This is a genomic window from Pseudomonas sp. BJa3, from assembly GCF_026343815.1.
GTDB lineage: Bacteria > Pseudomonadota > Gammaproteobacteria > Pseudomonadales > Pseudomonadaceae > Aquipseudomonas > Aquipseudomonas soli.
In genome coordinates this window covers 230,687-286,936 of record NZ_JAOXMC010000008.1, presented here as the reverse complement: position 1 = coordinate 286,936, position 56,250 = coordinate 230,687, and the positions used below count along the sequence as shown (strand labels likewise).

Annotated in this window: 54 protein-coding genes, 5 tRNA genes and 1 pseudogene (2 of these 60 only partly in view); 20 read left to right on the top strand and 40 right to left on the bottom strand. The window is 62.5% G+C overall.

The features are described from left to right. Together OH705_RS12725 and OH705_RS12720 are read left to right on the top strand one after the other, a co-directional pair. A protein-coding gene (locus OH705_RS12725; RefSeq protein ID WP_267302315.1) for an aldehyde dehydrogenase (NADP(+)) crosses the window boundary here: on the top strand, positions 1 to 1,346 show its 3' portion. It extends 232 nt beyond the left edge of the window; only the last 1,346 of its 1,578 coding nucleotides appear in the window; the start codon falls outside the window, past its left edge; it ends in the stop codon at positions 1,344 to 1,346. A gap of 3 nt (positions 1,347 to 1,349) precedes the next feature. Further along, positions 1,350 to 2,594, top strand: a complete 1,245-nt coding sequence (locus tag OH705_RS12720) for an NAD(P)/FAD-dependent oxidoreductase (protein ID WP_267302314.1) — start codon at positions 1,350 to 1,352, stop codon at positions 2,592 to 2,594. 31 nt (positions 2,595 to 2,625) lie between these two features. Here OH705_RS12720 and OH705_RS12715 read toward each other — a convergent pair whose 3' ends face one another. Next, positions 2,626 to 3,717, bottom strand: a complete 1,092-nt coding sequence (locus tag OH705_RS12715) for an NADH:flavin oxidoreductase/NADH oxidase (RefSeq protein ID WP_267302313.1) — start codon at positions 3,715 to 3,717, stop codon at positions 2,626 to 2,628. A 52-nt stretch (positions 3,718 to 3,769) separates the two neighbouring features. On the opposite strand from OH705_RS12715, the gene OH705_RS12710 reads away from it, so the two are divergent. Continuing rightward, entirely contained in the window at positions 3,770 to 4,105 is a 336-nt protein-coding gene (locus OH705_RS12710; RefSeq protein ID WP_046856709.1) for an ArsR/SmtB family transcription factor, read from the top strand. 120 nt (positions 4,106 to 4,225) lie between these two features. Here the strand turns inward: OH705_RS12710 and mqo are convergent, their stop codons facing one another. The 8 genes from mqo to dapA form a co-directional block, all read right to left on the bottom strand. After that, positions 4,226 to 5,863: a malate dehydrogenase (quinone) gene (mqo, locus tag OH705_RS12705; RefSeq protein ID WP_094010061.1), complete on the bottom strand. Its 1,638-nt coding sequence runs from the start codon at positions 5,861 to 5,863 to the stop codon at positions 4,226 to 4,228. 327 nt (positions 5,864 to 6,190) lie between these two features. Next, a complete protein-coding gene (locus OH705_RS12700; protein WP_023630554.1) occupies positions 6,191 to 6,382 on the bottom strand; it encodes a DUF4223 family protein in 192 nt (63 codons plus the stop codon). A gap of 454 nt (positions 6,383 to 6,836) precedes the next feature. Beyond that, positions 6,837 to 7,346 (bottom strand): acyloxyacyl hydrolase, encoded by a 510-nt coding sequence (locus OH705_RS12695; RefSeq protein ID WP_094010062.1) that lies wholly within the window; start codon positions 7,344 to 7,346, stop codon positions 6,837 to 6,839. 599 nt (positions 7,347 to 7,945) lie between these two features. Next, positions 7,946 to 8,035 (bottom strand) — tRNA-Ser (locus tag OH705_RS12690). A gap of 91 nt (positions 8,036 to 8,126) precedes the next feature. After that, positions 8,127 to 8,837, bottom strand: a complete 711-nt coding sequence (gene purC / locus OH705_RS12685; protein ID WP_011535129.1) for a phosphoribosylaminoimidazolesuccinocarboxamide synthase — start codon at positions 8,835 to 8,837, stop codon at positions 8,127 to 8,129. Between the two features lie 29 nt (positions 8,838 to 8,866). Beyond that, positions 8,867 to 9,625: an MBL fold metallo-hydrolase gene (locus tag OH705_RS12680; protein WP_267302312.1), complete on the bottom strand. Its 759-nt coding sequence runs from the start codon at positions 9,623 to 9,625 to the stop codon at positions 8,867 to 8,869. Next, the gene (bamC, locus tag OH705_RS12675) at positions 9,626 to 10,741 is read right to left on the bottom strand and encodes an outer membrane protein assembly factor BamC (protein ID WP_046856746.1); all 1,116 of its coding nucleotides are present in this window, start codon (positions 10,739 to 10,741) and stop codon (positions 9,626 to 9,628) included. It abuts the gene before it with no gap. 17 nt (positions 10,742 to 10,758) lie between these two features. Next, the gene (dapA, locus tag OH705_RS12670) at positions 10,759 to 11,646 is read right to left on the bottom strand and encodes a 4-hydroxy-tetrahydrodipicolinate synthase (RefSeq protein ID WP_094010077.1); all 888 of its coding nucleotides are present in this window, start codon (positions 11,644 to 11,646) and stop codon (positions 10,759 to 10,761) included. Between the two features lie 260 nt (positions 11,647 to 11,906). Here dapA and OH705_RS12665 point away from each other — a divergent pair, with 260 nt between their 5' ends. Together OH705_RS12665 and OH705_RS12660 are read left to right on the top strand one after the other, a co-directional pair. Further along, complete coding sequence (locus tag OH705_RS12665) at positions 11,907 to 12,467, top strand: glycine cleavage system protein R (RefSeq protein ID WP_038705592.1); 561 nt, start codon at positions 11,907 to 11,909, stop codon at positions 12,465 to 12,467. Positions 12,468 to 12,477: 10 nt separating this feature from the next. Next, positions 12,478 to 12,951, top strand: a complete 474-nt coding sequence (locus tag OH705_RS12660; protein WP_023630922.1) for a peroxiredoxin — start codon at positions 12,478 to 12,480, stop codon at positions 12,949 to 12,951. A 45-nt stretch (positions 12,952 to 12,996) separates the two neighbouring features. Here the strand turns inward: OH705_RS12660 and OH705_RS12655 are convergent, their stop codons facing one another. Continuing rightward, entirely contained in the window at positions 12,997 to 14,067 is a 1,071-nt protein-coding gene (locus OH705_RS12655; RefSeq protein WP_023630921.1) for an AI-2E family transporter, read from the bottom strand. Between the two features lie 177 nt (positions 14,068 to 14,244). Continuing rightward, on the bottom strand, positions 14,245 to 14,484 hold the full coding sequence (locus tag OH705_RS12650; protein ID WP_023630920.1) for a sulfurtransferase TusA family protein: 240 nt from the start codon (positions 14,482 to 14,484) through the stop codon (positions 14,245 to 14,247). A 106-nt stretch (positions 14,485 to 14,590) separates the two neighbouring features. Here OH705_RS12650 and OH705_RS12645 point away from each other — a divergent pair, with 106 nt between their 5' ends. Further along, positions 14,591 to 16,027 carry a M48 family metalloprotease gene (locus OH705_RS12645; RefSeq protein ID WP_267302310.1) on the top strand — a complete coding sequence of 479 codons (1,437 nt, stop codon included), beginning with the start codon at positions 14,591 to 14,593 and terminating at the stop codon, positions 16,025 to 16,027. Between the two features lie 129 nt (positions 16,028 to 16,156). Here the strand turns inward: OH705_RS12645 and nadA are convergent, their stop codons facing one another. Next, on the bottom strand, positions 16,157 to 17,215 hold the full coding sequence (gene nadA, locus OH705_RS12640) for a quinolinate synthase NadA (RefSeq protein WP_267302309.1): 1,059 nt from the start codon (positions 17,213 to 17,215) through the stop codon (positions 16,157 to 16,159). Positions 17,216 to 17,459: 244 nt separating this feature from the next. After that, on the bottom strand, positions 17,460 to 18,971 hold the full coding sequence (locus OH705_RS12635) for a YdgA family protein (protein ID WP_094010078.1): 1,512 nt from the start codon (positions 18,969 to 18,971) through the stop codon (positions 17,460 to 17,462). Positions 18,972 to 19,396: 425 nt separating this feature from the next. Between OH705_RS12635 and OH705_RS12630 the strand changes: the two genes are divergently transcribed. The 6 genes and pseudogenes from OH705_RS12630 to OH705_RS12610 all read left to right on the top strand — a co-directional run bounded on the left by OH705_RS12630 (position 19,397) and on the right by OH705_RS12610 (position 28,367). Next, positions 19,397 to 20,749: an APC family permease gene (locus OH705_RS12630; RefSeq protein WP_094010079.1), complete on the top strand. Its 1,353-nt coding sequence runs from the start codon at positions 19,397 to 19,399 to the stop codon at positions 20,747 to 20,749. A gap of 56 nt (positions 20,750 to 20,805) precedes the next feature. Continuing rightward, positions 20,806 to 22,074, top strand: a pseudogene (locus tag OH705_RS29295) (HAMP domain-containing protein); the annotation flags it as partial. A 102-nt stretch (positions 22,075 to 22,176) separates the two neighbouring features. Continuing rightward, positions 22,177 to 22,932, top strand: a complete 756-nt coding sequence (locus tag OH705_RS29290; protein ID WP_376786905.1) for a methyl-accepting chemotaxis protein — start codon at positions 22,177 to 22,179, stop codon at positions 22,930 to 22,932. Positions 22,933 to 23,223: 291 nt separating this feature from the next. Further along, complete coding sequence (locus tag OH705_RS12620) at positions 23,224 to 24,993, top strand: phosphoethanolamine transferase CptA (protein ID WP_094010081.1); 1,770 nt, start codon at positions 23,224 to 23,226, stop codon at positions 24,991 to 24,993. Positions 24,994 to 25,473: 480 nt separating this feature from the next. Then, positions 25,474 to 27,027, top strand: a complete 1,554-nt coding sequence (locus OH705_RS12615; RefSeq protein ID WP_267302308.1) for an amino acid permease — start codon at positions 25,474 to 25,476, stop codon at positions 27,025 to 27,027. A 53-nt stretch (positions 27,028 to 27,080) separates the two neighbouring features. Further along, entirely contained in the window at positions 27,081 to 28,367 is a 1,287-nt protein-coding gene (locus tag OH705_RS12610) for an NAD(P)/FAD-dependent oxidoreductase (protein WP_023628755.1), read from the top strand. Between the two features lie 47 nt (positions 28,368 to 28,414). On the opposite strand, the gene OH705_RS12605 is transcribed toward OH705_RS12610, so the two are convergent. The 24 genes from OH705_RS12605 to OH705_RS12490 all read right to left on the bottom strand — a co-directional run bounded on the left by OH705_RS12605 (position 28,415) and on the right by OH705_RS12490 (position 47,717). Further along, positions 28,415 to 30,361, bottom strand: coding sequence for a response regulator (locus tag OH705_RS12605; RefSeq protein ID WP_267302307.1), 1,947 nt, complete (start codon positions 30,359 to 30,361; stop codon positions 28,415 to 28,417). Next, positions 30,351 to 31,214 carry a sensor histidine kinase gene (locus tag OH705_RS12600; protein WP_023628757.1) on the bottom strand — a complete coding sequence of 288 codons (864 nt, stop codon included), beginning with the start codon at positions 31,212 to 31,214 and terminating at the stop codon, positions 30,351 to 30,353. The genes OH705_RS12605 and OH705_RS12600 overlap by 11 nt, the downstream gene beginning before the upstream one ends. Continuing rightward, on the bottom strand, positions 31,207 to 32,217 hold the full coding sequence (locus OH705_RS12595) for an ATP-binding protein (RefSeq protein WP_267302306.1): 1,011 nt from the start codon (positions 32,215 to 32,217) through the stop codon (positions 31,207 to 31,209). Before OH705_RS12595 ends, OH705_RS12600 begins: the two co-directional genes overlap by 8 nt. Beyond that, positions 32,214 to 32,618 carry an anti-sigma regulatory factor gene (locus OH705_RS12590; RefSeq protein ID WP_023628759.1) on the bottom strand — a complete coding sequence of 135 codons (405 nt, stop codon included), beginning with the start codon at positions 32,616 to 32,618 and terminating at the stop codon, positions 32,214 to 32,216. Before OH705_RS12590 ends, OH705_RS12595 begins: the two co-directional genes overlap by 4 nt. After that, a complete protein-coding gene (locus OH705_RS12585; protein ID WP_023628760.1) occupies positions 32,615 to 32,977 on the bottom strand; it encodes an STAS domain-containing protein in 363 nt (120 codons plus the stop codon). The genes OH705_RS12590 and OH705_RS12585 overlap by 4 nt, the downstream gene beginning before the upstream one ends. A 4-nt stretch (positions 32,978 to 32,981) precedes the next feature. Then, positions 32,982 to 33,833, bottom strand: a complete 852-nt coding sequence (locus tag OH705_RS12580) for an STAS domain-containing protein (protein WP_110604919.1) — start codon at positions 33,831 to 33,833, stop codon at positions 32,982 to 32,984. A gap of 302 nt (positions 33,834 to 34,135) precedes the next feature. Further along, positions 34,136 to 34,211: transfer RNA gene (locus OH705_RS12575), tRNA-Lys, on the bottom strand. Positions 34,212 to 34,273: 62 nt separating this feature from the next. Beyond that, positions 34,274 to 34,948: a 7-cyano-7-deazaguanine synthase QueC gene (queC, locus tag OH705_RS12570; protein WP_267302305.1), complete on the bottom strand. Its 675-nt coding sequence runs from the start codon at positions 34,946 to 34,948 to the stop codon at positions 34,274 to 34,276. 10 nt (positions 34,949 to 34,958) lie between these two features. After that, positions 34,959 to 35,606 carry a 7-carboxy-7-deazaguanine synthase QueE gene (queE, locus tag OH705_RS12565; RefSeq protein ID WP_110604930.1) on the bottom strand — a complete coding sequence of 216 codons (648 nt, stop codon included), beginning with the start codon at positions 35,604 to 35,606 and terminating at the stop codon, positions 34,959 to 34,961. Positions 35,607 to 35,766: 160 nt separating this feature from the next. After that, positions 35,767 to 36,576 carry a tol-pal system protein YbgF gene (gene ybgF / locus OH705_RS12560; protein WP_023628691.1) on the bottom strand — a complete coding sequence of 270 codons (810 nt, stop codon included), beginning with the start codon at positions 36,574 to 36,576 and terminating at the stop codon, positions 35,767 to 35,769. Positions 36,577 to 36,582: 6 nt separating this feature from the next. Further along, positions 36,583 to 37,080, bottom strand: coding sequence for a peptidoglycan-associated lipoprotein Pal (pal, locus tag OH705_RS12555; RefSeq protein WP_008090230.1), 498 nt, complete (start codon positions 37,078 to 37,080; stop codon positions 36,583 to 36,585). A gap of 54 nt (positions 37,081 to 37,134) precedes the next feature. Then, positions 37,135 to 38,385, bottom strand: a complete 1,251-nt coding sequence (gene tolB, locus OH705_RS12550; RefSeq protein ID WP_201754910.1) for a Tol-Pal system beta propeller repeat protein TolB — start codon at positions 38,383 to 38,385, stop codon at positions 37,135 to 37,137. Between the two features lie 47 nt (positions 38,386 to 38,432). Further along, positions 38,433 to 39,509 carry a cell envelope integrity protein TolA gene (tolA, locus tag OH705_RS12545; RefSeq protein WP_094010089.1) on the bottom strand — a complete coding sequence of 359 codons (1,077 nt, stop codon included), beginning with the start codon at positions 39,507 to 39,509 and terminating at the stop codon, positions 38,433 to 38,435. Then, positions 39,509 to 39,961, bottom strand: coding sequence for a protein TolR (gene tolR, locus OH705_RS12540; RefSeq protein WP_023628694.1), 453 nt, complete (start codon positions 39,959 to 39,961; stop codon positions 39,509 to 39,511). The genes tolA and tolR overlap by 1 nt, the downstream gene beginning before the upstream one ends. 14 nt (positions 39,962 to 39,975) lie before the next feature. Next, positions 39,976 to 40,671, bottom strand: coding sequence for a protein TolQ (gene tolQ, locus OH705_RS12535; RefSeq protein ID WP_023628695.1), 696 nt, complete (start codon positions 40,669 to 40,671; stop codon positions 39,976 to 39,978). Positions 40,672 to 40,673: 2 nt separating this feature from the next. Continuing rightward, a complete protein-coding gene (gene ybgC / locus OH705_RS12530) occupies positions 40,674 to 41,126 on the bottom strand; it encodes a tol-pal system-associated acyl-CoA thioesterase (RefSeq protein ID WP_023628696.1) in 453 nt (150 codons plus the stop codon). 125 nt (positions 41,127 to 41,251) lie between these two features. Then, a complete protein-coding gene (gene ruvB / locus OH705_RS12525) occupies positions 41,252 to 42,298 on the bottom strand; it encodes a Holliday junction branch migration DNA helicase RuvB (protein ID WP_023628697.1) in 1,047 nt (348 codons plus the stop codon). Continuing rightward, entirely contained in the window at positions 42,295 to 42,912 is a 618-nt protein-coding gene (ruvA, locus tag OH705_RS12520; RefSeq protein WP_023628698.1) for a Holliday junction branch migration protein RuvA, read from the bottom strand. Before ruvA ends, ruvB begins: the two co-directional genes overlap by 4 nt. A gap of 108 nt (positions 42,913 to 43,020) precedes the next feature. Next, complete coding sequence (ruvC, locus tag OH705_RS12515; protein ID WP_023628699.1) at positions 43,021 to 43,545, bottom strand: crossover junction endodeoxyribonuclease RuvC; 525 nt, start codon at positions 43,543 to 43,545, stop codon at positions 43,021 to 43,023. A 133-nt stretch (positions 43,546 to 43,678) separates the two neighbouring features. Beyond that, a complete protein-coding gene (locus tag OH705_RS12510; RefSeq protein ID WP_023628700.1) occupies positions 43,679 to 44,431 on the bottom strand; it encodes a YebC/PmpR family DNA-binding transcriptional regulator in 753 nt (250 codons plus the stop codon). Between the two features lie 110 nt (positions 44,432 to 44,541). Continuing rightward, a complete protein-coding gene (aspS, locus tag OH705_RS12505; RefSeq protein ID WP_038705585.1) occupies positions 44,542 to 46,317 on the bottom strand; it encodes an aspartate--tRNA ligase in 1,776 nt (591 codons plus the stop codon). A gap of 94 nt (positions 46,318 to 46,411) precedes the next feature. Continuing rightward, the gene (locus OH705_RS12500) at positions 46,412 to 46,633 is read right to left on the bottom strand and encodes an FmdB family zinc ribbon protein (protein WP_046856766.1); all 222 of its coding nucleotides are present in this window, start codon (positions 46,631 to 46,633) and stop codon (positions 46,412 to 46,414) included. 88 nt (positions 46,634 to 46,721) lie between these two features. Next, on the bottom strand, positions 46,722 to 47,048 hold the full coding sequence (locus OH705_RS12495; protein ID WP_052062246.1) for a ribbon-helix-helix domain-containing protein: 327 nt from the start codon (positions 47,046 to 47,048) through the stop codon (positions 46,722 to 46,724). Between the two features lie 195 nt (positions 47,049 to 47,243). Next, the gene (locus OH705_RS12490; protein ID WP_028690591.1) at positions 47,244 to 47,717 is read right to left on the bottom strand and encodes a Dps family protein; all 474 of its coding nucleotides are present in this window, start codon (positions 47,715 to 47,717) and stop codon (positions 47,244 to 47,246) included. Positions 47,718 to 47,997: 280 nt separating this feature from the next. Between OH705_RS12490 and OH705_RS29135 the strand changes: the two genes are divergently transcribed. After that, on the top strand, positions 47,998 to 48,591 hold the full coding sequence (locus OH705_RS29135) for a cold-shock protein (RefSeq protein WP_023628702.1): 594 nt from the start codon (positions 47,998 to 48,000) through the stop codon (positions 48,589 to 48,591). A gap of 19 nt (positions 48,592 to 48,610) precedes the next feature. On the opposite strand, the gene OH705_RS12480 is transcribed toward OH705_RS29135, so the two are convergent. Beyond that, entirely contained in the window at positions 48,611 to 48,823 is a 213-nt protein-coding gene (locus tag OH705_RS12480; RefSeq protein WP_232888061.1) for a SlyX family protein, read from the bottom strand. A gap of 2 nt (positions 48,824 to 48,825) precedes the next feature. Then, positions 48,826 to 49,245: an HIT family protein gene (locus tag OH705_RS12475; RefSeq protein WP_110697854.1), complete on the bottom strand. Its 420-nt coding sequence runs from the start codon at positions 49,243 to 49,245 to the stop codon at positions 48,826 to 48,828. A gap of 762 nt (positions 49,246 to 50,007) precedes the next feature. Here OH705_RS12475 and OH705_RS12470 point away from each other — a divergent pair. The 3 genes from OH705_RS12470 to OH705_RS12460 all read left to right on the top strand — a co-directional run bounded on the left by OH705_RS12470 (position 50,008) and on the right by OH705_RS12460 (position 54,159). Continuing rightward, the gene (locus OH705_RS12470; protein ID WP_094010092.1) at positions 50,008 to 51,312 is read left to right on the top strand and encodes an OprD family porin; all 1,305 of its coding nucleotides are present in this window, start codon (positions 50,008 to 50,010) and stop codon (positions 51,310 to 51,312) included. Positions 51,313 to 51,468: 156 nt separating this feature from the next. Beyond that, a complete protein-coding gene (locus OH705_RS12465) occupies positions 51,469 to 53,184 on the top strand; it encodes a proline--tRNA ligase (RefSeq protein WP_038705582.1) in 1,716 nt (571 codons plus the stop codon). A gap of 21 nt (positions 53,185 to 53,205) precedes the next feature. Beyond that, entirely contained in the window at positions 53,206 to 54,159 is a 954-nt protein-coding gene (locus OH705_RS12460; protein ID WP_031314425.1) for a hypothetical protein, read from the top strand. A 35-nt stretch (positions 54,160 to 54,194) separates the two neighbouring features. Here the strand turns inward: OH705_RS12460 and dinB are convergent, their stop codons facing one another. Beyond that, the gene (dinB, locus tag OH705_RS12455; protein WP_167335925.1) at positions 54,195 to 55,253 is read right to left on the bottom strand and encodes a DNA polymerase IV; all 1,059 of its coding nucleotides are present in this window, start codon (positions 55,251 to 55,253) and stop codon (positions 54,195 to 54,197) included. A gap of 210 nt (positions 55,254 to 55,463) precedes the next feature. Here dinB and OH705_RS12450 point away from each other — a divergent pair. The 4 genes from OH705_RS12450 to mprF form a co-directional block, all read left to right on the top strand. Beyond that, positions 55,464 to 55,540: transfer RNA gene (locus OH705_RS12450), tRNA-Met, on the top strand. Positions 55,541 to 55,676: 136 nt separating this feature from the next. Next, positions 55,677 to 55,753, top strand: a tRNA-Met gene (locus OH705_RS12445). Between the two features lie 123 nt (positions 55,754 to 55,876). Then, positions 55,877 to 55,953 (top strand) — tRNA-Met (locus OH705_RS12440). Between the two features lie 248 nt (positions 55,954 to 56,201). Then, positions 56,202 to 56,250 carry the 5' portion of a bifunctional lysylphosphatidylglycerol flippase/synthetase MprF gene (gene mprF / locus OH705_RS12435; protein ID WP_267302304.1) on the top strand. The gene runs 2,594 nt beyond the window's last position, so the window shows 49 of its 2,643 coding nt (coding positions 1–49); it begins with the start codon at positions 56,202 to 56,204; the stop codon falls past the right edge of the window.

Genomic DNA, 56,250 nt, shown 5'->3' with positions numbered 1-56,250 from the left:
AAGCCCTGGGCGATGCGTTGATCGACCGCGCCCACGCCGAGACCGGCCTGCCCAAGGCCCGCCTGCTGGGTGAACGTGGCCGCACCTGTGCCCAGCTGCGCACCTTCGCCCGGGTGGTACGCGCCGGTGAGTGGCTGGATGTGCGCGTGGACAATGCCCTGCCCGAGCGCCAGCCGCTGCCCCGCCCGGACCTGCGCCAACGCCAGGTGGCCCTGGGCCCGGTGGCGGTGTTTGGCGCCAGTAACTTCCCGCTGGCCTTCTCGGTAGCCGGCGGCGACACCGCCTCGGCACTGGCCGCGGGCTGCCCGGTGGTGGTCAAGGCCCACGGCGCCCACCCCGGCACCAGCGAACTGGTTGGCCTGGCCGTGGCCCGGGCAGTCGCGCAGTGCGAACTGCCCGAAGGCGTGTTTTCCCTGTTGTACGGCGCGGGCCGTGAAGTGGGCATCGGCCTGGTCACTGATCCACGCATCAAGGCGGTCGGTTTCACCGGTTCGCGCAGCGGAGGCCTCGCCCTTTGCCAGGCGGCCCAGGCGCGCCCGGAGCCAATCCCGGTCTATGCCGAAATGAGCGCTATCAACCCGGTGTTCCTGTTCGATGGCGCCTTGCGCTCGCGCAGTGAAACCCTGGCGCAAGGCTTTGTCACTTCGCTGACCCAAGGCGCCGGCCAGTTCTGCACCAATCCCGGGCTGGTGGTCGCCCGGCAGGGCCCGGCCCTCGAGCACTTCCTGGTTGTCGCCAGCGCCCATGTTGGCCAAGCGGCGGCGCAGACCATGCTCACCCCGGCTATCGCCGATGCCTATGCTGACGGCGTGGCAGCACTGAGCGAGAACCAAAACGCCCGCTGCGCGGCGAACAGCCTGCCGGCACAGGGGCCGAACCAGTGCCAGGCTCAGTTGTTCGTCACCACCGCGCAGGCGTTTCTTGCCGACCCTACGCTGCAAGCCGAAGTGTTCGGCGCCGCCTCGCTGGTGGTGGCATGCGACAACGATGAGCAAATCCGCCAGGTGGCCGAGCATCTGGAAGGCCAACTGACCGCCACCCTGCACCTCGACGAGGCCGATCTGGACAGAGCCCGCCGCCTGCTGCCAACTCTCGAACGCAAGGCCGGCCGAATTCTGGTCAATGGCTGGCCGACCGGAGTTGAGGTCAGCGACGCCATGGTCCATGGCGGCCCGTTCCCGGCCACCTCGGACGCCCGCAGTACCTCGGTGGGCACTGCGGCGATCCTGCGCTTCTTGCGCCCGGTGTGCTACCAGGACTTCCCCGACGCCCTGCTGCCCGGGGCATTGCAGCAGGCCAATCCGCTGCACCTGCGGCGGCTGCTCGATGGCCAGCGGGAAGCCTGAACCATGACCGCCACTGACACGGACATCGCCGTGGTCGGCGCCGGCATCGTCGGCGTCGCCTGCGCCCTGCAGCTGGCACGCCAGGGCCGCCGGGTGCTGCTGATCGATCGCCAGGCACCGGGCCATGGCGCTTCGTATGGCAACGCCGGGCACCTGGCCACCGAGCAGGTGTTTCCCATCGCCGACCTGTCGATCCTCAAGCGCCTGCCGGCGATGTTGCTGGACCCGATGGGCCCGCTGCGCCTGGACTGGAAGTACCTGCCCCGCGCCCTGCCCTGGTTCACCCGTCTCCTGCTGAACCTGCGCCCGGCGCCGTTCCAGCGCAGCGTGGCCGGCATTCGGGCGTTGAATGAAAACAGCCTTGGCGCCTGGCAACGGCTGCTCGCATCCATCGACCGCAGCCCCTTGCTCAAGGAAGACGGGTCGCTGCTGGTGTTCGAACGCCACGAATCGCGCCAGGCCCTCGCGGCGTTACGCGCCCGCATGCAGGCACAGGATGTACCCGTGGACCAGTGGTCGGCAGAGAAGGTGAGCGAAGCGGCGCCGCAGTTGAGCCCGTCGATCCTGGGTGGCCTGTTCTTCCCGCGTACCGGTCACTTCCTCGACCCCTATCATGTGGTCTGCGAACTGTTCAGCGCCGCAAGGGCCGGCGGCGTACGCTTTCTGCGCGCCGAGGTCAGTGGCGGCCGGGTGCATGGCCAGGGCGTCAGCCTTGCCAGCGACCAGGGCCCCGTCGAGGCCAGCCAGGTGTTGATCAGCGCTGGCGCCCACTCGGCCAAGCTCACCGCCACCCTGACCGGCCGGCGGGTGCCCCTGGATACCGAGCGCGGCTACCACCTGATGCTGCCGGCGGAGCAGCAGCGCCTGCCGTTTGCCGTCACCTCGCTGGAGCGCAAGTTCATCATGACGCCCATGGCCGACGGCCTGCGCCTGGCCGGCACGGTGGAGTTCGCCGGGCTCGAGGCGCCGCCGAGCATGCAGCGGGCGTGGCAACTGCACAGGTTGAGCAAGGGTTTGTTCCGGCGCGAACTGGATGCCGAGGGGGCGACGCCGTGGATGGGGTTCCGACCTTCGTTGCCGGATTCGCTGCCGGTGATCGACCGGGTGGCCGATGGCAAGGTGTTGCTGGCGTTCGGGCACCAGCACCTGGGGTTGACCCAGGCGGCGGTGACGGCGGAATGGATGGGGCGGTTGGTAAATGGCGAAGACTGCCCGCAAATCAGCGCCTACCGATTGAGCCGGTTTTGAAACCGGGGCCGCGTGGCGGCCCCTGCCTCACTCAGCGATAACGCTCGAGCCAGTGCGCATAAGGCGCTGGCAAGGTCCACGAGGCCTTGTCCACGCCCAGGGCCTTGGCAGCGGCATACGGCCAGTGCGGGTCAGCCAGGTGCGCACGCCCCACCGACACCAGGTCCAGCTGGTTGGCCTGCAGCGCGCCTTCGGCCAGCTCCGGGGTGCCGAAGCCCCAGGCCGAGGTCACCGGCAGCTTGGCCTCGCGACGCACACGTTCGGCGATCGGGCCCATGAACGCCGGCCCCCACGGGATGTTGGTCTCGGGAATGGTAAAGCCAACGCTGACGCTCAGCAGGTCCAGGCCACCGGCCTTGAACCGGCGCGCCAGTTCGATGGATTCCTGCAGGGTCTGCTCGTCACGGCCGTCATACTCCAGCACGCCGAAGCGAGCGGTCAGCGGCAGGTTCTCCGGCCACACCTCGCGCACGGCGGCCAGGGTTTCCAAAAGGAAGCGCGTGCGGTTGTCGAAGCTGCCGCCGTAGGCGTCGGTGCGCTGGTTGGAATGCTCGGAGAAGAAGCTCTGGCCCAGGTAACCATGGGCAAAATGCAGCTCGATCCATTCGAAACCGGCATCGCGGGCACGCCGTGCGGCATCGACGAAGTCTTGCTTGACCCGGGCGATATCGTCCAGGGTCATGGCCTTCGGCACTTTCGGCAGGTGGGCGCCGAAGGCGATGGCGGACGGGGCGATGGTGTCCCAGCCGCGGGCATCGTCGGCGGCGATGTGGTCGTCACCTTCCCAGGGGCGGTTGGCGCTGGCCTTGCGCCCGGCGTGGGCGATCTGGATGCCCGGCACGGAACCGGCGGCCTTGATCGCCTTGACCACCGGCACGAACGCCTGGGCCTGGGTGTCGTTCCAGATCCCGGCACAGCCGGGGGTGATGCGCCCTTCCGGGGACACCGCGGTGGCCTCGACCACCACCAGCCCGGCGCCACCACGGGCCAGGCCCGCATAATGCACCTGGTGCCAGTCATTGATCAGGCCATCTTCGGCCATGTACTGGCACATCGGCGGAATGGCGATGCGGTTGCGCAGGTTGACGTCTTTGAGGGCGTAGGGTTCGAACAATGCGGCCATGAGGTAACTCCAGGGATGGGGTTGGATACGATTGTTCGATCATATTCGAACTATGGCAATTTGTGAAACCCCCGTTATCATGTCAACCATGCGAGCCTATACCCACCCCAATCCCGAAGACCTGACGCTGGAGCGCTTGCTCTACGCGCTGAGCGACCCTGTGCGCATGGATATCGTGCGCCGCCTGGCGGGTGTCGCCGAAGCCAGCTGCGGCGAGCTGGACGGCGGCCGGCCCAAGTCGAGCATGTCCCATCACTTCCGTGTATTGCGTGACTCGGGGCTGGTGTACACCCGCAATGTCGGTACCACGCACATGAACTCGTTGCGCAGCGATGAGCTCGAAAGCCGTTTTCCAGGGTTGCTGGGCAGCATTCTCGAACAACGTTGAACCCCTGCCTGCCGCCGACGGGGCCGTTTCTCTCGATTATCCAGGCACAAAAAAACCACGAGGCCGCCAGGGGCGATCCTCGTGGTTGGTGTTGCCGGGCAAGCCCGGCCAACATGGGCCTTACAGCGCCATGTCGTTCGCAGGCTTGCTCTCGACCGGCGCGCCTGGGGCAGCGGTGGTCTTGACGCTCTGATCGAGCACCGGCGGCTTCTCAAGTTGCAGGACTTCAGCGGTGTAATCCCACTCTTTCTGGGTGGCAGCGGCCGAGTCGTTCAGCTTGGTACCGTAGCTCGGCACGATTTCCTTGATCTTGGCCTGCCATTCAGGGGTGGCGACCTTCTCCTTGAACACGGTTTCGAGCACGTTGAGCATGATCGGCGCGGCAGTCGAGGCACCTGGCGAGGCGCCCAGCAGGCCGGCGATGGTGCGGTCCTGGGAAGCCACGACCTCGGTGCCCAGCTTCAGCACGCCACCCTTCTCTTCGTCACGCTTGATGATCTGCACGCGCTGACCGGCCTGCCAAAGCTTCCAGTCTTCCTTCTTAGCGTTCGGGAAGTAGGTCTGCAGGGCGGCGAAACGGTCGTCGTCGGACTGCATCAGCTGGCCGGCGAGGTACTCGACCAGCGGGTACTGGTCGATGCCGACGCGGGCCATCGGCCAGACGTTGTGGGTGGTGGCGCTGCTCAGCAGGTCCAGGTACGAGCCGTTCTTCAGGAACTTGGTCGAGAAGGTGGCGAATGGCCCGAACAGGATCACGCGCTTGCCGTCCAGCACGCGGGTGTCCAGGTGCGGTACCGACATGGGTGGCGCGCCGGTCGAGGCGATGCCGTAGGCCTTGGCCATGTGCTGCATGGCAACGGTCGGGTTCTCGGTCACCAGGAACGAGCCACCAACCGGGAAGCCTGCGTATTCCTTGGCCTCGGGGATGCCCGACTTCTGCAGCAGCTTCAGCGCGCCGCCGCCGGCACCGATGAACAGGAACTTGGCGTCGGTGGCCGATTCGGTACCGTCCTTCAGGTTCTTGTACTCGACGTGCCAGGAGCCGTCTTCGTTGCGGGTGATGTCCTGCACTTCGGTGGACAGCTTCAGGTCGAAGTTCTTTTTGGTCTGCAGGCTGCCAACGAACTGGCGGGTGATCTCGCCGAAGTTGACGTCAGTGCCGATCGGGGTCCAGGTAACCGCCAGCTTCTGGTTCGGGTCACGGCCTTCCATCATCAGCGGGACCCACTTGGCGATCTGCGCGTGGTCCTCGGAATACTGCATCGGACGGAACAGCGGGCTGGCCTGCAGGGCGTCGTAGCGCTTCTTCAGGAACTTGATGTTGTCATCGCCCCAGACGAAGCTCATGTGCGGAGTGGTGTTGATGAACGAGTGCGGGTTCTTCAGCACGCCCTGGCGTACCTGCCAGGCCCAGAACTGGCGGGAGATCTGGAACGACTCGTTGATCTCGATGGCCTTGGTGATGTTGACCTTGCCGTCTTTGTCTTCCGGGGTGTAGTTCAGCTCGGCCAGCGCGGAGTGGCCGGTACCGGCGTTGTTCCAGCCGTTGGAGCTTTCTTCGGCGACGCCGTCCAGGCGCTCGACCATCTCCATCGACCAGCTTGGCTCCAGCTCGTTGAGCCAGACAGCCAGGGTGGAGCTCATGATGCCGCCGCCAACCAGCAGCACGTCGACTTTCTTGGTGTCGGCAGCGTGCGCTTGCATGAAGCTCGCCGCGACAGCCAGACCCAGCAAGGTCTTGCCAGCTTTCTTGAACATTGATCGATTCCAGTCAGTAGAACGGAGGGTGGGCCTGTGGCTGGCCCAGGTATTCCATGTTCTTCAGCGCAGGCTTGTTGTGATCATTGTTCAGCAGCCAGAGAGACATTGGACGCGCCAGCCTTTGGTCGGATTGACCGACAAGGCTGAAACGATTTACGGATTGTAACCGAATTGCCAGCACAAACAAACGCGGGCCGGGGCGTCAAGACGACAGGTTGCCACGCGACAAGCCACCACGCCCCGGAAAACAAAAACCCCCGGCCACATCCATGGTCGGGGGTCTTGGATCAGGCCGTGAACGGCCGGATCAGGGTAATCCCAAGATTACTGCTGCTGAGGCAGTTTATCGATCGGACCGCAGCCGCCGATGATCTTGGAGATGGAAACCGATGGGTGGAACAGGTAGTCGTACGAGCAGTTCTTAGGCTGGTTGTAGACCTGGCCGGTGCAGCCGGACAGCAGGGCAACGCCCGAAACGACAGCAACAGCGACAGTAGCTTTGATCAGCTTTTTCATAAAAATCCTTTAGTCCATGATCCACCATCAAACGGATGGCGCGCGGATCATACGGAAAAGGGCCGCGCAGTGAAAGCCATTAGTGCAACGCTGGCCCTGGGGTTACATACACTCACAAGTGTCCAGACTAAAACTAAGCCAGTTCAGCCACTGCTTAATCGTTACAGGATCGGTAGTTTGCATCGTCTGCGCCGAGCGGCCTGATCGAAGGCGACCACTTGATGCTTGAACTAGAAGAGGCAATGGAAAGCGCCGAGCTTGAATACGGTATTTTGCGTAGCGATTGGACAAGCCGGCAAGCGATCTCACCGAAATAGGGTTTGCGGCGCTAGTGAATGAAGCTGTTTTTTACAGCGAGGACAAGCAGTTTCATGGACTGGCAAATGTCGAAATCGTCTCTTCACCGCCGGTTTAAAAAAAAGCCCGCGCAAGGCGGGCAAAGAAGGGGGGTCGGTTAAATCTGGTGGCTGTAGAACAGCGAGTAGGATTCAATACCGTCGTTGGGCTGCTTGATCCCTGCGTTGGAATAATGAATGGCGCGAAGGCCTACCTTTTGGGTTTCACCAATTTTCAGGCCGGCCCCGAGACGGTCTTCGAAGTTGAACGCCGAGCCGAACTCTTGATCGCCTGCCGCCGTTCCGGAGAATACCGCGACACCAATGCCCGCTTCCACGAACGGTTTAATATGGCCGTTACCGAATTCATAGACAAAGACCGGAGCGAACGAAAGCGAGTGTGCTCCGCCGGAAGCATCACCAGCTTCCCAATAGGTGTAACCCGCGTCCCAGTAGCCAGTCAGGCGCCCTGTGCTCGACTCGAACCAGCTTTTATCCCAGTTAAAACCCAGGCCTGCACGAGCGGTGATGCCGCCTTGGCTCGTCGCGCCAATGGCACCAGATAACTCCGCAGCGCCAGTTGTCGCGGCAAAAAGGGACAGCATCGCCACAGCGATGAATGTTTTCATGATCACGGTCTTCCATGGTTTGTTTACTTGGCTAGCGATCAGAAGCAAAGTGACATCAAAACGTTCAATACTTTTAAATTTTTTTTGTCGCGTCTGCCGGAATGCTTGTAGACGCGGGTGCTCCTGACCGACTCGTCACTTGATTTGCTGAGTGTCCAGCGCCCACCAAAGATGCCGAGATGGCACGGCGCCAGCGGCTGATGACAAGCCTCCAGGGCGCGAAGCTGACGTAGGTCGACTATCGCACTCCTTGCTACCCTTCGGCATTCGAGTCGTTCGACAAGGGTCGGTCCAGGTCATCTCTGGCATGTAGCAGTCCATGGCCCCGGCGAGCGCTGTGCTCTCGTTATCGCGCATGTAGACGAAACGCGCAGGCAACATGTCGCCTTCGGCAGCCCATCGCCGGGCTCAGCCTTGGATCCGGGGGCAAGAGGTTGGGTTTTGCCTGCGATGGTTCTGGACGCGCCAGGCCTCGCCGCGCTTTTCGTGGTACGCCTCGGCGGGATGACTTCGAATGCTTGGAGGAATATCACCCTCCCCCCAAATGCACCCAAACGAAAAAAGCCCCGAGGGCTATACAGCGCTCGGGGCCTTCAATATGGCGGAGAGATAGGGATTTGAACCCTAGGTACTGTTGCCAGTACAACGGATTTCGAATCCGTCCCGTTCGACCACTCCGGCATCTCTCCAATGGCGCGCATCATACCAGCGATTTCGTTTCTGGCAAACCTTTTTTGAAAAAAATTCGCGTGGTATCAGGCGCTTGCGTGAACGCGCCGCTTACAGCGGCACGCCCAGGCGCTTGGCAACTTCTTCGTAGGCTTCGATCACGTCGCCCAGGCCCTGGCGGAAGCGGTCCTTGTCCATCTTCTTGCGGGTCTCTTTGTCCCACAGGCGGCAGCCGTCCGGGCTGAACTCGTCGCCGAGGACGATCTGGCCGTGGAACACGCCGAACTCCAGCTTGAAGTCGACCAGCAGCAGGCCTGCGTCGTCGAACAGCTTGCTCAGCACTTCGTTGACCTTCAACGACAGCTTCTTCATCTCCACCAGCTGCTCGGCGGTGCCCCAGCCGAAGGCGACAACGTGGGATTCGTTGATGAAGGGATCGCCCTTCTCGTCGTTCTTCAAGAACAGCTCGAAGGTGGACGGCTCCAGCTTGATGCCCTCCTCCACGCCCAGACGCTTGACCAGGCTGCCGGCGGCGTAGTTGCGTACCACGCACTCGACCGGGATCATGTCGAGCTTCTTAACCAGGCATTCGTTGTCGCCCAGCAGCTTGTCGAACTGGGTCGGCACGCCGGCTTCTTCGAGCTTCTGCATGATGAAGGCATTGAACTTGTTGTTCACCATGCCCTTGCGATCGAGTTGTTCGATGCGCTTGCCGTCGAACGCCGAGGTGTCGTTACGGAACAGCAGGATCAAGCGGTCGGCGTCGTCGGTCTTGTAAACCGATTTGGCCTTGCCGCGGTAGAGTTCGTCGCGTTTTTCCATGATGGGCTCCGCTTGCTTGAGTAGGTGGGCTAGGCGATTTGGCGCCAGTCGAGCCCTTGATCCTGATTCGCCACCTGGAGCCAGTCCGGGTCGCACCCGAGGGCGTCGACGAAGCACTGGCGGGCCAGATGTGGCAGGTTGTTCTTGCTGCTGAGGTGGGCCAGCACCAGGTGCTGCAGGTTTTGCCAGCCCAACTCGGCCACCAGGCTCGCGGCCTGGTGGTTGTTCAAATGTCCCTGGCTGCCGCCGACCCGCAGCTTGAGAAAGCGCGGGTAATGCCCACGAGCCAGCAGGTCGCGGCAATGGTTGGCTTCGATCAGCAGGGCATCGAGCCCCTGATAGCGCTCCAACAACTGCGCGTCGTAACTGCCCAGGTCGGTGAGCATACCGAAGCGGCGGCGACCGTCGCTGATCACGTACTGCAACGGCTCGTAGGCATCATGCTCGACCCGTGCCGCGCTGACCTGCAGATCGCCGATCTGCACGACATCGCCGCAACCGAGAAAACCGGCCACCTCCACCGGCTTGCGCATGCCGCGCAAGGTGCCCTGGCTGAGGTAGACCGGTACATTGTAGCGCCGTGACAGCACCCCCACGCCATGCACGTGGTCGGCATGTTCATGGGTCACCAGCACCGCGCTCAGCTGCGTGGCCGACACCCCGAGCAGCGACAGGCGCCGCTCGGTCTCGCGCAGGGAAAAGCCGCAATCGACCAGGATGACCGTGTCACCACTGGCGATAAGCGTGCCGTTTCCCTGGCTACCGCTTCCCAGAACCGCGAAGCGCACTTAGCCCAGGTGGTCCTGGATCGCGCTCAGCACGCGGCGGGCGACATCGGCCGGGGCCACGGTGTTGATGTTCTTCTCGACGGTCACCTGGACGTTATCACCCACCTTGCTCAGACGTACCTGATAGCGCTCGGCGCGGGCTTCACGCTCTTCCTTGCTCGGCTCGCTGCCGAACAGGCGGCTGAAGAAGCCAGGCTCCTTCTGCTTGTCGTCGGGTTTTTCGGACAGGTTGATGTAGTACAGGCCCAGGCTGCGGTTGATGTCCTCGACGCGCCACTCACCCTGCTCCAGGGCGCGGCCGACGCCGGACCAGGCGCGGTCCAGGTCGGACCCCAGGAACAGCACCGGGTTGCCGCTGCCGTCCTCGCTCAGGCTGACCTGGCTCGGGGCATCGAAGTCGCGCGCGGCCAGCAGCGAGACCGACCCGCCCTTCTCGGCGCTGCGGTTCATGCTGGCGAGCATTTCGTCGACCAGCAGGGCGTCGGTGCCGGTATTGCTGGAGGCGGAGGGGAAGTCAGGCTCGGCAGTGCTGCCGGCTGGGCGCTCGACGCTGACCACGTACACCTCGGAAGTGTTGCGCTGCACGCCGGGCTCCATGCGTACCCGCACGCGGACTTCGCTGTCCGGGCTGCTGGAGGTACTGGCCAGGCGCTGGCCGAGGGAGGCCGACAGTTCGTCGAAACGCTGCCAGGTGGTGTTGAATTCGCCGGTCTGCGGGCGCTCTTCAGCGATGCGGAAACCGTTGTCCTCAAAGAACTGGCGAGTCACCGGCCAGACTTCGGCAGGCGAGCGCTGGGCCAGCACCCAACGGCTGTTGCCGCTGCGCTGCAGGCTGAAATCGCTGATGTCGGCGGTGGCCGACAGCGGCTGTGGACGGGGTACCTCGAACTCGCCAGTGGCGCGATCGTCGGCCACGTTGCGCGGGATCGGCAGCAGCGGATCCAGGCGCTTGACGTTGCTGGCGTCCGGCGGCAGCTGCATCGGCGCGGTTGGCTGCGCCTGCAGGTAGTCGCTGCCACGGTCGCGGAAATAGCCATCCTCGCCCCACAGCCAGCCGCACCCGCTGGTGCTGGAAATGATCAGGGCGAGAGCGGAAAGACCAGCCAGTCGCTTCATGCGGTGTACTTCCTCGATTAAACCAGTACGCCGGACTGGCGCAAGGCAGTACGGACTTTTTCGTGACAGCCTTCGCTCAGCCAGGTCAGCGGCAGGCGGATACCTTGTTGCATCAGACCCATTTCAACCAGCGCCCATTTCACCGGGATCGGGTTGGCTTCGCAGAACAGGTCCTTGTGCAGCGGCATGAGTTTTTCGTTGATTGCGCGGGCCTTCTCGGCATTGCCCGCAAGGGCGGCCTCGCACAGGTCGGCCATTTCGCGCGGGGCGACGTTGGCGGTGACGGAGATGTTGCCCTTGCCGCCCATCAGGATCAGCTCGACGGCGGTCGGATCGTCGCCAGACAGGACGATGAAGTCCTTGTCGACGCCGTCCAGGATCTGTTTGGCACGGGCCAGGTCGCCAGTGGCTTCCTTGATGCCGATGATGTTCTTGACTTTCGACAGCCGGATCACGGTCTCGGCCTGCATGTCGCAGGAGGTGCGGCCGGGCACGTTGTACAGGATCTGCGGGATGTCGACGGCTTCGGCGATGTGCTTGAAATGCTGGAACAGGCCTTCCTGGGTCGGCTTGTTGTAGTACGGGACTACCAGCAGGCAGGCGTCGGCGCCAGCATTCTTGGCGTTCTGGGTCAGGTGCACGGCTTCGGCGGTGGAGTTGGCACCGGTACCGGCGATCACCGGGATCGGCTTCTTGCTGTGCTTGACCCGCTCAACCACGTGCTTGATGACCAGGATGTGTTCTTCGACATCCAGGGTGGCGGACTCGCCGGTGGTGCCGACAGCTACGATCGCGTGGGTGCCGTTTTCCAGGTGGAAGTCTACAAGTTTGTCGAGGCTTACCCAGTCCAGACGCCCTTGTGCATCCATGGGTGTGACCAACGCCACCATACTGCCCGCAATCATGTAATTGCTCCTGCCGGAAAAAGAGAGCGGTAATGGTACTGGCGCCATCGGCCTTGCACAAGCGAAGCAGGCGGGCGGAGCATTCCCCTTCGCGCCGCTTTTCGCTACCCTTGATCCTTTGATCGATACAGCGCGGCCCGTCGGGCCGTCGACAGTGCTCCTCGCCTGCGTCCACCGCCGCCTAAACTGGCCGGGGCCCTGCTGGAAAAGGAGGCTTGCCCCCGTCCTGTACCGACCGCTCATCGCTTTAGGAATGCTGCATGTCCACCCCCACCGTTCGCGAACAATTCCTCGTCATCAGCGCCCTGGGCCCCAACCCCATGGAGCTGGCCAACGTCCTCAGCCGCGCGGCCTTCGACAATCGCTGCGCGGTGGTCACCTCGCGCCTGTCGCGCCACGGCGAAACCAGCGCCCTGGTGCTGCAGGTCGGCGGCAGCTGGGATGCCCTGGCCCGCCTCGAGGCCACCCTGCCGGGCCTGGGCAAGAAGCACGGCCTGACGCTGGACGTGGTCCGCAGCGCCGACCAGGAGGTGCGCCCGCAGGCCCTGCCTTACGTGGCCTACGTCAGCGCCGCCTATCGCCCCGACATCATCAACGAGCTGTGCCAGTTCTTCCTCGACCACCGCGTCGAACTGGAAGCCATGACCTGCGACACCTACCTCGCCCCGCAGACCGGCAGCAGCATGCTCAACGCCCAGTTCACCGTGATCCTGCCAGCCGGCACCCAGATCAGTTGGCTGCGCGACCAGTTCCTCGACTTCGCCGACGCCCTGAACCTGGACGCGCTGATCGAACCGTGGCGCCCACAGAACCCTGTCTAAGGAAGCTCCCATGGCCGTAGCAATCGACCAACCCGTCGCCGATTTCCAGGTCCAGGCCACCAGCGGCCAGACCGTCAGCCTGGCTGAGCTGAAAGGCCAGCAAGTGGTGCTGTACTTCTACCCCAAGGACAGCACTCCGGGCTGCACCACCGAGGGCCAGGGTTTCCGCGACCAGCATGCGGCATTCCAGGCCGCCAACACCGTGGTGTTCGGCGTTTCGCGCGATGGCATCAAGTCCCATGAGAACTTCAAGGCCAAGCAGGCCTTCCCCTTCGAGCTGATCAGCGACAAGGACGAGGCGCTGTGCCAGCTGTTCGACGTGATCAAGCTGAAGAAGCTGTATGGCAAGGAGTACCTGGGCGTGGACCGCAGCACCTTCCTGATCGACAAGGACGGTGTGCTGCGCCAGGAATGGCGTGGGGTGAAGGTGCCCGGGCATGTGGATGCGGTACTGGCTGCGGCCGAGGCCTTGAACAAGGCCTGATACCGGATACCGTGGGAGCGGGCAAGCCCGCTCCCACGAGTAGCCCTAAAGCATCGGCGCCACAGACGTTTCCTGCCGCGGCCAGGCATCCAGCACCGCCTTGAACAGCGTCGCCAGCGGGATCGCGAAGAAGATCCCCCAGAACCCCCACAGCCCGCCGAACAGCAGCACCGCGCAGATGATCGCCACCGGGTGCAAGCTCACCGCCTCGGAAAACAGTAGCGGCACCAGCACGTTGCCATCGAGCGCCTGGATGATCGCGTACACCGCCATCAGGTAGATGAACTGGTCGCCCCAGCCCCACTGGAACAGCGCGATCAGGGTCACCGGCACCGTCACCACCACCGCGCCGACATACGGCACCACCACCGACAACCCCACCAGCAGCGCCAGCAAGGCGGCATAGTTGAGCCCCAGGCTGATGAAGGCGATATAGGTGGCAATCCCGCAGATCAGGATCTCGATGCCCTTGCCGCGGATATAGTTGGCGATCTGCCGGTTCATCTCGTCGCCCACCCGGTTGAGCAACGTGCGCTCACGCGGCAGGTAGCCACTGACCCAGCGCCCGATCAGCTCGCGATCCTTGAGGAAGAAAAACACCAGGATCGGCACCAGTACCAGGTAGATCATGGCATTGACCAGCAACGGCAGGCTCGACAAGGAGAAGGTCAACGCCCACTGGCCGAACTTGCCGATTTCACCGCGCACCGACTCGATGGCGCGCAGCACCTGCTCGTCCGACACCAGGTGCGGGTAGCGTTCGGGCAACAGCAGCAATAGCGACTGCCACTTGCCGAGCATGCCGGGCAGCTCGTTGAACAAGGTGATCAGCTGATGCCAGAGCAGCGGCACCAGCACCAGCATGAACACCGCCAGCGCACCCATGAACAGCGCGAACACCAGCCATACGGCCAGCCGCGTCGGCACCTTCAAGCGCTCCAGGGCATTGACCAGCCCCTGCATGAGAAACGCCAGGACCATGCCCGCCAGCACCGGCGCGAGCATGCCGCCCAGGGTTAGCACCACGGTGAAGGCCAGGAACAGCAGGACCGCCAGCACCACCGCCTCCTCGTCGGAGAAGTAGCGCTGCATCCAGTCGCGAAGTACTTTGAACATTGACGATCCTAGGTTCTGTACGAAAAGCCTTGAGACACAGGTCAGGCAAGGCGAAAACAGCCGCAGAACGGCCGGGGTCGCGCCCGACTGTACTAGAGTACATGAGCATTCCGAGGCTGTTTTCAACGCAGCATGAACAAGTCTCAAGGCTTTTCGTATAGAGCCTAATGAAGGGAATCAGGCCTTGCGCAGCCAGTAGGTGTAGACCCCGGCCTCGGCCGTTTCATGCAGCAGCGTATGACCGGCCAACTGGGCGAACGTGCGGAAATCGCGCTGGGAACCGGCATCGGTGGCGAGCACCTTGAGCACCGCGCCGCTGGCCAGGCGATTGAGCTCCATCTTCGCCTTGAGCAGCGGCAATGGACAGTTGAGACCGCTGGCATCGAGCTCGGCGTCACAAGTCGGGGTGTCACTCATCGGGCAGCGCTCCAGAACCGCATGGGGAAGGCCGCTAGGATACCGCCACTGGTCGGCATCGCGCGACCCGGCTACAGTAAGGCTTTTGACAGACGCGAGCTTCTGCATGAATCTACTGCGCCCCACCCTGTTGACGCTGGCCTGCCTGATGGCCCTCCCCGGCCACGCCGACGACCTGCCGTCACTGGGCGACGCCAGCTCCGCGATCGTCTCGCCACAACAGGAACACCAGCTCGGCCGCGCCTGGCTGAGCCTGTTGCGCGGCCAGGTGAACCAGCTCAACGACCCGCAGCTCAAGGACTTCGTCGAAGCCAGCGTGTACAAGCTGGCCGAGACCAGCCAGCTGCAGGACCGGCGCCTGGAGTTCATCCTCATCGACAGCAAGGAACTCAACGCCTTTGCCGCACCCGGTGGCATCGTCGGGGTCAACGGCGGCCTGTTCCTCAATGCCCAGACCGAAGGCGAGTACGCCTCGGTACTGGCCCACGAACTGGCGCACTTGTCGCAACGCCACTTCGCCCGGGGCGTCGAAGCCCAGCAACGCATGCAGCTGCCGATGATGGCAGCCTTGCTGGCCGGTATCGTGCTGGCGGCGGGCGGCGGCGGCGATGCCGGCATTGGCGTGATCGCCGGCACCCAGGCCGCAGCAATCCAGGAACAGCGGCGCTTTTCCCGGCAAAACGAACAGGAAGCCGACCGTTTCGGCATCCTCAACCTGGAAAAGGCTGGCTACGATCCACGCAACATGCCCAGCATGTTCGAACGCCTGGCCCGCCAGTACCGCTACGATGCCAAGCCGCCGGAATTCCTGCTGACCCACCCGGTCACCGAATCGCGTATCGCCGACACCCGCAACCGCGCCGAACAGGCGCCAAAGGGCGGCGTGGAAGATAGCCTGCGCTACCAGTTGATCCGCGCCCGCGTGCAGCTCACCTACGAAGGCACGCCGGGCATGGCCGCCAAGCGTTTCCGCGCCCAGCTCGACGAAACCCCGAACATGGATGCCGCCCGCTACGGCCTGGCCCTGGCGCAGATCAAGGGTGGCCAGCTCAACGAAGCGCGGGAAAACCTCAAGCCACTGCTGGCCAAGGCGCCCAACGACATCACCTACAACCTGGCACAGATCGACCTGGACATCACCAACAACCGCCTGGCCGACGCCCAGCAGCGCGCACAGCGCATGCAGGCGCTGTACCCAGGCAACTATCCGTTGAAACAGGTGCGCGCCGATCTGCTGGTCAAGCAGAACAAGCCGGCCGAAGCGGAAAAGGTGCTGGATGACTTGGTCAAGAACCGCCCGGACGATCCGGACGTCTGGTACGACGTGGCCGAAGTGCGCGGACTGTCAGGCAACACCATCGGTTTGCACCGCGCCCGCGCCGAATACTTCACCCTGGTCGGCGACTTCGACCAGGCGATCCAGCAGCTCGACTACGCCAAGCGCCGCTCGGGCAGCAACTTCCCGCTGGCTTCGCAGATCGACCAGCGCCAGCGCGAGATCATGGAGCAGCAGCGCATGGTCAAGGAAATGATGGGGCGCTGATACACAGCCAGAAAAAATCGCGGGGCAAGTCGGGTCGCCGCATCGCCGCTCCCACGCCAGGTATCACCGTGGCGTGGGAGCGGCGATGCGGCGACCCGCGACTTGCCCCGCGATGGCTTGTGCAACCAGTCAGGCGTTACCGGACAACTTCAAACGCGCCGCCTGGGTGAAGTCGAGCATGCGGTTCAACGGCTTGATCGCCTTGGGGATCAGCGCCGGCTCGACGAAGATCTCGTTGCTGCCATTGCGCAGGCAGTCCAGCACCCGCTCCAGGGTGTTCATGGCCATCCACGGGCAGTGCGCGCAGCTGCGGCAGGCCGCGCCGTTGCCAGCGGTCGGCGCCTCGACGAATTCCTTGTCCGGGCACAGCTGCTGCATCTTGTAGAAGATGCCGCGGTCGGTGGCGACGATGAAGGTCGTGTTCGGCAAGGTCTGCGCCGCCTTGATCAGCTGGCTGGTGGAGCCTACCGCGTCGGCCAGTTCGATCACCGCTTCCGGCGACTCCGGGTGCACCAGGATCGCGGCGTCCGGGTACAGCGCCTTCATGTCGGCCAACTGGCGCGACTTGAACTCTTCATGAACGATGCAGGCGCCATCCCACAGCAGCATGTCGGCACCGGTCTGCTTCTGGATGTAGCGGCCGAGGTGTTGGTCCGGCCCCCAGATGATGGTCTCGCCGTTGTCCATCAGGCTTTCGACGATTTCCAGCGCGCAGCTGGAGGTCACCACCCAGTCGGCCCGGGCTTTAACTGCCGCGGAAGTGTTGGCGTAGACCACCACGGTGCGCTCGGGATGCTGGTCGCAGAAGTCCGAGAACTCCTTGACCGGGCAACCCAGGTCGAGGGAGCAGGTCGCTTCCAGGGTCGGCATCAGCACGCGCTTTTCCGGGGTGAGGATCTTCGCCGTCTCGCCCATGAAGCGCACCCCCGCCACCACCACGGTCTCGGCGGGGTGATTCTTGCCGAAGCGCGCCATCTCCAGCGAGTCAGACACGCAGCCGCCGGTTTCCTCGGCCAGGGCCTGAATCACCGGATCGCAATAGTAGTGGGCCACCAGCACGGCGTTCTGCTTCTTCAGCTCGGCAGCGATGGCCGCACGGTAATCGGCCTCCTGCGCGGGCGTCAGCGGGTTGGGCTGCTTGGCATCAAGGTGCGCCTGGACCAACAGGCGTTCGGAAATCTGGGTCATGATCGCTGGACCTGCAGGGCGCTTGAGCGCGTCAGTCGAGTGTATCACCCGGCCCTGGCAGATCGGCTAGCGGTGCCGGACGGCCAGCGTCTCGGCCCCTCTGCGGGCGCGGATTATTGTCGGACGCGAAGGCTACAGGCAATCGGAAGGATGCAAAAGGGGTTTTTGCAGCCCTCCGTCGCGGGGTAAGTCGGGTCGCCGCATCGCCGCTCCCACGATGATGGGAGCGGGTCTGCCCGAGAGGTCAGCCCTGCGGCTGCAACGCCGCCAGGTGGCCGCTGATCAGCATGGCGAACTCTTCGACGGTCATCTTCTTGCCATTGAAGTCGACCATGCCATCAGCGTATTGCAGGCTCGATACCACATCAGTGCCTTCTACCGTGGCCATGCCGCTCTGCAATGCCATCATGCCGACCATTTCACCGGCCTGACTGGACTGCTGGGCGATGGCCTGGGCGTCGGTCTCGCCCTCAAGCAGGGCTTGCAATGTGGTCAGGTCGGCGACCATCGGCTTTGAAACGCTGAGCTTGGCCTTCAGCTGGGTCAACAGCTGCTTGCCGAGCTGGTCAGGCGGCAGGTCGAAGGAGCTGGGGCTGGCGAAGTCCATTGCCAGGTTGAAGTGGCTTTCGCCATTGGCGGTCTTGAACGCCAGCTTCTCCACGGCCACCTGGGGTTTGGCCACCAGCAACCGCTGCAGGTCGGCCTGGACCTTGGCCTGTTCCTCGGGGGTCATTTCCAGCGACGGGGCCTCGCCCTCGGCCGCCGCCTGCTGCATCTGCGGCAGCTGGGTCTGGTACCACTCCATCAGCGCCTGCATGGCCGCGATGTCGATGGACTTCATGGTCAGGACCATTTCTGCGCTGCCGACCTTGCGCCCGGCGTAGCTGATGTCGGCAACCTTGTATTCCAGGCGCCCGGCCAGCTTGTCCTTGGCCTCGCCCTCGGCGTTGTACAGGTTGTTCTGCTGCAGGCCCTTGAGCACCAGCACTTCCTGCTTCGGCCCGAAGGTCACCTGGGTGTCGGCCAGGGCCAGGTCGAAGTTGCCGACATAGACCATGTCGTGGGCGGTTTCGTGGAGCTTGCCACCGGCCTTGAAGCCGTTGAGCAGGATCTTCACCGGCGCCTGTTGCTCATCGACGAAATTCAACTCCAGGTGCTCGGCATTGCCGTGGATCTCCACCGCCTTGCCGTCGCGGTCACCGCGCAGTTGCAGTTGCAGGCCGGAGAAGTCCAGGACGTTGCCGTCGTCTTCCTTGAGCGTCACCGGCGCCAGGCGGATATCGCTGTCGACGCTGCCGTTGTAGCCGAGGCTGACCTGGGCGGTGACCGGTGCCTTGTCGCCAGCGGCAGTGAACCAGCCCTCGGTGAAGTCATCCTTGTCCAAAGCGCTGTTGCTGGTGGCCATGACCGGCATCAGCTTGAACGCCTTGACCCGCGACCAGGGGAACGGGCCGTGCTCGATCTGGTCGGTCACGCCAACCTGGAAGTTCAGCGCCTCGGCCTCCCCGAGCTGCACGTTCTCGGCCTTCAGACGGTAGTGCGCGGTGCTGGTGAAGAAGTGCTGGTCCAGCGAGACCAGCTCGATGGTCATGCTGCCGCCGTTGCCTGCTAGGGCCTTCTTCAGCTCTTCGTTGCCGCGCGCCACGGAGCGTTCCAGCTCCGCGGGCAGTTGCTTGCCGGTGTACCAGGCGCCAGCGGTGGTTGCGACGGCGATGGCGAGCGCCAGGCCGGAAAGGATGCCTACTGATTTCTTCATGAATAGAACCGATTGCTGTCCATAGGGAGGGCGATTGGGCGGACCACGGAAACGAGGGCACGCGGGGTGGCAAGAATACCATCGGCACCCGGCCGGCGCGGTAATGCTTGCTGGATTTCGTTTGTCGGCACCCCAAGGACAGCCTGCCTTGGCCAAAAGCAATGTAAATTTTTACGAACATCAAAATCGACTTACGATCCGCTCAATCGGCCAATAACAGTGCATAACGGCCAAAAAAACCGATTCCCCTTCCATCCAACTGACTACCTGTCATGTTTAACTTGACACCCAAACGACCATCGTTGTTTATTTCGCGCACCCTGCAGCTCCAACATAAAAGGTGAACAACATGGAGCCCATCCGCTCGACCTTGTCGTGCCCGTCACTCGCCGTGCCCGTTGTTTCGACACAGGAGCAGCGCCCGCATGCAGCCTGATCACAGCGCTCCCGGCGATGCCCAGTTCCGCAAGTCCCTGCGCCTTTGGCACGTGGTGATCATCGGCCTGGCCTACCTCACCCCGATGACCGTGTTCGACACCTTCGGCATCGTCTCTGGCATCACTGCCGGGCATGTGCCCAGCGCCTACATCCTGGCCCTGGCCGGCATCCTGTTCACCGCCGTGAGCTATGGCACCCTGGTGCGACGCTTCCCGCAGTCGGGCTCGGCGTACACCTACACCCAGCGCGCCATCAATCCACACGTGGGCTTCCTGGTCGGCTGGTCGTCGCTGCTGGACTACCTGCTGCTGCCCATGGTCAATGCACTGCTGGCCAAGCTCTACCTGTCGGCAATGTTCCCCGAAGTGCCGGCCTGGGCGTGGGTGGCCGGCTTCGTCACCCTGATCAGTCTGATCAACATGCGCAGCATCAACCTGGTGGCGCACTTCAACCTGCTGTTCGTCGCCGTGCAGGTGGCGATCATTTCGGTATTCATCTACCTCTGCTGGCGCGGCCTGGGTCATGGCGAAGGCCTGGGCACGGCCTGGAGCCTGGTACCGTTCGCCGATGACCAGACCCAGTTCGCCGCCCTCGCCGCCGGTGCGACCATCCTGTGCTTCTCGTTCCTGGGCTTCGATGCAGTGACCTGCCTGTCGGAGGAAACCCGCGACCCGGGCAAGACCATCCCCCGGGCGATCTTCCTCACGGCGCTGATCGGCGGCGTGGTGTTCATCGGCGTGTCCTACTTCATCCAGGCCTACTTCCCGACCATGCAGCGCTTCCACGACCAGGAAGCGGCCCTGCCGGAAATCGCCCTGTACGTCGGCGGCAAGCTGTTCCAATCGGTATTCATCGCCTGCACCGTGATCAACACCATCGCCTCGGGCCTGGCCTCGCAGACCAGCGTGTCGCGCCTGCTGTACGTGATGGGCCGCGACAACGTGATCCCGGCCGGGGTGTTCGCCCGCCTGCACCCGCGCTACAAGACCCCGGTGCTGAACATTGCGGTGGTCGGCCTGATTTCGCTGTCGGCGATCTTCTTCGACCTGGTCACCGCCACCTCGGTGATCAACTTCGGCGCGCTGGTGGCGTTCAGCTTCGTCAACCTCTCGGTGATCAACCACTGCTATATCCGTGAGAGGCAGAACAAGGGCCTGACGAACAACCTCAAGTATCTGGTGGCGCCGACGATAGGCTTCTGCATCATCGTCTCGCTGTGGCTGGACCTGAACGAACACTCCTTGCTGTTCGGCGGTGTCTGGGCCCTGCTTGGCGTGCTCTACCTGGCCTGGCTGACCAAAGCCTTCAGGGTTGCGCCACCGAACTGCATCGCCGAATGACCCCATCGACGCCCGCCTGACCGCGGGCGTTGTGTTTGCCCGAGAAGGAAAAGCCCATGTCGCAGCGAAGTCTGTCCATCCAGTGGAAGATCACCCTGCTCGCCGGCCTGTGCCTGCTGGCCATCGTCGCCCTGCTGGTGACTACCTCGCTTACCCAGGCGCGGCGCAGCGCAGAGCAGGTGTTCCAGGCCAATACCGAACTGCTCGACCACAGCGCCCGCCTGCGCTTGCAGGCCCACGGCGAAGCCCAGGCCCTGCGTATCCAGCGCTACTTCATGGATGCCTACCAGTACGGCAACGGCTTCGCAAGGCTGGTGCAGGCACTCAAAGCTCGCGGCGGTGACGACCTGCGTGCCGAACTCAGCCGCGAGGCCCGCGCCACCCTGGCCGGCAACACCGACCTGATCGGCCTGTATCTGGTGTTCCAACCCAACGCCCTGGACCAGCAAGATGCGCGCTTCGTTGACCAGGCCGAGAATGGCAGCAATGACAGCGGCCGCTTTTCGCTGTACTGGTCGCAGCCGGGCAGTGGCGCCCTGGAGGTGGAGACCATGCCCGAATCGATGCTCGCCGACACCAGCATCGGCGCCAATGGCTCGCCTTACAACCGCTGGCTGACCTGCCCTCTGGAGACGGCAAAGGCCTGCGTACTGGACCCGTATTTCGATGAAGTCAACGGTCATCAGGTACTGATGACGAGCATCGCCCTGCCGTTGCTGGACAACGGCAAGGTGGTGGGTGTGGTCGGCCTGGATATCGGCCTGGACAACCTGCAGCAACTAAGCCTGGCGGGTCGCCAGGAGCTGTTCGACGGCCAGGGCCAGGTCAGTATCATCAGCCCCGCAGGGCTGCTGGCCGGCCACAGCCAGGATGCCGGCCAGTTGAGCAAGACGGTACAGCAAGCGTTCGGCGCCAGCGCCATCGCCCTGGCAGCGCCGCTGCGCGCCGGCCAGGCTGTCGAGCGACTGGACCAAGGCACCATGCGCATTTCCCGGCCCTTCACGCCAATTCCCGGCGCGGCACCTTGGCAAGTACTGCTCGAATTGCCCGAACAGGTGCTGCAAGCGCCTGCGGTCACTCTCAACCAGCGCCTGGATAGCCAGAACCAGCAGGCCAACTTCGTCAGCCTGCTGATAGGAATGGTTGCGGCCGTGCTGGGCCTGTTGCTGGTGTGGCTTACCGCCCGCGGCGTAACTCGGCCGATCCTGGCCGTGGCTGCCCGCCTGCAGGACATCGCCAGCGGCGAAGGCGACCTGACCCGACGCCTGGAGTACGCCCGCGATGACGAACTGGGCCAGCTCACCGGTTGGTTCAACCGTTTCCTCGACAAGCTCCAGCCGGTGATCGCCCAGCTCAAGGCCTCCTTGCATGAGGCCCGCGGCACGGCAGACCAATCGGCGCTGATCGCCAGTCAGACCAGCGATGGCATGCAGCAACAGCACCGCGAGATCGAGCAGGTAGCTACCGCCGCCAACGAGATGAGTGCTACCGCCCACGACGTCGCCCACAATGCCGCCCAGGCGGCACAAGCCGCGCGCGGCGCCGACCAGGCGACCCGCGACGGCCTGGCGCGAGTGACCGCCACCCGCGAGGCGATCGGCCAGCTGGCGGGCGGCATGGACGCGGCCATGGACGAGGCGCGTGCCTTGGCAAGCCGCGGTGAGCAGATCGGTTCGGTGCTTGAGGTAATCCGTGCCATTGCCGAGCAGACCAACCTGCTGGCACTCAATGCCGCCATCGAGGCTGCCCGCGCCGGTGAGGCTGGGCGTGGTTTCGCAGTGGTCGCCGACGAGGTGCGCAACCTGGCTCAGCGTACGCAGGTATCGGTAGAGGAGATCCGCCAGGTGATCGAGGGACTGCAGCAAGGCACACAGGACGTGGTCGGTGCCATGCATGCCGGCCAGCGCCAGGCTCAGGACAGCGCGGCGCAGATGGAGCAGACCCTGCCGGCGCTGCAACGCATCGGCGAGGCGGTGACGGTGATCACCGACATGAACCTGCAGATCGCCTCGGCGGCCGAGGAACAGAGTGCCGTGGCTGAAGAAGTCAATCGCAACGTGGCGGGGATTCGCGATGTGACCGAGGCGTTGTCTGGACAGGCCGACGAATCAGCACGAATCAGCCAAGCGCTGAACCGCTTGGCCAACCAGCAGCAAGTCTTGATGGAGCAGTTCCGGGTATAGCGCTGTGTTACGCCTGATCGTTATCCACAGATCAACTTCTCCCCACTCGCCACCGCTACGCCAACCCAGCAGCCCTAAAGCCGCGACTTCAGGAGCCACCTTTTGGCCTCCTGAAGCCGCAAGCTGTATCGCCTGAACGATCTCGCGCCTGGCAACAACAAGCTCACCTGCCATGTAGAGCACTCGTCGGTCTCTGCGGGCCCTTCATGAATTGTTGACGATCTTTTCACGCCGCCCCCTTTAGCTTCGCCTGCCAACCGATCCGGCAGGCAACCGCTCTCTGAGGCACACGTGTCCCGCACAACTCTTCCCGCTCGCACATCCATCGACTGGCCTGGCCTCGGCTGGCTCCTGCTGTTCTTCTGGTACTTCTCCGGCGTGACCCAGGCCTTGCTGCTGTTCAGTGGCACCACCGGCTTCGCCGGCTTTCGCGATGCCCTGTTCCTCAGCAGCCTGTGGCTGGCCCCGGTACTGCTGCTGCCGCGCCTGACCCGCCCGCTCGCCGCAGTGATTGGGCTAGTGCTGTGGGCTGGATCGCTGGTGGGCCTCAGCTATTTCGGCATCTACCGGCAGGAGTTCTCACAAAGCGTCATCTTCGTGATGTTCGAATCCAACACCGCTGAAGCCGGCGAATATTTCAGCCAGTACTTCAGCACTTGGCTGTGCCTGGGGCTGCTGCTCTACAGCGCGATCGCCGTGCTGCTGTGGCGGCGCATCCGCCCGGTCACCCTGCCGCTGTACAGCCGTCTGCCGGTGGTTGCGGTGCTGCTGACTGCGACCCTGGGCTACCCGTTCTACAAACAGATGGTCTCCCAGCAACGCAATTTCGCAGACGCTCGCGAAAAGGTTGAACAACGCATGGCGGCTGCAGTGCCCTGGCAACTGGTGGTCGGCTACCGGCAATATCGACAGCAGTTGGACAACATGCAGGCACTGCTTCAACAGAACGCCGCCCTGCCGCCCCTGCAAAACCTCAAGGACAGTAGCGGCGACGCGCCGCGCACCCTGGTGCTGGTGCTAGGCGAATCCACCACACGCGAACACATGCATTTGTACGGCTACGACCGCGACACCACGCCGAACCTCGACGCCCTGGCCGCTCACGACAAAGGGCTCACCGTATTCCGTAATGTCGTCTCGCCACGCCCCTACACCATTGAGGTGATGCAGCAAATCCTGACCTTTGGCGACCAGCAGCACCCTGACCGTTTCCTCACCGACCCATCGCTGATCAACCTGATGAAACAGGCTGGCTACAAGACGTTCTGGATCACCAACCAACAAACCATGACCAAGCGCAACACCATGCTCACGACCTTCTCCCAGCAGACGGACGTGCCGGTCTACCTGAACAACCAGCGCAACCAAAACGCCAGCCAGTATGACAGCGTGGTGCTGGAACCTTTCGACAAGGCCCTGCGCGACCCCGCCGACAAGAAGCTGATCATTGTCCACCTGCTCGGCACGCACATGGACTACCGCTATCGCTATCCCGCCCAGTTCGATCATTTCAAGGACGCGACCGGCGCGCCGGCGGCGCTGGCACCCGAACAGGTACGCACCTACAACTTTTACGACAACGCCGTGCGCTACAACGACTTCGTGGTCTCAGACCTGATCAAGCGTTATTCGGCAAGCACGCCGAACGGCTTCCTGCTGTACCTGTCCGACCACGGCGAGGATGTCTATAGCTCCGGCAACCATGATCGCCTGGGCCGCAACGAGGCCAATCCAACCCGGCCGATGTACACCATCCCTTTCCTGCTCTGGACCTCGCCCAGCTGGCAGGCGACGCACCCGCGCGACCTGCAGGCGATGGTCAACCGTCCGTACAGCAGCGCACACCTGATCCATACCCTGTCCGACCTGGCAGGCCTGAGCTACGACCGCTACGAGCCGGCCAAGAGCCTGGTCAACGACAGCTTCACCGCCAGCCCGCGCTGGATCGGCGACCCGTACGCGAAAAATGGGCTGCACAAGTTCGACAACCTGCCCGGCACCCAAGCCAAGCCAGAACAACGGACCGCTAGCAGCAGTACGCTTCACCCTGACGAAGGCTGACTGCCCGCGACCAGGAAGCCCCCATAGCACGCCCTTCGCTTGAAGGGCTCCCCCCAAAAACCGATATCTGGCCTCCAGGTATCGGTTTTTTTGCCGCTAAATGATGAATAAATTTCCGGCATATTGTTTCGTACATTTCATACCGATGACAAAACGACAATATAACAAAGCAAAATGACGTCTATTGCCCTCAGTAAACATGGGCAATTCAGTTGGATGCGTGCAACTAAACGGTTTTACTCAGGAAAATATGACGAAACCATGCATTCCAAAAAGTAATGATGTAGCAACTAATTGTCGTTTGTTGCGAACACCTTTCAACGCCAATACTGATTTCAATCAAAGTAATCGTTCCGCGCCGCAGCTCTGGAGAAGCTGTAGGCAGATCGAGGGCCTATCCGCCCGACAACTGCAAACTTGAAGTGGTCAGTTCACAACAAAAACAACAACTCACTCGCATGCAGATCCAATAGGTTGCCCATGACCCATTCGAACAACAACGGAAGTTTGACTGCAGCAGCCCCACCTTCCGGACACCTGAAACGCACCCTCACCAGCCGTCACCTGAACATGATCGCCATTGGCGGCTCTATCGGGACCGGCCTGTTCGTATCCTCTGGCGCCACTATTGCCCAGTCCGGCCCCGGTGGCGCGCTGCTGGCCTTCGCGGTGATCGGCCTGATGGTGTATTTCCTGATGACCAGCCTCGGCGAGCTGGCCGCATGCATGCCGGTCAGCGGTTCGTTCTCTACCTACGCCTCACACTACGTGGACGAAAGCTTCGGCTTCGCCCTGGGCTGGAACTACTGGTATTCATGGGCAGTGACCATCGCCGTGGACCTGGTGGCCGTGCAGATCATCATGGTCTACTGGTTCCCGGACACCCCGGGCGTAATCTGGAGCGCAGCCTTCCTGGTCCTGCTGTTCGCCCTCAACGTCGCCTCGGTGCGCTTCTTCGGCGAAGCCGAATTCTGGTTCGCGCTGATCAAGGTCGTCACCATCATCCTGTTCATTGGCGTGGGCATCCTGATGCTGCTGGGCATCCTTGACGGTGGGCAGGAGGGCGGCACCCACCTCTGGCAGCTCGGCGATGCGCCGATCGCCGGCGGCCTGCCTGCCCTGATCGGCGTGGCGATGATCGTCGGCTTCTCATTCCAGGGTACCGAGTTCGTCGGCATCGCCGCAGGCGAAACGGAAAACCCTGGGCGCAACATTCCCAAGGCAGTTCGCCAGATCTTCTGGCGCATCCTGCTGTTCTATGTGTTCACCATCATCGTGATCGGCCTGTTGATCCCCTACACCGACCCCCGCCTGCTCAAGGACGGCCTTTCGGACATCACCATCAGCCCATTTACCCTGATTTTCTCAAAGGCTGACATGCTCGCCGCCGCCGCAGTGATGAACGCGGTAATCCTGACCTCAGTGTTGTCCGCCGGCAACTCGGGCATGTACGCCTCCTCGCGCATGCTCTACAGCCTCGCCCTGGAGCGCAAGGCGCCGGCGATATTCGCCCGGGTGACGCGCAGCGGCACCCCGGTGTGGGCGCTGCTGGCAACTGCAGCGGTCGCCGGCCTGTGCTTGCTGAGCTTCCTGTTCAGCCCCGGCAAGCTGTACCTGTGGCTGCTGAACACTTCCGGCATGCTCGGCTTCATTGCCTGGCTTGGCATCGCCATCAGCCACTACCGCTTCCGTCGCGGATACCTGTTCCATGGCAACGACCTGGCGAAACTGCCGTATGTCTCGAAGTACTTCCCATTCGGCCCCCTGTTCGCCTTCGGCCTGTGCATGGTGGTGATGCTCGGGCAGAACTACCAGGCCTTCATCGGCGGCCAGATCGACTGGATCGGCGCCTTCGCCACCTATGTCGGGCTGGTGCTGTTCGTGGTGGTGTGGCTCGGACGCAAGCTGCTTAGCGGCTCCAGGGTGGTGCGCTACAGGGAAATGGATTTCTCCTATATCGAGACACGCAAGGCCCAACACAGCAACGCAGAGCCCTGCGTCGAGGCGGTCGCGGCCAGCCAGCAGCCCGCCTGAAAACTCCATCGGCGGACCCGCCTCGGTCCGCCCACCTGCGTCATGGAACCCTTATGAACAGCACCCTCGACTCCTACTACGAAGCCAGCGCCAGCAGAACCCTCTACCCTGCCCAAACGGGACGCACCGATGCCCGTGTGTGCATCCTGGGCGGCGGTCTGGCCGGGCTTTCGACCGCGATAGGGCTTGCCGAGCGCGGAGTGAGCGACGTGACGATTCTTGAATCACAACGTATCGGCCACGGTGCCTCGGGGCGTAATGGCGGCTTCGTCTTCGGCGGCTACAGTCTCGGCAGCGCGGACTTGCTGTCGGCACTGGGCGCCGACGAGGCCCGCAAGCTGTATCGACTGACCCTCGAGGCCGTCGACCTCATTCGCGAGCGCACCCATCGCTACGCCATCGATTGCGATCTGGTCGACCAGGGCGTGATCCTCGCCAACTGGTTCAACGACCCATCGCGCCTGGACAAGCCGCGCCAGTTGATGAAGGAGGTCTATGGCGTCGACTGGCAATACATCACCCCAGGCGAACTGAAGGAACAGCTCAGGACCGGACGCTATTACGGCGGGTTGCTGGAGCGCAACGCATTCCACTTCCACCCGCTCAAATACGTCTGCGGCATCGCCGAGGCTGCCACCCTAGCCGGGGTGACAATCTACGAGCAGTCGCCGGTGACCGGCATCGAAAAGAAGGCTGGCGGTTACATCGTGCGCACCCGCCAGGGCGAGGTTCATGCCGAGGAGGTCGTGTTCAGCGCAGGGGGCTACGCCCGAGGCGTCTACCCCCCGATCGAGCGCGCCGTGCTACCGATCGCCACCTATATAGTGACCACCCCACCACTGGGCGCGCACCTGCCGGATGCCATCAACTGCCAGTCGGCCATTTACGACACACGCTTCGCCTTCGACTACTACCGCCCGTTGAAAGACACCCGGATCCTCTGGGGTGGACGCATCTCCATCCTCGACCGCGGGCCCCAGGCCATCGCCAGGTTGCTCAAGGCTGACTTGGTCAGCGTCTACCCGCAACTCGAAGACGTGGAACTGGAATACGCCTGGGGCGGCTTGATGAGCTACGGACGCCACCAGATGGCGCAGATTGGCCAGGATGGTAACGGCATATGGCATGCGGTCGGATTCGGCGGCCATGGCATGGCACCGACCACCGTTGCCGGCGAAGTCCTGGCGCAGGCCATCGCTCACCGCCAGCCGATCCCGAGTGGTTTCAGCCAGTTCGGCCTAGACCGGACCTTTGGCGTGGCCGGCCTGCTGGCGGCGCAGGCCACCTACACCGCTTATCAAGCACGAGACGCCTTCGATGCACGGCGCCTTAACCGCTGACGTCGGCACGCCATTGCTGGAAATGCCGAGAAGAAGACCGTACGCCATCAGCCCAAACGCACCACCGCGCCCTTGACCTTGTCGAGCAACTCCGACATTTTGAATGGCTTGACCAGCATGTCCATCCCAGCCCCCAGGAACGCTTGGCGGTCCAGCGCCGCATCGGCATACCCGGTCATGAACAGCACCGGCAGCCCCGGTCGATGCAACCGTGCGATATCAGCCAGCTCTCGCCCACTCATGGTGGGTAATCCAACATCAGTCAGCAACAGGTCGATGCTCTGCAGCTGCTGCAGATGCTGCAACGCCTCATCGGTGGTCGACGCCAGTGTGCAGCGGTACCCTGCCTCGTCCAGCGCCTCGGCCACCGACAGTCGGACCGAGGCCGTGTCCTCCACGATCAGCACGTGCTCGCCATTGCCCTGCTGGTCATTCCCTACCTCGCGGTCCACGCTGACCGCCGCCTCATCGCTGGCCGGCAGCAACAGCGTCACCTCGGTACCCTCGCCAACCACGCTGCGCAGCTCCACATGCCCACCCGACTGGCGAGCGAAACCGTAGATGGTCGACAAGCCCAGACCAGTGCCCTGGCCGAGGGGCTTGGTGGTGAAGAACGGATCGAAGACCTTGTCGATCAAGCCGGCCTCGATACCGCTGCCGTTGTCGCGCACGGTCACGGCAACGTAGGCGCCATCGGCGAGGTTGGCGTCGCCTTGGCACCAGACCGCCGAGGTATTGACCCAGATGTGCCCGCCTTTGGGCAGGGCATCGCGGGCGTTGATGACCAGGTTGAGCACCGCGCTTTCCAATTGCACCGGGTCGACCAGGGCGATGGCCGGCAGGGTGGACAGCTCCAGGGTCAGGGTGACTCGTTCACCGATCGTGCGGGTCACCAGTTCCTCAAGCGAGCGCACGTGCTGGTTGACGTCAACTGGACGGGTATCGAGCGGTTGCTGACGGGCAAAGGCCAGCAGCCGCTGGGTGAGCACAGCGGCGCTGTTGGCCGAGCTCAGCGCCACCTCGGCGTACTTCGGCACCTTATCCACACGGTTTTCCGCCACCCGCTTGCGGATCAGCTCAAGGCTGGTGATGATGCCGGTAAGCAGGTTGTTGAAATCGTGGGCGATGCCCCCGGTGAGGCTGCCCAGGGCGTCCATTTTCTGCAACTGCAGCAGTTGCGCCTCGGTGCGCACGCGCTCGGCTACTTCCTTGGCCAATTGGCTGTTGGCATCGTCCAGACGTGCCAGGTGAGAGCGCTCGCGGTGACGGTGTTCGGTAATGTCCTCGACGAACACCAGGCATAGGCCAGGCGCCTGGTACGGGGAAAGTTGCCACTCAGTGTCGCGCGGTTGACCATGCAGACGCATGCCCAGCGTGCCTTTCCAGCGCGCCCCCCGTACCAGGTGCTGGCGCAACTCCTCAAGCGCGTTCAGCTGGCCATCGGCGAAGCACTCGTGCAGGCGTTGCGGATCGCGGTTGTCCTGCACCAGGTGGGCGAAGGCATGATTGCATTCGTGCACCTTCAGGTTGCCGTCGAGTACGGCAATGGGGGCGGACACACCCCGGAAGATTTCCTGGAAGCGCGCCTCGCTCTGGCGCAAGGCCCGCTCGGTATCGCGCACCCTCAACAGGGTGCGCAGGGTGGCCAGCAGCACATCCGGGTCTACCGGGTGGACCAGATAGGCATCAGCACCGGCATTCAAGCCGGTAATGATATCGCCGCTCTGGATCGATGCCGCCGACACGTGGATCACCGGCAACAGCGCCGTGCGGCTGTCCTCACGCAGCAGCCGGACAATGTCGAAACCGCTCATGTCCGGCAGGTTGACGTCGAGGATCAGTGCATCCACTTGCTCGTCGCGAATCAGCGCCAGCCCCTCCCCGCCGGTGCCCGCCTCAAGTACTTCGTAACCGTGCGCACCGAGACGACGACGCAGGGCGTAACGGGTGGCGACGTTGTCGTCGACGATCAGCAAGCGCAGGTCAGGTTTCATCAACGTTATCCTGGGCCAAAGCCAGTGGAATGATCACGAAGAACGTCGAACCGACACCCGGCTCGCTGTGCACGCCCACCTCCCCGCCTAGCAGCGCGACGAAACGCTTGCATAACGACAGCCCCAGCCCGGTGCCACGCAGGCGTTTTTGCAACGGTGAATCGACCTGGGCGAAATCCTCGAATAGCGTACCCAACAGGTCCGAGGCGATGCCGATGCCGGTGTCGCTGACGGCGAAGCGGATGTGTTGAGCATCGACGAGTTGCGCCGATACCCGCACTTCACCGCGGGTGGTGAACTTCAAGGCATTGGAGATGAAGTTGCGCAAGATCTGCGCGAGTTTCTTGTCGTCGGTGTAGAGACGCGGCAGCCCCACCGGCTCTTCGAAAATCAGGTCGACCGCCGTGGCGTCGACGATCGGCCGAAACATCCCGCGCAGCGCCGCGAACAGGTCGAACATGTCGAACCAGGCCGGCGAGATGGTGATGCGCCCGGCTTCGATCTTGGCGAGGTCGAGCAGGTCATCGACCATGTCCGACAACTCGCGGGTCGCATTGCTGACAAAGGCCACTTGGCGGTGCTGCTCTTCCGACAGCGGCCCGTCGAGCTCGTCGGCCAGCAGGCTGGTGATGCTCAGTATCGAGCCCAGCGGGGTGCGGAACTCGTGGCTCATGTACGACAGGAAGCGACTTTTCAGGTCTGACGCCTGGCGCAAGTGCTCGGCCTGGATGTCGAGCTCGGCATACAGGGCCAGCACTCCTTGATTGGTTTCTTCAAGCTCGGCGCGCAGGGCCTCATTTTCAGCCTGCAGGCGCGCAACCTGCTCGGCGTCTTGCATGGGAAGCTCAGCCATGGTCTGGCTCCAGGTCGATGACCAGCACCGTCACGTCGTCCCGCCCCCGGCAAAAATCGCGGTGCAGCACGGTAGCAATCACCGCCGGATGGCGATGCACCAACCCGGGGTACTCTTGCAGGTTCCAGCGCGACTGCAGGCCGTCGCTGTAGAGGATCAGCAGGTTGCCCGTCACGTCAGCGTAGTCGAAGACCTGGGCCTTGCGATATTGCCCGCCTACGATCCCTGGTAGCGAAGGCATACCGCGCATCCGCGTCGGCGCCACCAGGCTGGCGCCGATGTTACCGATGCCGGTGAAGGCCATATGGCCGCTGCGCAGATCGTGTTGGGCGATGGCCACCGCGCCGCCGCGGGTACTGCTCATCGCCAGGTGCAGCCGCTCGATCAGCAGAAGTGGATCCATAAAGGCGTGCTCGGCGAATGCCGCTGCAGCGCTCTGGGCCGCCTCCTCGGCTTGCTGGCCATGCCCCAGGCCGTCGACCAGCAAGGCGCTGAGGCGCCCATGGGTGAGCTTGACGTGCCAGGTGTCGCCGCAAGCCGGATCGTCATGTAACGCATGATGGCTTACACCGATGCGCAGATCGCGGTTCTTGGCATCGCGTCGGTACACGCGAGCCATGATCACCGAGCCGCGAGCGTCGGTGTGCATATCGAACACCTCGGCCAGGCGTGTCACCGCTCCCAGGCCAATACCCTGGGTGCCGCCGGTGGAATAACCATCGGCCAGGCATGTCTGAGCATCGAACCCCTGGGCCCGGTCCACTGCCACCAACTCGATGCCCAGGCCACTGGCACCAGGCACGGTGCGCAGGTGCAAGGCGCCCTGTCCGGCGTGCTTGAGCACATTGCTGGCCAGCTCGGTAGCCAGCAATGCCACTCGGCCAGCCTCCTCGCTGTCGAAGCCTTGTTGCTCTGCCAGGTGCTTTGCGGTGCGCCGGGCGTGCCCGACCTGGCTGGCCTCATCCAGGGGCAGGACCAGCGTCCTGCTGGCGGGAATGTTCATATCCATCGCGTGATCGTCACTCGCGTGCCCTCGCCTGGCACGGTGTCGAGCTCGAACTCGTCCACCAGACGGCGCGCACCGGTCAAGCCCAGGCCAAGGCCATTGCCGGAGGTCCAGCCATCGGTCAGGGCCAGCTTCAGGTCGGCGATGCCTGGCCCTTCGTCGCGAAATAACAAGCGCACACCGGTGCGGCCCGCTTCCTCGAGCACCTGCCAATCCATATCGCCCCCGCCGCCATAGACCACGGTGTTGCGTGCCAGCTCGCTGACGGCGGTAACCAGCTTGGTCAGATCCACCAGGCGCATGCCGCAGTCGCTGGCCAGTTTGCGTGCCAACTGCCGGGCCAGTACCACATCCTGCTCGATGCGTACCGGCAGGCTGCCACTGTGCTCGCCGCTCATGGCCGCCTCACATGCTGGCTGAGCCGCTGCATGCCACGCTCCACATCCAACGCCGTGCTCACCCCAGGTAGGGTCAAGCCCAGCTCCACCAAGGTAATGGCCACGGCCGGCTGCATGCCCACCACCATCACTCGGGCATCCATCAGCCGCGACAGGCTGGCGATGTCAGCGATCATCCGGCCAATGAACGAATCGACCATGTCCAGCGCCGAGATGTCGAGCAACACCCCTCGGGCGGAAGTGGCGCTGATGCGGTCGGTAAGGTCGTCCTGCAAGCGCATGGCCAGCTTGTCATGCATGTCGACCTGAATGGTAACGAGCAGGAACTCGCCCATCCGCAAAATCGGGATACGCTCCATGGGCTTATACCTGCTCGCCCAGGTTCACGCCCAAGCGCTTGAGCGCGAGCTTCAGGGCATCGGCGAGGTTGGCCTTGGTGGTCAGGGTGCCCAGGTCCAGCCCCAGATGCACGATGGTCTGCGCGATCTGCGGGCGCACGCCGCTGATGATGCAGTCGGCGCCCATCAGACGGATGGCGGTGACGGTCTTGAGCAGATGCTGGGCGACCAGGGTATCGACAGTCGGCACACCAGTGATGTCGATGATGGCGATTTCCGAACCGGTGTCGACGATACGTTGCAGCAACGACTCCATCACGGTCTGGCTTCGTTGCGAATCGAGCGTGCCGATCAGCGGCAGGGCCAGCACGCCATCCCACAGCTTGACCACCGGAGTGGACAGCTCCAGCAACTCTTCCTGCTGGCGCTTGATAACCGCTTCGCGGGTCTTTTGGAAGGTGCGGATGGTGTGCATCCCTAAAGTGTCGAGCAATTCGGAGATCAACCACAGTTGCTCGGCCAAGCGCGCCGGGTCGTCGCTGAAATGCGTTTGCAGCAGGCTGAACAGGGGCCGCTTGAGGGCGAAGATGAAATACGCCGCCTGGTGCGAGTCGTGCCCCAGTTGGGCACGGCTGGCCGAGAGCCTTTCCAGGAACCGGCGGGCTTCGTCCCAGTCGCTGCTGACAATGTCATTGCCACTGTCTGCCTGCAAGACATCGATCAGCAGTTGCAGGAAATCGCGGGTTTCCTGCGACAGGGTTTGCTCCTTGATATTACGGGTAGCGCCACTGGCCTCAAGCGCCGCTACCCATTGCACCAACAGTTGCGCATGATTGTGCTTGATTGCTTCCAATGTGCTGCCGTGCAGTGATGCCATGTGCGTTCGCTCCTATGCGGTTAGGCCGGCATCCCCATGAACAGCCGACCTGCCAAGAATGACATTTAGCGCTGCAAATAGTTGTAGAGAATGAAAAGATAAATGCAAAAAGCCACCGCGCCGGAGAAGCGGGCATTGGTGAAGGGAATAATGAGAGTGGCTGGATCAGCGACAACGTGCGATAGAGCGTGTGAGCTCAAAAAGCACCAAGTCTTTGTGTATTTTGGCCCAGAAACGAAAAAACCCGCCAATAGGGCGGGTTTTTCGTATCAACCATTCCAGACCGGAAATGGCTGAGAATATGGTGGGTCGTGTAGGATTCGAACCTACGACCAATTGGTTAAAAGCCAACTGCTCTACCAACTGAGCTAACGACCCGTTGGATGGCGCGTATATTACTGATTTCTCAGAAGAATTCAACACCCAATCGCAAATTTTTTTCAAAAATACCGAGTGGGGTCCTCTACACCGGCGGCCTTGAATCCATCAGCGCGCAAGCGGCAGCTGTCGCACTTGCCGCAAGCACGCCCGTCATCATCGGCCTGGTAGCAAGAAACGGTCAGACTGTAGTCCACGCCACGGGCGATACCCGCCTGGACGATCTGCGCCTTGCTCAGGTTCTGCAGTGGCGCCCGAATACGGAAGCCCTGCCCTTCCACCCCGGCCTTGGTAGCCAGGTTGGCCATGCGCTCGAAGGCCTCGACGAACTCCGGGCGGCAGTCCGGGTAGCCGGAATAGTCCACGGCGTTGACGCCGATGAAGATGTCACGAGCTTCAAGCACTTCCGCCCAGCCCAGCGCCAGAGACAGGAACACGGTGTTGCGAGCCGGCACGTAGGTGACCGGGATCCCGTCGCTCGGCGCCTCAGGCACATCGATGCTGCTGTCGGTCAGGGCCGAGCCACCGATGCCATCGAGGTTCAGGCCGATCACCTTGTGCTCGACCACGCCCAGGTCACGGGCAACCCGTGCCGCGGCGTTGAGCTCGGCGCGATGGCGCTGGCCGTAGTCGAAGCTCATGGTGTAGCACTGGTAGCCGTCGGCCTTGGCCATGGCTACCACAGTGGCCGAATCCAGGCCACCGGACAGCAGGATTACCGCGCGTTTGTCAGTCATGTCTTTCTCCTCAGCGTCCAGGTTCGTCGTTCCACAGCAGCTTGTGCAGCTGCAGCTGGAAGCGCACGGGCAGGTTGTCGGCGACGATCCAGTCGGCCAGGTCGGTGGCGCTCACCTGATGATGGCTGGGCGAAAACAGCACTTCACCGGCGCGCTCGGCCAGGTTGTACTGGATCAGCTTGGAAACCGCCCAATCGTAGTCCTCGCGAGAACAGATGACGAACTTGACCTGATCGTTGCCGGTCAGCAGCTCGATATTCTCGTAGCGATTGCGGTGAGACTCCTCGGAGCCTGGAGTCTTGAGATCGACCACACGGCTGACCCTTGTGTCGACACCACTTATATCGAGGGCGCCACTGGTCTCCAGCGACACTTCATAACCGGCGTCGCACAGCTGTTGCAGCAGAGGCAGCGCGTTGGGCTGTGCCAATGGCTCGCCGCCGGTCACGCAAACATAGCGCGGTTTGAAGCCGGCCACCTGCTCTAGGATGGACTCGAGGGTGCGGATAGTGCCGCCACTGAATGCATAGGCACTGTCACAGTACTGGCAGCGCAGGGGGCAACCGGTCAGGCGCACGAAAACCGTGGGCAGCCCGGCCGTTCGCGTTTCACCCTGCAACGAGTAAAACACTTCGGTGATGCGTAATGTGTCTTGCATGATCGCCACGGGCGTGACAGCTGAACAGGCTGTCCGCCTCCGTCAGGCACTGTCGCGGACTCGACAAAGCGTTATCCGCGGCAGCGTGTTTACGAAAAAAGGGCCGTGATTCTAACGAAAAAACCCGCGACAAGCGCGGGTTTCTTCTTCAACGGATCGTTCAAAGCTTTTGCAGGTCGCGTTGCGCCAGTTGCGCGGCGGAAGTGCCGGGGTACTGGGTGATGACCTGCTGCAGGATACCCTTGACCTTGTCGGTGTGGCCCATGCGGCGCTCGACGTCGGCCAGCTTGTACAGCGAATCCGGCACCTTGCTGTGTTTCGGGTACTTCTGGCCGACCTCGGCGAACGCCTGGCTGGCGCCTTGCAGGTCGCCCTTGGCCAGGTTGACCTCGCCAAGCCAGTACTGGGCATTGCCGGCGTACTGACTGTTGGGGTATTTGCGCAGGAAGGCGTTGAAGGCCTGGCTGGCCTTGTCGAAGTCCTTCTGCTTGATCAGGTCGAAAGCGGCGTCGTAATACAGCTTCTCTTTCGCCGGATCGCCCGGCTCGCTGCTCGCGGCCGGTGGCTGCGCGGCATTGGCGCCGGCGGCCGCACCCGTGGCTGCGCTGTTCGCGCCACCGGTGGAAGAATTGTCTGGAGTCGCGGCAGGCGCGGCACCGCTACTGATGCGGCGGTCGAGATCCTGGTAGCGCTCGAGGTTTTCCTGCTTCATGCGCGACACATCGTTCTGCAGCTCTTCGATGATGCCCTGCTGGCGGGAAATCTGGTCCTGCATCTGCTGCAGCTGCATGAACAGCTGGCCATTAGCAGAAGCAGGGGCCGAAGCCCCTGCTCCGGCATAGGCGCCGCTCGTGCCATAACCCGCGGGTGGATAACCACCCGCGTTGTCATCTACTACGGGAACCGCAGCCCACGCCGAAAGGGGCAGGCTGAGTGCGAGGACGGTTACAGCACGACGGCACATACGCATAGGAACTTACTTACGCAGTTCTACGCGACGGTTCTGAGCCCAGGACTGCTCGTCGTTGCCGGTGGCAACTGGACGCTCTTCGCCGTAGGAAACCAGTTCCAGTTGAGCAGGGGAAACGCCCTGCAGAACCAGGTAGCGCTGAACGGCCTTGGCACGACGCTCACCCAGAGCCATGTTGTACTCGCGGGTGCCGCGCTCGTCGGTGTTGCCTTCCAGGACAACGCGGTTGCCGTTGGACTTCAGGTCCTTGGCGTGAACGTCCAGAGCGCGCATGGCTTCTGGCTTCAGGTCCGAGCTGTCGTATTCGAAGTAGAAGGTGGTGATTGCGCGCAGGGCGGCTTCTTCGCTCAGGGAACCGTCGACAGCGCCAGTGTTGGCACCGTAGCCAGCGTTCGGATCAACAGCGCCTTCACCAGCGTTGTCGCCGCCTTTCGAGGAGCAACCTACAGCTACAGCCATGGCCAGAGCCAGCGCAGCGAATTTACCAAACTTCAGCATTTCCATCGTGAAACTCCTAATGAAACCCCAGTGTGTTAAGCAAAACGTGTTACGCCGCAATCAGTTCAGGTAAGGGGACCAGGACGGTTCTCTGACTTCGCCTTGAGCGGTAGGAAGCGGGAGCCTCACGCGGCCGTTAAGCGACACGAGCATCAAGACTCCCCGGCCCTGCTGGCGGGTGGCGTAGATTAGCATGGTGCCGTTTGGCGCAACAGTGGGAGACTCATCAAGACTGGTCTCGGAGAGAATCTTTACACTTCCACGTTGCAGGTCCTGCGCGGCCACCTTGAAGTTGGTGAAACCCTGCTGGCGATGGATCATCACCAGGGTCTTTTCGTCCGCCGAAAGTTTCGGGTTGGCGTTGTAGTTACCCACGAATGTCACGCGCTCGGCACCACCACCACCGACCGACTGTTTGTAGATCTGCGGCTTGCCGCCACGGTCGGAGGTGAAGTACAGGGTGTTGCCATCCTTGCCCCAGAACGGCTCGGTATTGATACCTGGGCCGGCGGTGACACGGCTGATCTGGCGCGAAGCCACGTTCATCACATAGATGTCCGGGTTGCCGTCTTTCGACAGCACGAACGCCAGGCGGGTGCCGTCAGGCGACCAGGCGGGAGCGCCGTTCAGGCCTTCGAAGTTGGTGATCTGCTCGCGGCGACCGGTGTCGATGTGCTGGATGAAGATGCGCGGGCGCTTCTGCTCGAACGAGACATAGGCGATACGCTTGCCATCCGGCGCGAAACGTGGCGACAGGATCGGTTCACGCGACTGCAGCAGGGTTACTGCACGGGCACCGTCGTAGTCCGAACGCTGCAGGGTGTAGCGGGTGTTATTGGTCGAGAAGCGCTCGGCGGTCACGTACAGCATGCGGGTGGAGAACGCACCCTTGATGCCGGTGAGCTTCTCGAACGACTGGTCGGCGATGTAGTGCGACATGTCGCGTAGCTGGTCGACGCCACCGGCCACGCTGCCGGTCAGCACCTGCTGCTCGGTGGCGACATTGAACAGGGCGTACTGCACCTGCAGGCGACCACCAGCCGGCACGATGCTGCCGACCATGACGTACTGGGCGCCCAGCGCTTTCCAATCACGGAAGATCACTTCGCTGGCCTGGCTTGGCTGGCTGATCATGTTCTGCCGCGGGATCGGCGCGTAGTAGCCGGAGTTGCGCAGGTCGTTGCCGATGATATCGGCCATGTCTTCCGGCAGCACGCTGCCGCCCTGGACACCGAACGGCACTACCGCAATTGGCGTTGCCCGGTCGCTACCGCTTGTGACCAGGATGTTCTTTTCCTCTGCCATCGCCATGCCTGCCACACAGCAGAGCAAGACCAGGAGTCCTCTCAGACGTTTAATCACAACGCTAGATCCTCAGGTGTAAATGTCATCTTGAATGAACGATACGGATTGAAATCGCTCGGCTTCAAGCCCTGCATCTCGGTCAACCGACCAATGTTCTTAACTGCGGCCACGGCCGAGCTATCGAACGGACCGTCACCACTGGACTTGGCCACACTCACGTTGGTGATGGTGCCGTCCGGCAGCATGTTGATCTGCAGAACTACCGTCATGCCCTTGCGCGCGGATGGCGGACGCGCCCAACCTTCGGCCGCGCGCATGCGAATCAAGTCGTCGAAGTCGCCGGCCACCTGGTCACCCTGCTCGTCGGCCAGCGCCTGCTGCCGTTCGGTGGTGTCGGACAACAGCTCGGCGAGTGCCTGGGCCTTCTTGTCTTCCGCCGCCTTGCGGGCCGCTTCCTGTGCCTTTTTCTTCTGGGCGTCTGCAGCGGCCTTTTTCTTGGCCTCTTCAGCTGCCTTCTTCTTCGCGTCCTCGGCCGCCGCTTTCTTCTTGGCGTCCTCGGCTGCTTTTTTCTTCGCGTCTTCGGCGGCTTTCTTCTTCGCCTCTTCCGCGGCCTGTTTCTTGGCTTCTTCCTCGGCCTTCTTCTTGGCTTCGTCCTCAGCCTTCTTCTTGGCGATGTCGGCCTGCTGTTTCTCGGCGGCCTTTTTCGCTTCCTCGGCTTTCTTGGCCTCGGCGGCTTTCTTCTGCTCGGCGGCCTTCGCGGCGTCTTCGGCTTTCTTCGCCTCGGCGGCTTCGCGAGCCTCCTCGGCCTTTTGAGCGGCGTCGGCTTTCTTTTGTTCCGCGGCCTTCACGGCCTCCTGCTCGACCTTCTTCTGCTCCAGCTGTTCGACCTCGGTCTGGCGCGAGGCGGTTTTCTTCGCCTCCCCGGCAATCTTCTGATTGGTCTGGGTGGTCGCCTGACTCTTGGACTTGAGCTGGTACAGCGTGGCCTGGACGATAGGCTTGGAGGGCGGCAGCTCGGGCGTCATGGCAAAGCTGACGAACAGCATGCCGAACACCAGCACGTGCAGCGCAATGGCCCAGACACTGGGCCAGAAGTAGCTTTCCGAGGCGGATGGCTCTCGCTGTTGCATCAGGGCGCCTCGGTAATCAGGCCAACGTTACCGACACCGGCCTTCTGCAACCCGCCCATGGCGCCCATCACCGCACCGTAGTCGACAGCCTTGTCGCCACGGATGAAGACCTGGGTCTGCTTGCCCTGGTCACGACCGGCGGCGATGATCTTGGTCACCGCGCTGGTCATTTCCGGCAAGGTCATGGCCTTGTCCATCTGCTTGTCGGTGTCGACTTCGCTGCCGAGGTTCCAATAGTAGGTCTTGTCGGCCTTGATCGAGATGGTCAGGACCTGGACGTTGTTGTCCTGCGGCAGGGCTTCGCTGGAAACCTTGGGCAGGTCCACCTTCACGCCCTGGTTGAGCATCGGGGCGGTCACCATGAAGATAACCAGTAGCACCAGCATCACGTCGATGTAGGGCACCACGTTCATCTCGGCGACCGGCTTGCGTTTGTGGCGAACTCGGGCCATGGGTTTCTACCTGATCACTCTTCGCTGGTGTGTACTTTGCGGTGCAGGATCGCCTGGAACTCGTCGGCGAACGTGTAGTAGCGCCCGATCAGCACTTCACTGCGCGCGGCAAAACGGTTGTAGGCGATAACAGCCGGGATCGCGGCGAACAGGCCGATCGCAGTGGCGATCAGCGCCTCGGCAATGCCCGGGGCCACGGTGGCCAGGGTGGCTTGCTGGGCGCTGGCCAGGCCACGGAAGGAGTTCATGATGCCCCATACGGTACCGAACAGACCGATGTACGGGCTGGTGGAACCGACAGTGGCCAGGAACGGCAGGCTCTGCTCGAGCTTTTCTTCCTCGCGGGAGATGGCCACGCGCATGGCACGCCCTACCCCTTCCATGACCGCGTCCGGGTCGACACCTGGTTGCTGGCGCAGGCGCGAGAATTCCTTGAAGCCGGCACGGAAGACCTGCTCGACACCCGAGTCCGGGTCAGGGTTGCTGCCCGCCTGGCGGTACAGCTTGGACAGGTCGATGCCCGACCAGAAGCGCTCTTCGAAAGCGTCCAGTGCACGACGACCGGCGCGCAGCATGGTGCTGCGCTGGAAGATCATGATCCAAGAGGTCACCGAGGCTGCCACGAGGGTCAGCATTACCAGCTGAACCACGACACTGGCATTGGCGACCAGGCTCCACATGGAGGTATGGTCGACGACGTTTGCTTCCACGCTTATTCTCCTGCGTTCGATTGAGTACCCGTGCCGTCCGCCAGGAAGGCGTCGCGCAGTTCTGGGGGAATGGCCCGGGGTTTGAAAGTGTCGGCGCGCACGGCGGCCACCAGGAACTGCCCCTCGCAGAGCAGCACTTCATCCTTTGCTCGCCACACCTGCTGCACGAAGCGCAGGCTGGCACGATTCAATTCAAGTACTTGCGCGGTTACCCGCAGCTCGTCGTCCAGGCGGGCCGGCGCGTGATAGCGCGCCTCGCTGGAATGGACCACGAACAGCAAGTTGTCCTGCGCCAGCTGGGCCTGGGAGAACCCCAGGTGACGCAGCCGCTCGGTGCGTGCGCGCTCCATGAATTTGAGGTAGTTGACGTAATACACCACGCCACCGGCGTCGGTATCCTCGTAATAGACGCGACAGCGGTGTGCGAACGGTTCCAGCCCATTTTGCGCGCGCATACTCTAGTGCTTACTCCTGTGCTTGCCAATCCGCTGCGGCAACTGTTTTTGCATCGATAATGTCGTATTGCCAGCGAGCCCTGGGCATGCCAGCGGTAGGACCGCAAAAATGCCGATTCGATCTGTCATTCGTCGTCTTGCGCGGCATATTCGCCACCCTCGCAGAAACGCCCGGGAATGTTGAGGCCGAAGTGCAGGTAGGCATGCCGGGTGACCACGCGCCCACGAGGGGTGCGCATGATATAGCCTTGCTGAATAAGGTAAGGTTCGAGCACGTCTTCGATGGTGTGGCGCTCCTCGCCGATCGCCGCGGCAATATTGTCGAGCCCCACCGGACCACCGTCGAACTTCTCGATCATGGTAAGCAGGAGACGCCGGTCAGAGTGATCGAAGCCACGCTCGTCGACATCCAGCAGGTTCAACGCCATGTCCGCGACCGCCTTGGTGATCTCACCCTTGCCACGCACTTCGGCAAAGTCGCGCACCCGCCGTAGCAGGCGATTGGCGATCCGCGGGGTGCCACGCGCCCGGCGGGCGATCTCGAATGCGCCTTTGTCGTCCATGGGCAAGCCGAGGATGCCGGCCGAACGGCTGACGATGGTCGCCAGGTCCCTGTCGCTGTAGAACTCCAGGCGCTGGACGATACCGAAGCGGTCACGCAGCGGGTTGGTCAGCATCCCGGCACGCGTGGTGGCGCCGACCAAGGTAAACGGAGGTAGGTCGAGCTTGATGGAGCGCGCAGCCGGGCCCTCGCCGATCATGATATCCAGCTGGAAGTCTTCCATCGCCGGATAGAGCACCTCCTCGACCACCGGCGACAAGCGATGGATCTCGTCGATGAACAGCACGTCATGCGGCTCGAGATTGGTCAGCATCGCTGCCAGGTCACCGGGCCGCTCGAGAATCGGGCCGGAGGTGCTCTTGACCGACACGCCCATCTCGTGGGCGATAATGTTGGCCAACGTGGTCTTGCCCAGACCCGGAGGACCGAAGATCAGAGTGTGATCAAGTGATTCGCTGCGCCCGCGCGCGGCCTGGATGAACAGCGACATCTGCTCGCGCACCACCGGCTGGCCGATGTACTCGTCCAGGCTCAGCGGGCGGATCGCACGATCCTGGACCTCTTCGCGGTCGCGTCCGGAGGCGGCGATCAGGCGGTCGGTCTCGATCACTTGGTAATCATCCCTTTGAGGCTGCGACGGATCAGTTCCTCACTGCTGAGGCTGGCCTTGCCCTCGATGGCGGCAATCGCCTTGCTGGCTTCCTGCGGCTTGTAACCGAGTGACACCAGGGCGCTGACCGCATCGGCCTCGGCGTTGGAAACACTGGCCACCGGCACCGGGCCGTCGGACACCAGGGCGAACATGGCCGGCGAGGTTTCCCAGGCCTTGAAGCGGTCCTTGAGCTCGACCAACAGGCGCTCGGCAGTTTTCTTGCCCACACCGGGCACTCGCACCAGAGCCGAGGCATCCTGGGCCTGGACGCAACGCACCAGCTCGTCGGCCTCGAGCCCCGACATCAGCGCCAGCGCCAGTTTCGGGCCAACGCCATTCAGGCGGATCAGCTCGCGGAACAGCTCGCGCTCGCGTTTTTCGAAGAAGCCATACAGCAGATGGGCGTCCTCTCGCACCACCAGATGGGTGTGCAGGGTGACGGTTTCGCCGAGCTTGGGCAGGCGGTACAGCGTGGTCATCGGCACTTCGAGCTCATAGCCCAGGCCGTTGACGTCGATAATCAGGTGCGGCGGCTGTTTTTCCGCCAGGGTGCCACGCAAACGTCCAATCACGTTCCGATCCTTCCTCTCGGGCGCCGGTCGAAAACCGGTCCACCCTATCAGCAAATGCGCCGGGAGAGTGCCTCACCCGGACAAAATGTGTATCACCGCATGAAGTGGTTACAGACGCAAGCGTCCGCCACGGCGCCGGGCTGTCGCCAATCCGTGGGGGATGAGGCTGGAGCGGGTATGGGCATGGCACAAGGCGATGGCCAGGGCGTCGGAGGCGTCGATCTGCGGTTTCTGGGTCAGCTTGAGCAGGTGCATGACCATCATCATCACCTGCTCCTTGTTGGCGCCGCCGGTGCCGGCCACGGCCTGCTTGACCTGGCTGGCGGTGTATTCGGCGATCTCAAGGCCCGCCTCGGCGGCGGCGACGATGGCCGCCCCCCGGGCCTGGCCAAGCTTGAGCGCCGAATCGGCGTTGCGCGCCATGAACACCCGCTCGATGCCCATGGTCACCGGCTCATGTTGGCGGATTATCTCGCTGACACCGCGAAAGACGATCTGCAGACGCTCGTGCAGCTCACCGCCGCCAGTGCGTATACAGCCCGACGCCACGTACTCGCAGCCACGGGCAGTCTGGCGGACCACGCCAAAACCGGTGATGCGCGAGCCGGGATCGATACCAAGAATGAGAGTCATAGCGCCTACAAAGGTGTGCGAATTTGCCGGCCTTATCGCGGGAAAAGCCCGCCCCCACAAAGACTACACCGCAATCTGGCGCAGGCCTTGTGGGAGCGGGCTTGCCCCGCGCTACAGCCGATAGCCGAAACGATCAGCCCAGCGTTTCCATGATCTCATCGGAGATCTGTGCGTTGGAGTAGACGTTCTGCACGTCATCCAGGTCCTCGAGCATGTCGATCAGCTTGAGCACCTTCTCCGCACCGTCCTGGTCCAGCTCGGCGCTGGTGGTCGGCTGCATCACGATCTCGGCGTCGGACGCCTTGAAGCCGGCCTCTTCCAGGGCGTTGCGCACGGCATAGAAGCTGTTGAACGAGGTGAACACGTCAAAGGAGCCGTCGTCGTTGACCACCACATCGTCGGCATCGGCCTCCATCGCGGCTTCCATCAGCGCATCCTCGTCCACGTTCAACTCGGCAGCGAAGCTGATCTGCCCCTTGCGCTCGAACAGGTAGGCCACCGAACCGTCGGTACCGAGGTTGCCGCCGCACTTGGTGAAGGCATGCCGCACGGCCGCGGCAGTACGGTTGCGGTTGTCGGTCATGGCTTCGACCATGATCGCCACGCCGCCCGGGCCGTAACCCTCGTAGCTGAGCTCTTCGACGTTGTCGCTTTCGTTGGTGCCGGCACCGCGGGCCACGGCGCGATCGATGATGTCGCGGCTCATGTTGGCACCCAGGGCCTTGTCCAGCGCCAGGCGCAGGCGCGGGTTGGACGCTGGATCACCACCACCTTGCTTGGCAGCGACGGTCAGTTCGCGGATCCACTTGGTGAAGATCTTGCCTCTCTTGGCATCCTGGCGTTCTTTGCGGTGCTTGATGTTCGCCCACTTGGAATGACCGGCCATAACGACTCCAAATCCTTGAAACAGAAACAGGTTCCGCCCCGAAGGGCGGAACGTGAAGAATCCTGCGCCTCAAGCGCGGGGGCACCCCGTTACCGGGGCACCCCGATCGATCACTCGACCTTGGTCTGCTCGCGCAGACGGATGTGCAGCTCACGCAGGGCCTTGGCGTCGACCAGGCCCGGGGCCTGGGTCATGACGCACGCGGCGCTCTGGGTTTTCGGGAAGGCGATCACTTCACGGATCGACTGCGCGCCGGTCATCAGCATGACCAGGCGGTCCAGGCCGAAGGCCAGGCCACCGTGAGGCGGTGCGCCGAACTTCAGGGCGTCGAGGAGGAAGCCGAACTTCTCTTCCTGTTCCGCCGCCTCGATACCCAGCAGGCGGAACACCGCCTGTTGCATTTCCTTGCGGTGGATACGGATCGAACCGCCGCCCAACTCGGTGCCGTTGAGCACCATGTCGTAGGCACGCGACAGCGCGGTGGCCGGATTGGCCTCCAGCTCCTCGGGGGTGCACTTCGGCGCGGTGAACGGGTGGTGCAGCGCGGTGAAGCTGCCGTCTTCGTTCTCTTCGAACATCGGGAAGTCGACGACCCACATCGGTGCCCACTGGCAGGTCAGCAGCTCGAAGTCATGACCCAGGCGGATACGCAGCGCGCCCAGGGCTTCGCTGACGATCTTGGCCTTGTCGGCGCCGAAGAACACGATGTCGCCATCGACGGCGCCAACGCGGTCGAGGATGGTGTTGAGGTTGGCCTCGGGGATGTTCTTGACGATCGGCGACTGCAGACCCTCGACACCCTTGGCGCGCTCGTTGACCTTGATGTAGGCCAGGCCCTTGGCACCGTAGATGCCGACGAACTTGGTGTACTCGTCGATCTTGCTGCGCGGCATGCTGGCGCCGCCCGGCAGGCGCAGCGCGGTGACGCGGCACTTCGGATCGTTGGCAGGGCCGGCGAAGACCTTGAAGTCGACATCCTTGAGCTGGTCGGCAACATCGATCAGTTCCAGCGGGATACGCAGGTCCGGCTTGTCGGAGCCGTAGCGGCGCATGGCCTCTTCGTAGGTCATGTGCGGGAAGTCACCGAACTCCAGGTCCAGGACTTCCTTGAAGAGCTTGCGGATCATGCTCTCGGTGAGGCCCATGATCTCGGACTCGTCGAGGAAGCTGGTCTCGATGTCGATCTGGGTGAATTCCGGCTGGCGGTCGGCACGCAGGTCTTCGTCGCGGAAGCACTTGGCGATCTGGTAGTAGCGGTCGAAGCCGGCGACCATCAGCAGCTGCTTGAACAGCTGTGGCGACTGCGGCAGTGCAAAGAAGCTGCCGGCGTGGGTACGGCTTGGCACCAGGTAGTCACGGGCGCCTTCCGGCGTGGCGCGGGTGAGGATCGGCGTCTCGACGTCGAGGAAGCCGTTCTCGTCGAGGAAGCGACGGATGCTGCTGGTGATGCGCGAACGCAGGCGCAGCTTGTCGGCCATTTCCGGGCGACGCAGGTCGATGAAGCGGTAGCGCAGGCGGGTTTCTTCGCCCACGTCGGAGTATTCGTTCAGCGGGAACGGCGGCGTTTCCGCCTCGTTGAGCACGGTCAGCTGGTAACCGAGGATCTCGATGGCGCCGGAGGCCATGTTGGCGTTCACCGCGCCATCCGGGCGCTTGCGTACCTTGCCTGTGATCTGCACGACGTATTCGCTGCGCACACGGTCGGCGGCGGCGAAGGTTTCGGCGCGATCCGGGTCGAACACGACCTGGGCCATGCCTTCGCGGTCACGGATATCGAGGAAAATCACCCCGCCGTGGTCGCGGCGACGATGGACCCAGCCGCAGAGGGTGACTTCCTGGCCGTCCAGGGACTCGTTCAGTTGGCCGCAATAATGGCTGCGCATCATGGTCGTGGTTTCGCTTCTCGTGATTCGTATGTTCGGTGGAGGTCTTGGCCGCCCAAGGGGCTAATACTGCAAGACCTGGTCGGTGCAATTCAACTCAGTCGGCCTTGTCGCCGCCTGCCAGATTCTTTTTTGCCCCGGTCTTGAAGTCGGTCTCGTACCAGCCGTTGCCGCTCAGGCGGAAGCCGGGGACCGACAGCTGCTTCTTCAATGCCGGCGCCTGGCATGCCGGGCAATCGGTCAGCGGCGCGGCACTGATCTTCTGCAACACCTCCATGCGGTGTTCGCAGGATGCACATTGATAGTCGTAAAGGGGCATGGCGTCTCTCGTCAACCACATCGCACGCTGCCCAAGGCAGCAAAGAGCGGGATTATATATGGTTAAGGAGTGCTGTGCAGCCCGGCGATCAGTGTACGTCCCGCCCCTCCTGCAACCAGGTGACGCAGATCACCCGGACCAACCCACTGAAATTCCTTACCCCGCCATGGCGCAGGTGCACCTCGCGGTCCACATAGGACAGCACCGCGCTCACCGAACAGCGGTTGGCCTGGGCGATGCGCTCCAGGATGCGCCAGTACACCACCTCCAGACGCAGGCAGGTGGCGAAACCGTTGAGCCGCACCGAGCGTGACACAGGCCCCGCCTGCGCCATGTCGAAGTCCCGCCTGAACGGATCGACCCGGGGGCTGCCCGCACCCTGCCTGTGCCTCGCATTGCCGTCGATACCACGCATCGGATTGTCCACCGCACCGCTCCATCATCTCGAAACCACACCCCGCCCGCCTTGCGAACGGATCCATGTGTTTCATGAAGCGCCACCCGATCATGCCGATAGCAGCGGCAAAGCCTTCCCCGCAAACGCGCAGGCCCGATACCTGTGAAGGCATCGGGCCTGGCTTGGCTGGGTCAAACGACGGTCAAGCGGTAATCAATTCCCGTCGAGCAGGACGCGCAGCATCCATGCCGTTTTTTCGTGCACCTGCATGCGCTGGGTCAGCAGGTCGGCGGTCGGCTCGTCGCTGACCTTGTCCACCACCGGGAAGATGCTGCGAGCGGTACGCACCACGGCCTCCTGGCCCTGCACCAGCTGGCGGATCATCTCTTCGGCAGGCGGTACGCCCTCCTCTTCCTTGATCGAAGAGTGGCGGGCATAAAAGGCATAGGAACCCGGCGCCGGGAAGCCCAGGGCACGGATACGCTCGGCGATCGAATCGACCGCCAGGGCAAGCTCGTTGTATTGCTCCTCGAACATCAGGTGCAGGGTGCGGAACGACGGACCGGTGACGTTCCAATGGAAGTTGTGGGTTTTCAGATACAACACATAGGTATCCGACAACAGGCGGGACAAGCCATCGACGATGGACTTGCGATCTTCTTCACTGATACCGATATCGATTGCCATGAAGCTCCCCTTTCCATAAGGCTTGATCATCAAGCGGGCAGCAAACACTCTAACAAGAGTTGGTTACCGGCGCATGCGGCACAAGGCTGCACTGACAGCCGTCGGCGCCAATCGGTTTGAGAAGCCCCCGCCTTTGCTGTTAAATAGGCAGTGTGCCACCCGTGCGGATTGTCAGTGCCGGGTGCATAGGCTGGCCCCTCACGTTTTCGCGCCTACAGTTCACGCGCACCGTGCGACCAGCTCATCCTGTGATCGGCCTTATCAACGTGAGCCAAACCCAATGTTCAAGATCGTCCATCTGGTGACGGGCGTGGCGGCTTTGCTGCTATCGCTCATACCCACCTTGAAAACTGACGCAACACCCTTCCTGCAGCAACCCGAGGCCGTCTACCTGGCGCTGCTCGGCCTGCTCAACCTGGTGATTGCCCCGGTACTGCCACAGTACTACAAAGGCATGCGCCAGCAGCTGCAACACGCCACCAGCATCCTGCTGGTCGTGGCCGTGGTCCTGCAGACCCTCACCCTGCTGGCCCGGCCGGAGCTTGGCAACCTGCCAGCACTGGCCTGTGCCTTCCTCGCCAGCGTGCTGCACCTGGTGGCTGGCTTCGTTCGCGGCACGCGAAAGGCCCGCGCCAGCCAGGGTAATCCCACGGAGGCCGGCCAGCGCGATACCGGCACAGTGAAGTGGTTCAACACCTCCAAGGGCTTCGGGTTCATCTCCCGCGACTCCGGTGACGATATCTTCGTGCACTTTCGCGCCATCCGCGGCGAGGGCCACCGGGTGCTGGTCGAAGGCCAGCGCGTGGAGTTCTCGGTGATGCACCGCGACAAAGGCCTGCAGGCCGAAGACGTGGTCGCCGTCGCGCGCCGCTGAACCCGTGCCGCCGCCGTGCTCAATAGTGAGGCGGCGGCGCTTCTTCTTCCCCGCCGCCTTGCTGGCCAGCCATCTCCTCGTAGCGTTTGATCAGCTCCGCCACCTGCAATTGCAGGCGTTCGATCACTCGACTCTGCTCGACAATCACATCATTTAGCGCTTGCAAGCTGTCATCCTGAAACGCCTGGCGGGTCTCCAGCTCGATCATGCGCATTTCCAGTTCCTGCGACATCCTCAAGCCTCCTTGAAGCTCTCACCCAGCAGCGCACGCACTTGCTGGCGAATACCGTCGAGCTGCTCCTGGGTGTAGCCGATGGCCGCCACCTTGCCCCAGACCGGGGCGGGCCAGGCGGCATCACCACGGTGGCGCACGATCACATGCATATGCAGCTGGCTGACCACATTGCCCAGGGCTGCGACGTTCATCTTGTCGGCGGCAAAGGCATCCTTCAACGCCTCGGCCAGGGCGCTCGTCTCGACCCACAACTGCTGCTGATCCGCTTCCTCGAGCTCGAACACTTCAGTGATATCGGCGCGACGCGGCACCAGGATGAACCACGGGTAGTTGGCATCCTTGCTCAGCAGCAGGCGGCACAGCGGCAGGTCGCCCAATACCAGGGAATCCTCCTGCAGACGCGAATCGAGAGTGAACACGGCAAACCTCCTTACTAGCGATACAGCCCTTCCAACCGGCCGGGCACAGGGGCGCAAGGATACTCTGCTTCGGCATCTGCCACACCCGCCGACGCCGATTCGAACCATTTGTAGCACGCGAATGACAACATCGACGCCCCGCTTCGGTAACACAGCGCTACTTTTCGCACCAAAATGATGCCGCTCGTCAGACCTCCACCACACATCCGTCACATAAAACAGCCAGGATAAACAATCGTCGGTAACACCTTGACTTGGAAGGCAGCTTCACACACATACGCCAGAGACCACCGTGAACTGCCACCGAAGCGGTCGCAGCCCGTGTTTTCGGAGGTTTTCCGGCTACAGGCAGGGTCTTTGTGAAAATTTCATCAAAGGTTCGTGATTTTGAGCATGCTTGTTGCATTCGTTACACGCCAAGTCGGCACGCTACCTGCACTGCAGGGTGAATGCGACAAATAACAACAGCGGCATCGGATAAACCAGGGAGTTTCACAAGCCGTACTTTGTATTTATACAAACATGACGGTTTCGAGACAGCGCTGGCGTTGTACGCCTCTATAAAACGGGCGTGATTTGCGACATGGAGACAACTGACAGCGACATGGCCATAAAGTTACCGATAGGTTGTTTCTGCCCATATCGCCAAGAATAGTCCGCGTGATATACATTTTCGCCGACATAACAAGAAAGAGCCGGCCCTATAACTAAAACACTTGGGTGCGGCGGTACTCTTCCTAAAAACCAAAGGAGCAAATCACGATGCGCGTGATGAAGTGGAGCATGATCGCCCTGGCCGTAGCGGCAGGGACTTCGCAGATGGCTGTCGCCTCTTCGCAGGATGAGTCGAAAGGTTTCGTCGAAGACAGCAAGCTGAACGTCAAGATGCGTAACCTGTACTTCAGCCGTGACTATCGCAACACCGAGTCGGCCGGCAACAAACTCGCCGGCCTGCGCCACGACCAGCGCGAATGGGGTCAAGGCTTCATCGGCACCTTCGAGTCGGGCTTCACCCAAGGCACCGTGGGTGTAGGCGTCGACGCCATCGGCCTGCTGGGCATCAAGCTTGACAGCGGCCGCGGCTACTCGGGCACCGGCCTATTCCCTACCGGATCCGACCAGCGCTCCCAGGATGACTACTCCAAGGGTGGCGCCGCCGTTAAATTCCGTATTTCCGACACCGTCCTGAAGGTCGGCGACCAATTTACCGCCCTGCCGGTGTTCGCCACCGATGACAGCCGCCTGCTGCCCGAAACCGCGCAAGGCGCATTGCTCACCAGCAATGAAATCAAAGGCCTGACCCTGCATGCCGGCCGCTTCAAGAGCATGAGAGCCCAAGCGGAAACCGACCGCGACAGTATCAGTGACGGTCTGGGTCGCCGCGGCCTGAAGGAAGCAGACGTCTTCGGTGGCTCCTACGCCTTCACCGACAGCCTGTCGACCAGCCTCTATTACTCCAAGGTCGAAGACTACTGGCGCAAGTACTACGCCAATGTCAACTGGGCATTGCCGATCTCGGACAAGCAAGGCCTGGTGTTCGACTTCAACATCTATGACACCAAAGGCGAAGGCGACAACCTGTACCGCGCCACCGCCGACGGCGACAAACTCGACAACCGCGCCTACAGCTTCTCCGGTGCGTACAATATCGGTGCCCACACCTTTACCCTGGCTTACCAGAAAGTCACCGGTGATGGCGAATATGCCTATGGCATCGACGGTGGCGGCAGTATCTTCCTGGCCAACTCGGTAGCCCGTTCGGACTTCAACGCCGAAGGCGAAAAATCCTGGCAGGTCCGCTACGACCTGAACTTCGCCGAGTTCGGCGTACCAGGCCTGACCTTCATGACCCGCTACGTCCGCGGCACCGGCGCCCACACTGCCGACACCAACGACGGCAAGGAATGGGAACGCGACGTGGACATCAAGTACGTCCTGCAGGAAGGCCCGGCCAAGGATCTGAGCTTCCGTGTCCGCCAGGCTACCTATCGTTCCTCCGACGCGGTCTACTCCAACTCGCTGGACGAACTGCGCCTGATCGTCGAGTACCCACTGAGCATCCTGTAAACCCAGGTTTGCGACGCCCCAAGATGAAGAAGCCCGGCGATCGCCGGGCTTTTTCTTGGCTGACAGAACCGCGCCAGTGCTGCATTCTGTACGCTTTCGTTTCGCCCCCGTACAATGCGGGGTCATTTCACATTCAGGCAATCGACACGGCTCACCATGCGCACCAGTCAATATTTGCTCGCCACCCAGAAAGAAACCCCGGCCGATGCAGTGGTCATCAGCCACCAGCTCATGCTGCGTGCCGGCATGATCCGCAAGCTGGCCTCCGGCCTGTACACCTGGTTGCCAATGGGCCTGCGGGTAATGCGCAAGGTCGAAGCCGTGGTACGCGAGGAAATGACCGCCGCCGGCGCCCTCGAGGTGCTGATGCCGAGCATCCAGCCGGCTGAACTGTGGCAGGAATCCGGCCGCTGGGAGCAGTACGGCCCCGAGCTGCTGCGCCTGAAAGACCGCCACCAGCGCGAATTCTGCGTCGGCCCGACCCACGAAGAGGTCATTACCGACCTTGCGCGCAACGAGCTGTCCAGCTACAAGCAGCTGCCGCTGAACATGTTCCAGATCCAGACCAAGTTCCGCGACGAGATCCGTCCGCGCTTCGGCCTGATGCGCGGCCGCGAGTTCATCATGAAGGACGCCTACTCCTTCCATGCCGACCAGGCTTCCCTGCAGGAAACCTACGACCGCATGCACCTGGCGTACTCCAACATCTTCACCCGCCTGGGCCTGGACTTCCGTCCGGTGCAGGCCGACACCGGTTCGATCGGTGGCAGCTACTCCCACGAATTCCACGTGCTCGCCTCCTCCGGTGAAGACGACGTGATCTTCAGCGACAGCTCCGATTACGCCGCCAACATCGAGAAAGCCGAAGCCATTCCCCGCGAAACCGTGCGCCCGGCGCCGACTGAAGAGTTGCGCCTGGTCGACACCCCGAACGCCAAGACCATCGCGCAACTGGTGGAAAACTTCGGCCTGGCGATCGAGAAAACCGTAAAAACCCTGATCGTGCACGGTGCCGAGGAAGGCAAGCTGGTCGCGCTGATCGTCCGTGGCGACCACGAGCTCAACGAAATCAAGGCCACCAAGCTGGAGCAGGTCGCCGACCCGCTGGTGATGGCCACCGACGCCGAGCTGCGTGCCGCCATCGGTGCCGGCGCAGGCTCCCTCGGCCCGCTGAACCTGCCGCTGGAGTGCATCATCGACCGCTCGGTCGCCCTGATGAGCGACTTCGGCATCGGCGCCAACATCGACGACAAGCACTACTTCGGCGTGAACTGGGAACGCGACCTGCCGGTTCCACAGGTCGCTGACCTGCGCAACGTGGTCGAGGGCGACCCGAGCCCGGACGGCCAGGGTACCCTGGTGATCAAGCGCGGCATCGAAGTCGGCCACATCTTCCAGCTCGGCACCAAGTACAGCGAAGCACTCAAGTGCCAGGTACTGGGTGAGAACGGCAAGCCTGTAGTCCTGTCGATGGGTTGCTACGGCATCGGCGTGTCCCGCGTGGTCGCCGCCGCCATCGAGCAAAACCACGACGACAAGGGCATCATCTGGAATGACGCCCTGGCCCCGTTCCAGATCGCCCTGGTGCCGCTGCGCTACGAAACCGATGTGGTCCGTGAGGCTACCGACAAGCTTTACGCCGAACTGACCGCCGCAGGTTTCGAAGTCCTGCTGGACGACCGCGACAAGAAGACCAGCCCCGGCATCAAGTTCGCCGACATGGAGCTGATCGGCATCCCACACCGCATCGTCGTCAGCGACCGCGGCCTGGCCGATGGAAACCTGGAGTACAAGCACCGCACCGAGTCGGAGGCCCAGGCACTGCCGCTCAATGAAGTGCTGACCTTCCTGCAGGCCCGCATCCGCCGCTGATAACCCGTTACGCGAGTGATCATGTCCAAGCGAAGTACCTACACCCTGGGGGGCGCCGCACTGTGCGGCGCCCTGCTCCTCGGCGGCTGCGCCAACCAGATGTCCCAGCGCAGCGATCATGAGGAGCGCGTCGAGCGCAAACTGCTCGAGCACAGTCTGCAGATCGATGTCGGCGAGCCGAAGGTGATGGAGCTTCCGCAGCGGCGCGTGCGCATTCATGAGCTCAAGCGTTTCGAAGTCACCGAGTTCGAAGTCACCCGCCGCTACGACCGCTACACCCCTTACCAACCCTGGCGGGAGATCTACGAGATCCCGCTGGGCGCGGTGGCTGTGGTGGCGGGCATCAGCGCCAACGTGGCCAATGTGTTCGCTTTGGGCAACCTGCCGGACAGCATCACCCACGACTGGCTCAGCTATGGCGTGGCGGGCGTCAACCCGTTCATGAACGTACCGTCCAACGGCCGTGCCCAGCAGAACCTGGCGGGCATCGACGAAGTCGAGAAGGGCAAGCGCGAAGAGTCCATCAGCCTGCCGTGGAACGAGCGCCTGGTCGAAGTCAAGGCGGGCAAGATGACCCACGAGCTGACCACCGACAAGCATGGCGTACTGCGCCTGAACCTGCTCGACAGCCCGTTCTCCGAGCAGAACCTCAACCATATCGGCACCCTGCACCTGCAGGTGGTGGATGAGGAAAACCAGGTACGAGGCGATGCCAGCTTGCTGGTCAGCGGCAATTTGCGTGGCAAGTTGCTCGAGGCCCACGAGCTGATTTTCGATGACCTCGAGGACGACGATGTCGGCCAGTGGGTACATCGGGTCAAGCGCCTGTCGGAACTGGGCCTGGAAGAAGAGGCCAGCGAACTCGAACAGAGCCTGATCGAACTGACGCGCAACGATCCTGAGCTGCAGCAGGAGTTTCTGCAGGCACTGACAAAGGCCACCGGGCGACTGGTTGCCGATCCGGGCGTGCAGTAAAACGAGAAGGGGCCGCTTGTGCGGCCCCTTCTTCTTTATATGTCCCGAAACAACTCCAACTGCTCAAGCGCCCCACGCAGGTCCCGCAGCCTCACCCCTACTCCCAGCAACCGCACCGGCTTGCCACCTCGGGCAAACGCCTGGCTGAGCAACTGCCGGTAGCTCTCCAGGTCTCGCCCCGCCCCCGCCTGCTCCAGCGTGGTCTGGCTGAAGTCATGGAACTTGACCTTGACGAAAGGCTTGTCGGGCCGATAGCTGCTATCCATGCGCGCAATCCGCTCATTCAGACTGGCGAGCAGGTCAGGCAGCTTCTCCAGGCAACTGCTCAGGTCAGGCAAGTCATGGTCGTAGGTGTTCTCGACACTAACCGACTGCCGCCGACTGTCGTTGTGCACCGCACGCTCGTCGATCCCTCGCGCCAGCCCCCACAAGCGCTCGCCGAAGCTGCCAAATTCGCGCACCAGCGCCAGCCTCGACCAGTCGCGCAATGACAGGCAAGTATCGATCCCCAATCGCGAAAGCTTATCCGCCGTCACCTTGCCAACGCCATGCAAGCGGGCAACCGGCAAAGCCGCGACAAATTCCTCCACTTGGTCAGGGGTAATGACGAACAACCCATTGGGCTTGCGCCAATCGCTGGCGATCTTGGCCAGGAACTTGTTCGGCGCCACGCCTGCGGACACCGTAATATGCAGTTGTTGGGCGACCCGACGACGAATGTCCTCGGCAATCCGCGTAGCGCTGCCGGCAAACCATTGGCTGTCACTGACATCCAGGTAAGCCTCGTCCAGCGACAGCGGTTCGATCAGCTCGGTGTAGTCCCGGAAGATCGCGTGAATCTCGCGGGACGCCTCACGGTAAGCCTCGAAACGCGGCTTGACGATTTCCAGGTCGGGGCACAGTTTCATGGCATGCCCCGATGCCATCGCCGAACGCACGCCATAGGCGCGCGCCTCGTAGTTGCAGGTGGCGATCACGCCACGCTGACCTGGCTGCCCACCCACCGCCATAGGGCGACCGACCAGGCGCGGGTCATCGCGCATCTCGATGGCGGCGTAGAAGCAGTCACAATCAATGTGGATGATCTTGCGCAAGGACATGGATGACAGCCACTACTGTAAATTCATACAGATATTACCGTACGGCCAACGGACGAGACAGCCTGGACCGGACAATCGGCCTGCAAGCCCCGTCGCCACTGCGCTGCGGCGCGATCTGGCACGCTAAGGGTTTGAACGAAAAAGGTTTTTCTTGAGGAAATGCTTGACAGGCAAGGGAAAATCCGTAGAATTCGATCTCACAGGCGCGGGATGGAGCAGCCTGGTAGCTCGTCGGGCTCATAACCCGAAGGTCGTCGGTTCAAATCCGGCTCCCGCAACCAGATTCAAGAAAAGGCCACTGTTCATACAGTGGCCTTTTTTATTGCCTCTATATTCACACCGAAAGAAAAACCCACGAAAAATCAAGTAGTAACGCTTGACAGCGGTTGGGAAATCCGTAGAATTCGATTCCACAGGCGCGGGATGGAGCAGCCTGGTAGCTCGTCGGGCTCATAACCCGAAGGTCGTCGGTTCAAATCCGGCTCCCGCAACCAGATTCAAGAAAAGGCCACTGTTCACGCAGTGGCCTTTTTTATTGGCCGCAGTTTTCCAATCGCAACCAAAGTCATATCAAGCCTTGACAAGCCATGGCAAATGCGTAGAATGCGCCCCTCTGACGCGGGATGGAGCAGCCTGGTAGCTCGTCGGGCTCATAACCCGAAGGTCGTCGGTTCAAATCCGGCTCCCGCAACCATATTCGTCAGAACAAACCCCGCCTGTCGCAAGACAGTGCGGGGTTTGTTGCATTCAGCCCCTACCCTTTCGATTCCTCCTCGCCAAGCCCTGGTTCCAGCCCTTGTAGACGGCTGAATGAACTATCTTTAACTATCCTGAAACAGATTAAGCCGCTGGCGCGGAGTAATATTCGGATACGTTTTTCCAAAGGGACTTTCACTTGGCCGCACCTTGCCTTCACCTCGCGCGCTGCGCACGAGGCACTCCATGACCGCCCCCACTCCCGAGCCCCAGGCACCGTTGACCACGGCCTTGC

Bases quoted from the DNA above. Each gene is read 5' to 3' on its own strand.
- OH705_RS12720 (WP_267302314.1), top strand. From the start codon at position 1,350: ATGACCGCCACTGACACGGACATCGCCGTGGTCGGCGCCGGCATCGTC.
- OH705_RS12715 (WP_267302313.1), bottom strand. From the start codon at position 3,717: ATGGCCGCATTGTTCGAACCCTACGCCCTCAAAGACGTCAACCTGCGC.
- OH705_RS12710 (WP_046856709.1), top strand. From the start codon at position 3,770: ATGGCAATTTGTGAAACCCCCGTTATCATGTCAACCATGCGAGCCTAT.
- mqo (WP_094010061.1), bottom strand. From the start codon at position 5,863: ATGTTCAAGAAAGCTGGCAAGACCTTGCTGGGTCTGGCTGTCGCGGCG.
- OH705_RS12700 (WP_023630554.1), bottom strand. From the start codon at position 6,382: ATGAAAAAGCTGATCAAAGCTACTGTCGCTGTTGCTGTCGTTTCGGGC.
- OH705_RS12695 (WP_094010062.1), bottom strand. From the start codon at position 7,346: ATGAAAACATTCATCGCTGTGGCGATGCTGTCCCTTTTTGCCGCGACA.
- purC (WP_011535129.1), bottom strand. From the start codon at position 8,837: ATGGAAAAACGCGACGAACTCTACCGCGGCAAGGCCAAATCGGTTTAC.
- bamC (WP_046856746.1), bottom strand. From the start codon at position 10,741: ATGAAGCGACTGGCTGGTCTTTCCGCTCTCGCCCTGATCATTTCCAGC.
- dapA (WP_094010077.1), bottom strand. From the start codon at position 11,646: ATGATTGCGGGCAGTATGGTGGCGTTGGTCACACCCATGGATGCACAA.
- OH705_RS12665 (WP_038705592.1), top strand. From the start codon at position 11,907: ATGTCCACCCCCACCGTTCGCGAACAATTCCTCGTCATCAGCGCCCTG.
- OH705_RS12660 (WP_023630922.1), top strand. From the start codon at position 12,478: ATGGCCGTAGCAATCGACCAACCCGTCGCCGATTTCCAGGTCCAGGCC.
- OH705_RS12655 (WP_023630921.1), bottom strand. From the start codon at position 14,067: ATGTTCAAAGTACTTCGCGACTGGATGCAGCGCTACTTCTCCGACGAG.
- OH705_RS12650 (WP_023630920.1), bottom strand. From the start codon at position 14,484: ATGAGTGACACCCCGACTTGTGACGCCGAGCTCGATGCCAGCGGTCTC.
- OH705_RS12645 (WP_267302310.1), top strand. From the start codon at position 14,591: ATGAATCTACTGCGCCCCACCCTGTTGACGCTGGCCTGCCTGATGGCC.
- nadA (WP_267302309.1), bottom strand. From the start codon at position 17,215: ATGACCCAGATTTCCGAACGCCTGTTGGTCCAGGCGCACCTTGATGCC.
- OH705_RS12635 (WP_094010078.1), bottom strand. From the start codon at position 18,971: ATGAAGAAATCAGTAGGCATCCTTTCCGGCCTGGCGCTCGCCATCGCC.
- OH705_RS12630 (WP_094010079.1), top strand. From the start codon at position 19,397: ATGCAGCCTGATCACAGCGCTCCCGGCGATGCCCAGTTCCGCAAGTCC.
- OH705_RS29290 (WP_376786905.1), top strand. From the start codon at position 22,177: ATGCAGCAACAGCACCGCGAGATCGAGCAGGTAGCTACCGCCGCCAAC.
- OH705_RS12615 (WP_267302308.1), top strand. From the start codon at position 25,474: ATGACCCATTCGAACAACAACGGAAGTTTGACTGCAGCAGCCCCACCT.
- OH705_RS12610 (WP_023628755.1), top strand. From the start codon at position 27,081: ATGAACAGCACCCTCGACTCCTACTACGAAGCCAGCGCCAGCAGAACC.
- OH705_RS12605 (WP_267302307.1), bottom strand. From the start codon at position 30,361: ATGAAACCTGACCTGCGCTTGCTGATCGTCGACGACAACGTCGCCACC.
- OH705_RS12600 (WP_023628757.1), bottom strand. From the start codon at position 31,214: ATGGCTGAGCTTCCCATGCAAGACGCCGAGCAGGTTGCGCGCCTGCAG.
- OH705_RS12595 (WP_267302306.1), bottom strand. From the start codon at position 32,217: ATGAACATTCCCGCCAGCAGGACGCTGGTCCTGCCCCTGGATGAGGCC.
- OH705_RS12590 (WP_023628759.1), bottom strand. From the start codon at position 32,618: ATGAGCGGCGAGCACAGTGGCAGCCTGCCGGTACGCATCGAGCAGGAT.
- OH705_RS12585 (WP_023628760.1), bottom strand. From the start codon at position 32,977: ATGGAGCGTATCCCGATTTTGCGGATGGGCGAGTTCCTGCTCGTTACC.
- OH705_RS12580 (WP_110604919.1), bottom strand. From the start codon at position 33,833: ATGGCATCACTGCACGGCAGCACATTGGAAGCAATCAAGCACAATCAT.
- queC (WP_267302305.1), bottom strand. From the start codon at position 34,948: ATGACTGACAAACGCGCGGTAATCCTGCTGTCCGGTGGCCTGGATTCG.
- queE (WP_110604930.1), bottom strand. From the start codon at position 35,606: ATGCAAGACACATTACGCATCACCGAAGTGTTTTACTCGTTGCAGGGT.
- ybgF (WP_023628691.1), bottom strand. From the start codon at position 36,576: ATGCGTATGTGCCGTCGTGCTGTAACCGTCCTCGCACTCAGCCTGCCC.
- pal (WP_008090230.1), bottom strand. From the start codon at position 37,080: ATGGAAATGCTGAAGTTTGGTAAATTCGCTGCGCTGGCTCTGGCCATG.
- tolB (WP_201754910.1), bottom strand. From the start codon at position 38,385: ATGGCGATGGCAGAGGAAAAGAACATCCTGGTCACAAGCGGTAGCGAC.
- tolA (WP_094010089.1), bottom strand. From the start codon at position 39,509: ATGCAACAGCGAGAGCCATCCGCCTCGGAAAGCTACTTCTGGCCCAGT.
- tolR (WP_023628694.1), bottom strand. From the start codon at position 39,961: ATGGCCCGAGTTCGCCACAAACGCAAGCCGGTCGCCGAGATGAACGTG.
- ybgC (WP_023628696.1), bottom strand. From the start codon at position 41,126: ATGCGCGCGCAAAATGGGCTGGAACCGTTCGCACACCGCTGTCGCGTC.
- ruvC (WP_023628699.1), bottom strand. From the start codon at position 43,545: ATGACTCTCATTCTTGGTATCGATCCCGGCTCGCGCATCACCGGTTTT.
- OH705_RS12510 (WP_023628700.1), bottom strand. From the start codon at position 44,431: ATGGCCGGTCATTCCAAGTGGGCGAACATCAAGCACCGCAAAGAACGC.
- aspS (WP_038705585.1), bottom strand. From the start codon at position 46,317: ATGATGCGCAGCCATTATTGCGGCCAACTGAACGAGTCCCTGGACGGC.
- OH705_RS12500 (WP_046856766.1), bottom strand. From the start codon at position 46,633: ATGCCCCTTTACGACTATCAATGTGCATCCTGCGAACACCGCATGGAG.
- OH705_RS12495 (WP_052062246.1), bottom strand. From the start codon at position 47,048: ATGCGTGGTATCGACGGCAATGCGAGGCACAGGCAGGGTGCGGGCAGC.
- OH705_RS12490 (WP_028690591.1), bottom strand. From the start codon at position 47,717: ATGGCAATCGATATCGGTATCAGTGAAGAAGATCGCAAGTCCATCGTC.
- OH705_RS29135 (WP_023628702.1), top strand. From the start codon at position 47,998: ATGTTCAAGATCGTCCATCTGGTGACGGGCGTGGCGGCTTTGCTGCTA.
- OH705_RS12480 (WP_232888061.1), bottom strand. From the start codon at position 48,823: ATGTCGCAGGAACTGGAAATGCGCATGATCGAGCTGGAGACCCGCCAG.
- OH705_RS12470 (WP_094010092.1), top strand. From the start codon at position 50,008: ATGCGCGTGATGAAGTGGAGCATGATCGCCCTGGCCGTAGCGGCAGGG.
- OH705_RS12465 (WP_038705582.1), top strand. From the start codon at position 51,469: ATGCGCACCAGTCAATATTTGCTCGCCACCCAGAAAGAAACCCCGGCC.
- OH705_RS12460 (WP_031314425.1), top strand. From the start codon at position 53,206: ATGTCCAAGCGAAGTACCTACACCCTGGGGGGCGCCGCACTGTGCGGC.